This window comes from Myxococcales bacterium, from assembly GCA_012513515.1.
GTDB lineage: Bacteria > UBA10199 > UBA10199 > 2-02-FULL-44-16 > JAAZCA01 > JAAZCA01.
In genome coordinates this window covers 1-46,488 of the sequence record JAAZCA010000016.1, presented here as the reverse complement: position 1 = coordinate 46,488, position 46,488 = coordinate 1, and the positions used below count along the sequence as shown (strand labels likewise).

The window sequence follows — 46,488 nt, the reverse complement described above, 5'->3', positions numbered from 1 at the left end:
TTGTCGTCGATGGAGATCTCCTCATCCATCCTGTTTTGGGGAAGTTTGGCTTTAAGATCGGCGACTATTGCTATCGTCAATGGGGCGGAAAGTATCCATTCCTGCCTGCCAGCTACCTTGAAGAGCTCTTCTTTTGTCTTAGCATCGTTTACTATTATGAAACGCCACGGCTGCGAGTTATTGCCGGAAGGCGCCATCTGTCCCGCAGTCAGAATTCTCATGAGAACTTCTTCCGGCACCGGCTCGCTTTTATATTTTCTGACGCTCCTCCTGTTTGTGGCGAGATCTAAAAAGCTTTTCATATCTTCTCCATATCTGAAAGAGGCCCTGTAAACCACAGTTCAATAATTTTTGTCGGATGGGTTTACTGGATTACCGTCAAACCTGACTTTCCGGCTGGTTTATGATCCCGCCGCTGATCAGCAGTTTAAATGCCTCGTCTATGTCAATGTCGATCGTTTTCACATCTGATTTTGGGAGTATTATCATGAACCCCGAGGTAGGGTTGGGGGTAGTGGGTACGAATACGTTTACCATCTCTTGCGGGGATAGTTTTTTAGTTTCCTTATAGGCGTCGCTGGTTACAAATCCTATCACCCAGCATCCGCGCCTTGGATATTCTACCGCCACGACGCTCTTGAAACGCTCCTCATGGTTGGCGAGAATGGTTGCCATTAATTTTTTTATTCCGCTGTAGATACTTCTTCCGAGTGGAATCTTGGCTATTATCCTGTCGCCTATTACCACCATGTATCTTCCTATGTACAGGCGTGTGAAGATTCCTACGATCAGTATTAGGACTATCGTAGCGACAAGTCCGAATCCAGGGATGTCCACGCCGAAGATGCTTTGCGGTCTCAAGTTGCTTGGCAGAAAAGACATCATCATCGAATCGAAAGAGTTGATGATGAGCTTCAGTATGAGATAGGTGGCGATTAGCGGGACCAGCACCGCGGTTCCCGCCAGCATGTACTTTTTGAATATTTCCTTAAGTCCGCTCAGAATTTTCATGATCCATTCTCACTTCAGGACGTTGCCGCCTACAAGCACCAGCTTTACGTGCTGCGGATCGATATTTTTTATCATCGTGTCGTAGATGGAATCGTCGCAGGGAATATCGGGCAGCGCTACGGCTATGAGGTCGGCCTTTTTCCCCGGCTCGAGCGTCCCGATTATGTGGTCGAGTCCCATTGCGCGCGCGCTTCCTATGGTGGCCATCTGCAGCGCTTCCTTGCAGGTTGGAAGCGGATCGGAGGCGCATTCCACGGCCGTCCTCATCTCATGCCACATGTTGAATCCAAGTTTGGATTGCCAGCAGTCGGTTCCCATCCCTACGGGTATTCCGTGCTCTGCCAACTTTCCATACGGGAAATTTCCGTGTTTCATGATTCTGTTTGAACTTGGGCAGTAGACGACCTTTACCAGATTTCTGGCCATGTGCGAGAGGTCGCTGTCGGAAAGGTGGAGCGCTCCGATGACGGTCGTGGGGGCATCGAAGAACCCTATTTCGGATAGAAAAGATATCGGGGTCTTCCTGAACGCCGGAGGCAGCTCTTTCCACCCAAGGCTTGGGAAAACTTCATTCGCTATAGGACCTTCTGAATCAAAGAAAAACTCCATCTCGGAGAATGACTCGGCGGCGTGTATGACGAGAGGTATCGAACTTTCCTTCGCATGCTGGCTTATGATTTTTAGAAGGTTTCTTGATAGCAGGTATGGTGCGTAGGGACCCAGGCCAACTCTGATCCTGTCGTGCGTCGCATCCGTGTATTTTTCCAGAAGCGCAAGGGCCACTTCGAAGCGCTGCTGGGCGTGTTCCCCTCTGCCTGCAAGAATTTCGGGATAGACTATCGCGCGCAGCCCCATCTCGCGCAGCAGCTTGAAGGTGCCTTCGAAGTGGGTCATATCGCCTACGCATGTGACCCCCGTTTCGATTAGCCTTGAGATCCCCTTTTGAATCCCGTCTATGACGGCTTTTGAATCGGCATCCTGCTTGTAGTCGATGCTGGTAATAAGGCTCTCGATGAAATCAACTCTTGTATTTAGCGGGTCGTCCTGCGGCACGGAGATGTTGTAAAAATTTACCAGATCTAGGTGACAGTGTGCGTTTACGAGCCCGGGCATCAGCACGCATCCGTCATAATTTTTTATGGTGGCGGACGGATACTGCCATTTGACTTCGTCGAGGGTTCCGAATGCGTAGATTTTTCCGAGCTCTATTGCGACGGCTCCGTTTTTCAAAACTGGGGCCCCGCTCGTCATAGGCAAAGCAACAGAAGCGCTAATTATTTCCATATGTTATAGCTCCAGATTCATGTATTTTTCTATTTATGCGGCTCAATTTAGCAGAAGAATGATGCAGGGGCAACGAGCAATTGTTCATTTGTAGGGGGGGGTTATACAACCGCTCGGGCGGGATTTCGGCCCTAGATCGAGACATTATCTATCAACCTGGTCTTTCCAAAAAATGCAGCGACTAAGAGTCGGGCGGGACGGTCGCAGGAAGGGATATTATCTAGGTTTTTTGCATCGACGAGATTTATGTAGTCGATTTTGCCAAGCTCGGAGCTTTCTATTTCCTGCGCCACTATTCCGACGATCTTCGAAGAGTTTTTTTCTCCTGCCATCGCAGCTTTTTTTGCTTTGTTCAGTCCGGCATTTATCGAGAGCGCAGCAGTTCTTTCCTCCTTTGTGAGATAGGCATTTCTGGAGCTCATCGCCAAGCCATCGCTTTCTCTTACGATAGGGGAAGCTATTATTTCGAGACTCATATTCAAGTCCGCGACCATGCGTTTTATGACTATAAGCTGCTGGTAGTCTTTTTCACCGAAGATGGCAAAGTTTGGAGAGACTATGTTGAATAGTTTTGCCACTACGGTGGTCACCCCTCTGAAGTGGGATGGTCTGGAAATTCCGCATAGTTTTTCGGTAAGGTTTTCTACCGATACGTACGTTCGATATTCGCACGGATACATCGTGTCATCGCTGGGGAAAAAGACTGCGCTTACTCCACAAGTTTCGGCTTTTGTGAGGTCTCCATCCAAGTCCCTTGGGTAGGAGGAGAGATCCTCGGTTGGCGCAAACTGTGCTGGGTTTACGTATATCGACAGGACGAGATCGTCCGCCAGCTCTTTGCCTTTTTTCAGAAGGGAAAGATGCCCCTGGTGAAGCGCCCCCATCGTCGGGACGAATGATATCTTCTTTCCATCTGCGCGGCGCGAGGCGGACCACGCCTTCATCTCTTCTACGGTTTTGATTATTTTCATGGGTTTTATTTTTTATTTGCGGCGAAGCTATGTTCTTCGGATGGAAATTTCCCTGTCTTGACCTCGGAGGCGTACTTAGTAACGGCGTCCGATATGAAACTTTTTCCATCAGCATAGACCTTCAGATATTTAGGATGGAATGACGGGTCAAAGCCCAGCAGATCGTATATGACAAGCACTTGCCCCGAACAGTGAGGGCCGGAGGAGATTCCTATCGTTGGAATCGATACGCGCGAGGTGATATCGGCTGCTGTTTCGGTTGCGACGCCTTCGAGCAGGAGCATGAAAGCGCCGGCATTTTCGAATGCTGAGGCTTCTGCAAGGAGGGCTTCCGCTTCCTCGTTATTTTTTCCGTGAATTCGGTAGTTCCCCATCATCCTGATCGTTTGCGGCTTGAGCCCTATATGTGCGATGACCGGTATTCCCGCAGCCGTCATCAGACGGACGGTATCGACCATTTCCATTCCACCTTCTAGTTTCACCGCGTCGGCGTTTCCTTCTCTCAATATCCGACCGGCTGCGAGCATGGCCTGTGTCCTGGATGCCTGGTAGCTCATGAATGGAAGGTCGGCTATTACCAGCGCCGATTTGGTTCCGCGGCTGACGCATTTGGTGTGATAGATTATTTCATCCAGCGTGACGGGTATCGTCGTTTCATGTCCCTGGACGACCATCCCCAGCGAATCGCCGACGAGGATCATGTCTATCTGTGATTCATCCAGTATCTTGGCGAAGGTGGCATCGTATGCGGTGAGCATAGTCAGTTTTTCGCCGCCCCTGTAACGTTTTACGAGCTGTGGAATAGTTTTCTTCAATTTGTTTGCTACCTTGCGATGAGATGGACGGTTCCGCCCTTGTGTCCGAGGATTTCTTTTTTGAGCGTCTCGAAATCCTCCCTGTTTTCGATATAGTTCTGATTCGTGGTGTCGACCACGAGAAGCGGGGTGTTGTTGTAGTTTACGAAGTATCTATTATAGGCCTCGGTGAGTTTATCCAGATAACTTTCGTCGATCGATCTTTCAAAGTCTATCCCGCGTTTTCTTATTCTCTGCAAGAGCACGTTGGAGTCCGCTCTCAGGTAAACCACAAGTTCGGGTTTGGGCAACCTTTCTTTGAGCAGACCGAATATAGTATTATAAAGAGCAAGCTCATCTTCGGAAAGATTTATCTCGGCAAATATCGAGTCCTTCGCGAAGGTGTAATCCGTAAGGATCGTCTGTTGAAAGAGATCGCGCTGCTTGAGCTCTATCTGCTGCTGGTATCGCGAGAGGAGAAAGAACAGCTGTGTTTTGAAGGCGTTTTTCTTCCTGTCCTTATAGAAGTCGGAGAGGAATGGGTTTTTGTCGGAAAGTTCCAAACAGAGATGCCCACCGAGGGATTCTGCAAGCATCTTAGCCAGCGTCGTTTTGCCAGATCCTATGGGGCCGTCAACAGCGATATATTTCACATCCTTCTCAGGCATACGCGCCCTATAACAGAGGGCCGAGCCTTTGTCTAGAACCTAGAAAAATTTTGGAGGGGTCCGTGTGCGACTCGTATAGCCTGGCTGGAGGATTATTGAGTGAGCAGATTTGAGAGGGCGATAAACTCTTTAACGGAGAGGGTTTCCGCCCGGCGCTTTGGGTCGATTCCCAAATTTGTGAGGGCGGAGTCTATCTTTACTGCCGAAAACAACTGATCTTTTGATTCCAACAGAGAGTTTCTTATGGTCTTTCGGCGCTTTCCAAATGCCGCTTTGACTGTTTTTATAAAGACTTCTTCGCTGCCTATTTTATCTTCGGGATCTGAGAATTCTATCATCAAGATCGACGAGGTGACTTTTGGGGGCGGAAGAAAATTATTTGGAGATACATCGAAGAGCTTGGAGCATCTCGCGAAGGCCTGAAGTATCACTGAAAGTATTCCGTATTCCTTTCCTCCGGGTTTTGCAGCGAGTCTTTGCGCCACCTCTTTTTGGACCATTATCACGGCCTTCGAGATATTTTTGCGCGAGTCGATCATCCAAAATACTATCTGAGATGAAATGTTGTAGGGAAGGTTGCCTATTATCTTAACGCGCTTTTTATTTTCTATCAGGTCGGGCAGTTTCACCTTGAGTATGTCGGAATATACGATCTTCACATTTTTTCTATCAGACATCCTGGATTTTAATATCTCTATCATGTCGGCATCGGCATCTATCGCTATTACGCTTTTGGCCGCATCAGATATAAAAGGGGTCATGACTCCTGGACCAGGACCTATCTCTACGACCGTGTCGCCCCTCGTTATTGCCAAGGAGGCTACTATTTTTTTGATCGTTGGCGTTGCGTGAAGAAAATGCTGGCCGAGCTTTTTTTTAGGCCTTATCTCAAAGTTCCTGAGGATGGAGTGGACAGACTCGCTTTTTTTCAATTGATTCCTATCTCCTGGTTTGAAATCGCGGCCAGGTCGAAGCCGTTTCTTTCACCTCGGATGAGTTTTTCATGGCCTACATTTGCGATCATGGCTGCATTATCCGTGCATAGATTCATGTCAGGAATAAACGACCTGATTCCGCGTTCATCGGACTTTTCAGCTAGCAGGGCGCGGAGCCTTCTGTTGGCTGCGACTCCTCCGGCCAGCACGACCGATTTACATGATGAAATCTCGGCGGCTTCGAGAAGGCTTTGGGTCAGTATCCTTGCGACGGATTCCTGAAAGCTGGCAGCGATGTCGGCCGCCATCTCCTGCGACAGCCCTTCGCTTTGGGAGTGTTTTCTGTGCAGATTCAAAACCGCGGTTTTTATCCCAGAAAAACTGAAATCGAATTGGCGCGGCACGATTCCGCGCATGGTTTTTTCCGAGAAGTGTGGCTTGTTGAAAATGAACGCCTTTGGATTTCCTTTTTCAGCGGCGCGATCTATCGCAGGTCCGCCGGGATATCCCAGTCTCAGCAATTTAGCGACTTTGTCAAAGGCCTCCCCGGCTGCGTCGTCCCTGGTCGCTCCGAGCAGTTCGTAATCTGAAAAAGATCTTACGAGATATATGCTGGTATGACCGCCCGAAACGACGAGCCCAGCGTATGGGTGCTCGATCTCTCCAAACTGAAGCGATGCCGCATGAAGATGTCCCTCGAGGTGATTCACGCCTACAAGAGGCAGGTTTTTGGAGTAGGCTATTCCCTTGGCGGCGGAGATTCCAACTAGCAGAGAGCCGACGAGTCCGGGGGCGTTTGTAACGGCGATACCCTCAATGTCATCAAGCGTCATCGAGGCGCCGGTCAATGCCCCTTCGATCACAGGGACGATATTTTCCAGATGGCGCCTTGATGCGAGCTCAGGAACTACGCCGCCGAATCTTTCATGAACGTCATGCTGCGTGGCGACGACATTGGAGAGTATCTTTCCCGAGTCGAAGACTGCGGCGGCGGTTTCGTCGCACGACGATTCTATTCCCAGCACTATCATATTAGAACTTTCCGGGAGGTACCGTCTTGCCGGGCTTCGCCGCCGGAATTTTTTCCGGTTCAGGGGTCGTCCCCATCATCCTGGAGCGCTGCTGCTCTATCGTCTCGCCCGGATATGAGCCAGTTCCTCCTCCTACAGGAGCGATACCCGATGCTTTCGCCTCGCGCTCTTTGATCTTCGTCAATTTTTCAGTTGCCATGGCCGCTACTTCGCTGGTTGGCTCTCTCTGTATTACCTTGTTGAAAAATGCTTTTGCCTCTTCGGTCATCCCCAGCTCATAGAATGAATTTCCCTGCTTGAAAATTGCGAGTCCTGTGTTTTTGTCGCGTGGATATTTTTCGATGAATCTCTGGAACTCCTGAATGGATCGCTGATAATCCCTCATGGAATAGAAGCACTCTCCCACCCACATCAGCGCACTGGGTGCAAATTCGCTCTTTGGGTATTTTTTCAAAAACTGCTCGAATGACGCGGCGGCTTCGAGATATTTTGATTCATTAGCCAGATCGAGTCCCGTCTGGTACAGGTCCCCTTCGGCTGCGGCCTCCGGTGCTATCTTGGCCAGAGCTTTGGAAAGCTGGCTTGAAAATATGGACATCCTGTCTTCTATCGAAGTAATCCTGTGGTCTAGAGAGTCCATCCTTCTGGATAATTCCTCTCCCTGCGAGGTTATGAGGTGTCGGTTGGCATCGACGTGCCCCTTCATCATATTCCAATCTTCGCGTATCGCTTCGACCTGAGCTATGGACGATGCGACATTCTGATTGTTTGATGTGTAGGTTCGCTGAATGTTCTGCAGCTGCTCATCCAGGGATTTTATCTTGTCATCCAGCGGCCCGGCAAATGATACGGATGATATCAGCGCGGCGACCGGGATCGCTAAAAAACTCACGACTTTCCTCATTGAATCCTCCTTTTAAAAATTCTGCAGCGAGACCTACAACAAAACAGCGCGCCCTGCAATGGGCGCGCTGTCTATTTTGCATCTTAATATTTTTGATAAAATCAGCGGGCTACGAAATCAGCGCGCCTGTTCTGCCACCAGCAGCTCTCGTCGTGCTGCGTACAAAGAGGACGTTCCTTGCCGTAGCTCATGGTCTGAATCCTGCTGGCAGGTATTCCGAGATTTACGAGATAATCCTTGGCTGACTTCGCGCGGCGATCGCCGAGGGCGATGTTGTACTCAATGGATCCGCGTTCATCGCAATTACCTTCGATAGTAACATTGGCCTTACTATTTGACTGCAACCACGCTGCGTTTCCGCGGAGGACCGGTTCATATTCCGGCTTTATATTCGACCTGTCGAAATCGAAATGAACCCTCTGCAGAGCGCTCGCCTTTGCAGCAGGCTTCTTCTGGTGCTGTGCGCACCCAAACAGAAAAGCTGTGCAAAGTACCGCCACCACCAACAACGACAATTTCCTCATGACACCCCTCCTTAAAATTTTGTATTTTCAGCCGGTTATTTTGATGTCAAAAAAACCTTATGAAAACGAGCATATATGTGGGTAGCTTTTACGTGACCACCCCCTAAAAGTCAAGGAACATAATGTCTAGCGGTTTTATTTTTAAGCGATGTGCCTCCTTGCATCGGCCGGGGGGCTCAACTATAGATGATGGCATGGCTAGACAGAGGCGCATAATAATCGCGGACCGTTCAGAGCTCGCCGCAAATATGTACCGCTTGCTTCTAGAGCCACTTGAGGCGGAGCTTGTGATAAGGAAGCGCTTTGAAGAGGCCAGGCCTCATTTCTTCAGGCGTGAAAAGTGTGACATGGCCATCATCAATTCCAATATTTTCGGCAAGAAATTTGACGATATAGTCCAGGGCATGGTCGAGGCTATCCCGGTCGGGGCCGTGCCGAAGATATTCATATGCAAGGAGAACGAAATCTCCGGCAATCATGGGAGGATGCTGGCCTCGGTAAAGAAAAGCTGGCTTTTGCGTAGGCCATTTCATCCTGATGAACTCTTCGAACTTGTCGGGAGGCTCCTGCCATGACAAGGGGTACGCTCACAAAGATCGCCGAAAAGAGGATCCACCAGCGCAGACCTCACCGGACTCAGGTGGTCTTCGAGGATGAATTCGGAGAGGGGCTGTTTTACGTCTATTCGATGGACATCAGCATGGGGGGGCTCTTTTTGGAGTCGGATATACCTCTGAAGATAGGGACCATGCTCTTTCTCTCGTTTGCGCTGCCTGGGCATAGGCGTCCAGTGCGGGTTACAGGAAAGGTCGTGAGAAGGAGCGAAGGGAGAGGCGGCAGGGGAGGAGGTTTGGGGATAAGCTTCCTCGGGCTTTCCGAACTTGCCATGAAGAGGCTCTGGGCATTCCTGAAGGTTTAGATCGCTGGCCTAAATTCGGGAATTGTCCGTCATTCGTACGCGCTGCACTGGGCTTCTTTCCACGGGAACCGGTCCTGTGAAACTCTCCTCCAGAAAGGTCGGCCGCCGGCGCGCCATGCGTCTATTGCGATTCCGCTTTCGAAGGGGGCTCCAATCGCCGTGATCACAAGGGCGTTGTTCTCGCGAAATGTCCTTGCGTATGCTTCTCCCCACCTGTACTCGAGATGTTCCCAGTGACTTTTGGAGAGTTCGGATATCAAGTCTATGACGTAGTGGTAGCAGAAGCCGCGCTTGGCCGTTCCGCTGTTGATCTGCAGATTTCGAAATAGCGCCGTGAATTTGATTCGGTATTCCTGCGATATATCGTAGAGCTTTTGTACTATGACCTTGGCCATTAAATCGGCCTCCAAGGTGGCCTTTTCAGAAGGGGATGGGCCCAACAATTCCAGTAAGGACTTTTTTAAATCGGATACGTACTGCCAGAATTTTATTTCTTCTTTTATCTTTGAATGTTCGGGCAGGGCGGTCTTTTCAGAAGATGAAAGCCTGATTTTTTTATTTCTGGAATACCGTTCGATTTTCTCAAGGCTCGACCTCGTGCCGAGGGCGCTCATCCTTGTTTCATAATCGGAAAGGATTTCCTCCGCGGGTCTCCCTAAATCCTCCTGCGTCATTTGATGAACAGGGAGCAGATACGCCGACGCTGCGGATGCCGGCAATAGCAGAACCAACACGACTGTCAGAGAAAATAACGAGCGAAAGATGCAGCATGTTTTCATCTAGATTTCCTCATCTGGGCGAATGATTTTTCGAGATATTCGATGCGGCGTTTTATGTTTTCGATCTCAGATTTCACGTGTGGAATTTCCTGTATATTGCTTACTGCGGGGCGGACCTTGTCATCCACGAAATCTTTTACGTGCCCTATCTCGCGCGCTCCGATCGACATCAGGTCCTTGAGGGCCTCGCCGCTTCCCTGGATGATCTGTCTGAACGTCCCGAGCGGCTGGACGTTTGTCTTTTTCTTTTGTTCTTCGAAGATGATCTGTGCGAGCGTCATTGCGGTAAGATCCTCCTTGGTTGCGTTGTCTATGACCTGTACTTCGTCCCCGAGCTTTATCATCTCGCCGATATCCTCAAGCGTGACGTAGCAGGAATCTGAAGTGTCATACAATTTTCTGTTCTGATATCTCTTTATGACTTTCGGTTTTCTTTCAGTCATATGTCCTCCCATATTAACTTGTGAGACCTTATTTTCTGCGACCGCCTTTTTTGCGGTTGTGAACTGGATTTTTGTGAGAACGCGGTGTTTTGTCGGATGAGTTTTTCATCTCTTCGCCAACTGAGCTCAGGAAGCTTTTAGCTATATGTTCCGCCGCTTGCTTGACCGGGGAGATCTCCAGGATGCTTTTTCCCAGATCATCCGCCACGGCCATGGCTTTCGAAAAGAAACTGGCCAGATGCTGTTTCGACGCCGAGTCGGGGGAGTTTTCCACGTAGTCCTTGCAGAAGCGCAGCGCTCCCCGGGCCGCGAGAAGTATCTCCCTTCCGGCTGCCATCACATGGTTTTTCGTATCTCCCTGGTCGTAAGAAGCCTTGCGGGTGGACGTTCTTTTCGGCTTTTTCATTGCCGTTTCCTTCTGAAGATCCGCTTTCCTTCGCGTGCCATGACTATGACGACCGTGGTCAGGAGAAAGAGCGTTATCTCCGGGAGACCGAATCCTTCAAGAAATTCGCGTATGGTTGGCATGGGCGAGAACTAACAATATTGCGTCATGATTGTCCAGAGTAAATTTTGCACTATGCTTAAAATAGGCAATTATTACAATGAATTATGTGTTTATTTAAAAATGATGCAGGGTCTCGCGCGTCATTAATTCGAACGTTTTGAGAGCGAAGCGACAGGGAGGGTTTCATCATCCTTCCAGAAAAGCCAGAGCAGTATCGCGTTCACGTGGGCCATGAAGAGCAACAGCAGAAATTCTGCGGCGAGAAATGGCGTAGGATCAGCGACAAGCGCAGCAGCGTTAAATATAGTCATTATGTACGCAACCGGGACGAGCGTCTTTTTGAACTGTAGCTCTATTCCGGTAAACCTCTTGGCGTCCCTGTGCCAATGGATCATCGCACATGCCCGAATGAAGAGGTAGAGAAATGCTATGCAGAGAAAAAGGACCTTCGATGATGCCGATGCTTCAAGGAAAAATATCTTTTTGCCAAGCCAAAGCAGCAGGAGGAATCCCGCAGTTTCTGAAATTTTTACCATGACGCTGAATCTGTTGAAAAAGAACTTTAGCATCGGCCTTTCCTTAGATCGCGTTACACTCGTAGCTTGAAGGATTTTTGCAGGATTCAAGAATTTTTATGATATCCTCGATGCGCTGAAGCTCCATCGAGGTTCTTCTGAATGCGCGCTCCGTGATTTTGATGTGATCTTCAAGATATCTCTGGTCGAAATCGGGATGCCCCTCCGGATTTTCCTTTATCGCCTGGAGTTTTTTTACGTAGCTCTGGACGGCTGCGAGCCTTCCTGAGCGCACCTTCAGCTCTTCCCTTGCTGCAGGTATCAACATGGAGAAAGAGGATGTCGGTATCTTCGGGGCAATCTGGTTTCTTACGAAGTGATCCATATCGACTATTTTGAAAACGGGCGGGTTGTTCGAAAATATTTTGTCCATCTCAGCAAGCTTGGCCGCTTCAGCGTTCTTGGCCGCCTTTTTACTTAACGGATTCCTTCCGTCGTAGTTTCCCTCATCTGCGGTGAGACCGAACCACTCGATCAGCAGAGGATAGAGATCTGTCTGGCGCATTGTACCGAACTTTCCTTTAGGCACGTCGGGGCCGGATATCATTGTGGGAACGCGCATGTCCTCCGAGGAGAGCCCGCCATGATTTCCGGCTTTCGCCTTTCTGAGTCCGTATCCATCAGAGGTTGTCAGATATATGTCGCCTCCGCGGCCGTCTTCGAAAATCAGTGAGGAGCTTATGATCGCATCGGGATACATCTCGTCGGCAGTTGCGTGCATCCATTCCAAAGATGAATGAGGGCTTCCGTCGAGAAGGTGTGAAAGTTCAGGGTTGGAAGAATAGTTGAAGGGATCTCCGAGCGAGCGGTCGAATTCGTAGCTGCAGTAGTCTGAGCGTCCTATCCTGAAGCAGTCTATGTCGGCGGATTTTCCATCCTTGGAAAAGATCCTGGAATTCCTCTCTCCCCTTCTGACGATTACGAATTCGGTAGCCTCGAGTTCGAGCAGCGATTTGATCAGGTCCAGATCGCCTCCGTGTATGCTGGGAAGGCTTCGAAGCGTTTCCGGATCTGTCAGAGGTTCGAATCCTCCGTCGTGCCTCACGTAGATATGCGTCGATACGACGCCTCTATCCGCTGCGAAGATGATGAATTTTTTATCTTTCGGGCTTCTCGGCTTGAAGTGGGCTCCCTTTTCTTCAAGCTCCTTCTGAAGTTTGAAGAGACGCCCGCTTTCGTGCATTCCGTGGTCGGCTGTAACTACGATGTAGGTCTTCTCCTTTAAGCCCCGTTTTCCCAGCAGCTCGTCGAACTGTGCCAGGAAGAGGTCAAATCGGGCCAGCACCCCTTCGACCTCGGGGCTTTTGGGGCCGAAATGGTGCCCGACGATATCGGAAGAATAGAGCCCAACCAAGGTGTATCTGGGGATTTTCCCAGCATCGTCATTCGAAAATATTTTCATCACGCGCTTGAGCGCAAGATCATCGACCTTTTCCCGGTTTCCGCTGACATATGCCGACCAGAGCGCCTTGATTGGAATCTTCGGATAGACGTACGAGGCTCCGCGATAAAAACTACTATAGATTGCGGCGCTGGGATGGCCTTCCAGCAATTCGAAAATAGAGGTTTTTTCACCAAGGTTCCCGCTCGCGGGGTTTATGAGGGCCAGCGTGTTGATCAGGTCTGAGTTCATCATCCTGTTTCCGGAGATCGTCATATAATCGACAACCTCCATTGTATTCCTGTCCATTCTCTGCAGGTGCGGTATTCCGGATCTTCCGGGTAGAAGTCCGGTCGCGTAGGATTGATAGACTGTGGTGGATGTCGACGGAAAGAGTGAGAGTCCTTTTTCAAATACCGCGCCGTTCTCGAAAAACATATTCGATATATTCGGGAGAAGACCTTTCTCGCGCGCGTTTTCGAATGCCTCGGCGTTGGTGCCGTCGAGGATGAAGTGGATGACGTAGGCATCGTTAATTCTACCCGGTGACTTTTCCACCGATTCATCTGCCTGTGGGGATAGAGCTCTCCTTCCGGCTGAGCTTCGTCCCTGATGGTGTCTCGAGGCCTCAAGAGGGTTTGAAAGAGCGGCAAAAATCAGAAAAAATATGATGAATGCGAATATTTTCTTGTCCATAGGGAAAGGAGCTCTATCACTGCATCGATGCGACCGTCAACCCTGCATTGGATTTTACAGGAGCCACGGGGCATGCTTTTTTATAGCTGCCTTAGGAGTTCCTGTTTCAAATGCGGTTTCCAGAAATTCGATCGCTTCCTTTCCTGCGGTGGCAAGAAATGCCTCGCACGCAGCGCTTTCCGGCGAGTCAAAGCCGAGCTTTAACCACGGCATTCTTCCGGCCGCCGATCGGAGAAGCTTGAAGCGTCTTTTTATTTCGGCGATTCCTTCGAATTTTGAAGAGGCCATCTTCGTTCCAGGCTTTGGTATGAAGGGGGATATTGTAACTTCAACCGATCCCGCTGAAGGGGCCTTCGGGCGGAACTTTGCCATCGTATCGCGGATCCTTTTGGCAAATTCCGGTATGGCTAGAATATCCCCGTCATCTTCGCCGGGCAGCCCTATCATGAAGTACAGGCGTATCCCCATTATTCCCGCGCTTGCCAGATTTTCGGCCGCGGAGAATATCATGGCATCGGAAAGTCCCTTCCCAAGCGTGTTGCGCAGGCTTTCCCTCGCGGCTTCGACGCCGATAGCGGAGCTCTTGTGCGAGGATCTGGCGAGTATCGCTGCGATCTCCGGGGTGATCGCGTCGGCGCGTATCGATGATGGGGAAAATTTTCCTCCGATCTCATGAATTTTTGCAGCGATATCGGAAAAATTCCTGTGGCTGAGCACATCGGAGCCGATGAGTCCGAAACGCTTTTTTCGGGTCTTTGCGCGTTCGATCATCGATATTATCTTTTCGACGCTCCTCTCCCTGAACGGGCTGTATATGCTGGGTGTTGCGCAAAACTTGCATCCGCGGGGGCATCCTCGCTGGAGTTCCATCAGGTGCATCTCTCCGAACTGAGCCTTCGGCGCTTCTATGACGCTTTCGCAATCGAAGGAGTCGAGATTTTCGAGATGCCTTCTGCGCGGCGAAAAATCTTTTTTGAGAATTATTTCAGGGAGCTCATCGGCAAATGCCTCGAATTCTCCGGGAATTGTCGAGTCGAAGATGGGGGAGAAGGGGGACTGATTTATAGTCGCTGCGGCACCTCCCGCGACAAGGACCGGAGCGTTTGAAGCTCGCGCCTCTCTTCGATGTTCGAGTCTGCCCAACGAGAGAATAGGGATTATGTTCATCAGGTCGTTTTCGAATGATACCGAAAATGCGATGCAGTCGAACTCCGAGAGAGGTCGCTGGCTTTCGAGCGAAAGGAGCCCGGTTTTGCTTCGCAGATGCTCCTTCATATCCGAAGGGTCTGGAAGGAAAAATCTCTCGCAGAGCATGTCGCTGCGCTCGTTGATTATCCTGTATAGGCTGTGTACCGCGAGATTTCCCATTCCTACCGAGTACCTGTTCGGATAGACGAGGGCTACCGATACCTTTCCGCCCGGATCTTTGACGATCGCGCCCTCTTCTCCCGCGAGAATCCCCTGCAATTTTTTGCGAAGTTTCCACATCTTGGAGGGGGAGATTGCCCTGTTTTCTTGGCGCTTGCAATCGCATATATGCCGAGATATCAGGTTTGTGAGGAGGGGAAGATGCTCCCATGGGGAAAAGGCGCAGAGGTCCTTCGAAGGGCCGAGGAAATTCTTTCCAGCTGCTGCGAGATGCTTTCTCTTCCCCCGAAGGCGATTTCCAAAAGCGGCCGCGAGTGGATAAGAAAGATCAGCTGGGAGGATGATGCGGAAATGCGTCGAGCGATATTTTATGCCGCGCTCGTCTCCCCCTCCGAGTCCATAGAGGCGGTTCATTTCCCTCCGAGACGCTGGAAGGACGGTGAAATTTTCGCTGAATTCGATTTCAAGCGGATGGCTATAGATAGGATCATGGAGGAAAAAATATCCCACTTCTTTGAGAGGCTGGGAAAAGTAAGCGCTACCGGGCTTTACAGGACGGTGATCCGACAGGTCGAAAGACCGCTCATAGAGGAATGTCTCAAATGGTCTGGTGGCAACCAGATGAAGGCCGCGCAGGTTTTGGGTATCAATAGAAATACGCTTCGAAAGAAGATGAAGGAGTTTGGCCTGGAATGAAGACTTCGCCATCCAGAAAAAAAGCGCAGATCTCTGGCCTGTACGCGATAGCCGACGAGGCGTGGAATCCGTTTCAGGGTTTCCGACCTCTGATCTTGAAATTTCTGCAGGGCGGTGCCAAGATCGTTCAGCTCAGGATGAAGAACTCATCTCCCGGCGAGGTAAGGCGTGATGCGCTGCTCATAGCCGCGCTGAAAAAAGACTTCGATTTCACCTTCATCCTGAACGACCATGCCGATATAGCGGCGGAGGTCGGTGCCGATGGAGTTCACGTAGGTGAAAATGACGAGCCGGTTGCGGATATCAAAAAGAGGCATGGGGAGCGACTGATCGTCGGTTATTCTTCGCACTCGATAGATGAGGCGCACTCGGCGCAGTCGGCGGGAGCGGATTACATAGCCTTCGGCGCTATTTTCCATACGATGACTAAGGGACCCGGTCATCCTGTGCAGGGGATAGAGAAGCTAAGGGCACTTGCCGCATCGGTAAGCCTGCCGGTGGTGGCTATAGGCGGAATATGCCGTGAAAATATCCGCAACGTGATATCCGCAGGAGCCGATTCTGTCGCCATGATTACGGCCCTGTCTCAGGCCAGCGATATATCCGGCGAAGTCGCATATTATTCCAAGATGTTCGACGACGTCAGTTCCTTAACCGGGAAAGGGCTGTCGCCGGGATGCTCAAGGGGGCAATGTGGAAAATAAGGTCGTCCTTGCCATAGGCGGAAGCGATCCCTCTGGAGGGGCAGGAATCCAGGCCGATATACACACCTTCAGGGATAACGGAGTCAGCGGCATCTTCGCGATCACGGCCGTTACCGCGCAGAACGACGAAGAACTTCTTTCAATTCATCCCACCCCCGCAGATCTCTTGACGCAGCAGCTGGCAACCGCATGCAAAGGGCGAAAGGTGGCCGCTGTCAAAATCGGAATGATTGCAACGAAATCCAATGCGCAGGCGCTGGCATGGTTTCTTCGAAGTCTGGCTCCGAATCATGTGGTAATAGATCCCGTTTTGCATTCCTCTTCAGGTGTGGCGCTGATAGAGCCGGATGGGTACACCTTCCTGAGACAAAGGCTTTTGCCGCTTGCCTCAGTTATCACTCCCAACCTCTCGGAGGCGAGCGCCATCGCCGGCATGAACATTTCAGGGCTTGAAGGGATGAGGACTGCCGCAGCTATAATACACAGGGAGAACATGAAACTCGGCGGCGGATTGCGCAAGGAGATGGCCGTCATAGTTAAGGGGGGGCACTTGGAGGGTGATGCGGTTGACGTCCTTTTCGACGGAAACGAATATCATTCGTTTACGGCCAACCGCATCGAAGGAGTTAGCCCGCGCGGAACCGGCTGCAGGTTCGCATCTGCGATAGCTGCCAACCTCGCAAAAGGCGTAAATCTTATCGATGCAGTGAGAACCGCCAAGGACTATCTCACCAGATATATCTCCGGCGGCTTAAAACCGCGGGGATGATTGCAATCAAAACATTTTTAAACAAGGGAGCCTTCCATGAAATCCAAGATCCGCGAGTATTTCAAGGCGCACAGAGATGAAATCAGGAAGAAGTCGCTCAAGCTGCTCTCCGAGATGGTGGCGGTAAGGTCGGTCAACTGCGGCAAGGCGCAGCTATCCGACCACCCATACCTCAAGATCAGCGGCGAGGAATCCAAGGTGGTAGATATCCTAAAAAGATATTTCGACGCAGCCGGAATAGATTACAAAGTTTACGAGATGATCGAAGGGCGTGGCAACATAATCGCTACTTACGGCGAGGGGGAAAAATCCCTCTGTATAGGCTGCCATCTCGATGTCGTTCCGGCGGGCGAGAGGGCTGAATGGGCGAGCGATCCGTGGGTCATGACCGAAAAAGATGGCAAGGTCTACGGCCGTGGCGTCATGGATAATAAGGGGCAGTCGGTTGCCTGTGTGATGGCGATGGAACTCCTGAAAAACGCCGGCGTTTCGCTTAAAGGAGAACTGGTTCTAGCTGCGCTCGCTGGCGAGGAATTTCGCGAGAAGGATGAACCCGATCCCGGTATAGCCTTCGTCACGTCCAAGGGATATCTGAAGCCGACCTTCGCGATCATCCCCGATATCGGCGGGCACATGATGAAGATAGACATTGCTGAGAAGGGGCGCACTGTCATCAAGGTAAAATCGCACGGCAAGCAGGCCCATGGATCTACGCCGGAGCTGGGAATTAACGCGATAGAGAAACTCGCCCACTTCATCGCCAAGGTCGAGAAGTTCGAACTTAAACACGAGCACCATCCCATCCTGAAAAAACCTTCGGTCAATCTAGGAATCATACGGGGTGGCAGCGCCGCGAATAACGTCGCCAACTACGCGGAGGCGATCTACGACATCCGCTACGTCCCCGGACAGAGTGCAGAGGGAATCGTAGCGGATATGAGGAGCTGCACGGAAGGCATAAAGGACGGGAGGTTTGAGTTCGAGATCCTCGACAATAATCCGCCGCATCAGGTCGATCCGGACAACATCCTTGTGAAAACGATACAGTCGAACGCGCGCGAGATCATCGGCCGCGAGCCTGAACCGTTCGGAATGGGGGGAGGGACCTTTGCTAAGCCCTTTAATCTGGCCGGGATACTCGCGGTTGGTTTTGGCCCTGGCGATGCCGACGATTTTCACGTCGCCAACGAGGCTTTGGATATAGAGGAGATGCTTCAGTTTATAGAGCTCATCGCCTGCATTTCCTGCGATCTGCTCGGAGTGAACTGATTTCTTGCCACGAAATTTTAAAAAAAGGAGAGAGCTATGGCATTCAATCTGGAGAAATTTTTTGTCGATATCTTCAACCCTGAAAAGGGGGAGGTGGTCACAGTAATTCACGACCTTCCTCACGGCGGAATTTCCGATATGTCGAGGTGGAAGGAACGACGCGCGATGGCTGCCGAGTGGAGGGAGGGCCTTTCGAAATTGGCTGGCAAATTCGGAGTCACCGTGAATCCGCTCGTCACATATCTCGCTACCGGCGGAAACAACGCGGATCTCCCCTCCATCTGCAGAATAGGCGACCGCGAGGCTAACTTTGAGGAGCTCATTTCTTCTTCAACGATCATAATAGTCATGCCGCAGTTTTCAGCCACGGCCCCCCTTTACAACTATGCGCGCAAGCTCGACAGGCTTCGCGTCGGCAGCATGCCGGGATGTCAGAAGTTCATGGAGGAGACCGGCCTTTCTGCTGACTATGCGAAGATAGCGGAACGTTGCAAACGTATCGCCCCGTATTTCGAAAAGGCAGTCGCAGGCGAAGTGGAATTTTCCACCGGTCACAAATGCTATTTCGATCTTTCCAATAATCTTCCTGTTCACAGGGATGACGGGATACTTCATCCCTCCAAGGCGGGGAAAGACGGCGCGCTATCCAACCTGCCTGCCGGAGAAGTCTTCGTAACTCCCAACGAAAATGACGGAAGCAAGACTGCGGGAGAGCTTCCCCATCGAATAGGTAACCAGACGGTCGTCTATGTCGTGAAGGGAAATCGCATCGTCGATGTAAAGGGCAGCGGGCCGGAGGTCGAAAAGCTGCGCGAGGAATTCGCGAAGGACCGCGCTTGGCAAAATATTGCGGAGTTCGCAATCGGCTGCAACGACAAGGCAAAAGTTACCGGCATCGTGCTGGAAGACGAGAAGGCAGGCTTTCACTGGGCCTACGGTCGCAGCGATCACTTCGGCGGCAAGACCGGCGTGAAGGATTTCATATCTCCTTCGCATGTCGTCCACCAGGATGTAGTGTATGCCAAGGACAGCCCGATATCATGCAAACTTCTGGAGGTCATCTACTCCGATGGCAAACGCGATGCGCTGATAAAGGATGGTGATATATTGGTGTAGATCTTGAGTATTCGAGATTAGAGCTATACGAACAGTTTTTATAGATAAAAATGAATCCGGGGATGCCTTTCGATAGTGCTCCCCGGATTTTCCTGAATCCGCCCTTTCGTACGAAGCACTGAAAAAGAAAAAACGCCCGGGGCCATTGGCTTCGGGCGTTTTTGCAATTATCTATATTCCTTTAATGCGCTTCGCTGCTCGTTTGTGCAAAGTACCAATCTAATCCGGACATCATCCAATTCAGAAAATAGCACCCTGTCGAGGCTTTGCAGGTATCATAGAGCGATACCTTGCCGTTTCCTATGTCATAGAAATTCGTCGGTCTGCGGATCTCTTCAAGTGGTACGAAATGGCCGGGTTTTGGGGAGGCCTTTGCCTTTTCTGATGAAAATACCACGATTCCAGCTCCGACGGCCACTAAGGCCACGATCTTTAACGATCCTGGAACCTTGCTCGCAGCTCTTCTAAGACCCTTGTGGATTCCTCTTCTAGCGAGTTTAGAAGTTCTTTTTGCTCCCTTTTCCACGGTGTGAACGATCGGCCTTCCGCTCGCGTTGACAGGTGGTGAGGGGCTTTCTTGGACGACTTTTTTGGCGGGGCCCTTGATCAGGGATTTGCCGGTTATGAGTTTTACTATCCTTTCGCCCGCTATGCCGGCGACCACGAATCCCGAACCGATTTTGACTCCCTCAACTAGCATCGATGGCGCCAGCGAGTCCATTATTTTAGCACATCTGCTGTTTCCAGGGACGGGGAGATATCTGGTGATGCCGTAGAAGTGTTCTATGAAATCGGGCATTATGCTTTCTTCCAGGTCGTTGCAATCCATGGTCGCTGCTACGTGTTTGGCGTGAGATGACTTTACGCAGTACATCCCTTCCTTTGTGGAATCCATATCGAGGAATAGAATATTTCGCTCTATCCCGGCAGTGTCCCTTATCGCCTTAGCCTCATCGGCGCTCAGATATACATCCGATAAGAGCATCCCTTCCGATCCCTGATTGCAAGGGCCTATAACCTCCCCTTTGTAGGGGCCTTCAGCGACCACTCCAAATATTCGTTCTTCCTCTGTGTAATTTACGGTATATGGTCCGACCGCGGCCTTCGTTGCGGGAGTCGTCTCAAGTTCATCCATGGTTATGCCGTTTTCGGCTGCGACCTGCTCGATGGGTTTGAAGGTCTGAACTAGCGTTTCACCTGCTCCTACCATAAAGCCTCCTTGAGCCGTTACATGTCGAAAATAACAGATTCAACAGCGGCCCCCCCGGGCTTCATAACTATTATCGGCAAAAAAATGGGAATGTTGCTTGATCTTACAAAAAGCATTTTTGCTCTTAACTATATGATTTTATTTACTTTAATCTATGGGCCGGCTCGGATGAAAAAGATAAGGGAGAGGGATGCCCCTCCCTTATGAGTTCTAATCTTCATCGTTTTAATCAGAATGCGAATCTCGGATCTATCCTTCTCCCGCGTTCGCCTCGTTTACGATCCCGCTTGAGCTGCTCTATCCTCTCCCCTCTTCGCTCCACAAATTGTTTGGTGAACTTTCCGACGGAAGCGGCATCGGCCCTATTGAAGCCATTGACCTTCTGAAGTTCGGCGCTCGACAAGATCATGCGCAACTGGAGCTTTGCCTGTTCTTTTCCTCTGGCGTCCATTTTTTGATATTCGGTGTCAGCCTCAAGGATGTTTAATTCTTCTTCCGAGAGCTGGCGAGTGGCCACTCTGCCACCTTGAACCCTGGCTCCAACTGCTTCGACGATTTTACCGGATGCGATTAGATCCAGTCTCTCCAACGATGGACATTCATCCGTCGCTGTTCTCACGAACTGCTCGACTATTATCGCCGGGATCCCGTTTACCTCTCTCATTACGCGTCTTCCTGTAGGATCGTTTACGGCGGATGCTCGCAAGAACCGTATTTTTTCCTCTTTGCCCAAAGATTCCCAGTAGGCGACCGACATGTCGGTGACCATGCGGGCAAAATTCCCTTCAAGTCTGGAATAGCTTTCCACTTCTCCTCCAAAGATCGGATCGGTTCTGATCATTTCTTCAAACCTTGCATCAACGTCGAACATTGGGTTTTCGGCGGCCGCAACTTTAAAGGTCTTCAGCCCTTCTGCCGTTCCATCCCATAGCGGCTTTTCCACCTCCTCAATGCTCATACTTGCGACTTTAGTCAATTCCTCTAGCGAGATTGACGTTTTTGTAATTTCAGATATCGCTCTCGAAACATGATCCATAGTAACGATTGCTGAGCCGGAATCCCTCGCCATTCGGCAGGCATTTTCTATCACCTGGGTGAATGCCGGGAATCTTGCAAGGGTTGGATGATTAGCTCTATAGAAGTGCTCTCCCGCCTTTGCAGAGGCATCCATGATTTCATTCGGGATTTCGACTCGATAAAAGTCGGAATATTTCTTTTTTACAGAAGAGTTTTCGCCCGTAGCGATTTGGATGACCTCGGCGAGGGTATATCTATGAATCTTTACCCAGTTAAACCTTCCGTCTAAATCCGGAAAAGTCTCTATCATCGTTTTCATGCCGTCAGGGCGTTCTTCGCTCTTAGGTGTGAATCTTCCCCCTCTGCTCGTAGTCCCTATGATGACGAGATTTTTTTGAACTTTAGGATCTTCCAAAAGGTCGAGCATCAGCTTTCCTACCTGTTCGGATGCCCCATCTGATGTGCTGCCGCTGGCGAATATAAGATCGATTTCTGAAATGTATACTACAACCGGTCCTCTCTCGGCTAGCTTTCTTATCTTTGCGACTTTGTCGGCCACAGTGCCTCTGTACTTTGTGCCTGACTGAAATTCAGCCGCGTTTATTTTATAAACAGGGGCATCTAGCATGTCTTTGGGAACGGAGGGATCCCTTTTTTCTTTCAATATGAGCATCTGAAGCGCTACAGAGTCTTTCCCCTCCCTAGGGAGCTCGTCGAACATTATGCCTCGGAATCCCGGGGTGTCCGTTTTTCTCCATGCTTCGTGCGCTTCTTCAACTCTGCCTGTCATTTCCAGGGTAGGGTTGATCTTAAGCATCCCTTTGACGACTTTGCTGAAGTCGGATACGGCGAGCTCCTTGCCTGCAATTTTCTTGTAGGCCTGCACGAATCTGTCCCATCCTATTATGCCTATGAAAAGCAGCTGAAGAAGGATCGCCAGTTTTTGCCACATGGCCATCTGGTCCATCTGTTCGCGGGCCACCTCGAGCTGAGATTCAGTCATTTTTTTGCTTGCTTCCATCTGTTGGTCAAACTGTTGAGTCTGGAAGCTTTTGACAGTTTCCAGATATTCTATGATCTTTGCCTTTTTTTCCCGATCAATCGCATCCCCTGACTCCTTAATTAGTTTTATGAAATCTTCTATCCTCTCCGGTCTACCGGGCCCCACAGCCTTGAAGAGGTACCTCCCCGTCGCATTTAGCCCCTCCGATTCGAAATCTTCATTGAGGCCGGGGCATTCTCCCGAAGCGCATCTGAAATCATCCTCGTTCATTCCGGCGATCTGCGCGACGGTGCGCATCTCTTCTACCGTGAGCTTTATACCGCCTTCGTCGTATCCTTGGTCGAATGGCTTCAACTGGTTGTAGAGCGCAAGCGCTCCCTCTTTGCCGATATCGTCGGAATATCCGAAGAATGCGTAGTCCTTCCTGTAGCCCTTCATAGTTTCGGCTAGATCTCTCAGATAGGATGTCTGAGTGTCGTTTAGCTTGTTCTGCTCCAAAAGACCCGCGAGTGCTCCTAACTGTTCCTTGTGCAGCTGAACGATTTCTTCCGGAACGATATTGCCTTTGGCGTCGAATATGAACTCTTCATCCGAACGGCAAACCCCGGCTATGCCGGAAATATTGTATCTGGACCCTACATTTCCATCCTCGTCGACGCGTACTTTGGCAGTTTCCTTTGGTGTAAGTGACCTTAAATTCACAAATCCGAGGAGCCTTCCCGGAATATCGAAGAGCCTTGTATTGCTTCCTACACTGACATAGGTGGAAGGGATCTCCGATTCTTGCCGGCTTGCGGATGCGCAAACCGGATATTCCTCGTTACTTTCACAGGTGGTGCCGTTATGTCCGCAACCGCGGCGCGATAAACCGGTTCTAGCTATATCTGTCTTTCCGCCTGAAAACATAGGAAAACTCCTTTCAACCGAACCTATTGAAAAATAAAGGAATGTAAGCCAGCCCCCGGGCTTCATAGCTATTATCGGCGAAAAAATGGGAATGTTGCGTATTAGTTCTGTCAATTAGCTCTGTCATTGTTACCGCCATTGTTTATCCTCTGCATAGTTATCGGATCTAAAAGGTCGAGGTTGCTTCGGCATGAAAAGTATTTGATCTGCTTTTCACTCTTTCTAATGATTGGCTGTGAAAATTTTTTCAAAATTAAGCAACTTGAGCAAAAGCTGTCCGATAACGACATCGTACAGAGGAGGGTTGCGGGTCTTTGCGTTTTTTCGCCCGCGCACAGGGAAATGATAGCAAAAGCACCTGTAAGCGCTTTTCCGGTCGTCGGTCTGCCTGTTTTGCAGCCCGTGCCCCTTTCTATGCCCGCTTTTACACCAACTGCGGCATCGGGAACTTTTGCGCTTTCGGCTTCTTCGCAATTTAGGGCCTTTTGGCAGCAGTCCCAAAGTGTGATTTCCAGTGTAAATCCTTTTTTGGCTGAAGCGGTCACGCACGACAAGAGGCAGGAGATAGTCGCCGGTTCGAGGGCGCTCTCCATCCTTTCAGTCGCTGACTCGCTTAAAAATGGCGGAGCGCTTGCGACGGGTGTCGGTGCGCAGCTCCCCCTCGATGAGATTTTCCCGGAGGTTCTGACTTCAACTTTTCAGAATGTTGCAGCAGCTGCGAAAAAAAATATTCTTAGGCCATCTCTGGATCTGCAAATAACAGCTTCATCCCCTTCGGAATCTAAGGACGATGTAAAAGCAGCTTCGGGTTTCGTTGAGCCATTCTCCGTTGAAGCCTATCGGAGCGCGGAACTTTCAGAAGGAATGGAGGTCGAGGGGGCTGGCGAAAAATCGGCGGAGAGAGAGTCTCCTTCAGCATCTTCATCAGGGTCATCGCAGTCCCTCGATCTTTCTGATGATTTCGCTTCGGCTAGGGATGTAGCATCAGGTTCCCATTGGCAGTTTTTCTCCGACGATTTTCGATCGACCCCTTTGGGCGGAGCCCTCAAGGAACATTCATTAAAAGCACATCAGGCGTCCAAAGCTTCTCTATCCTCCGCGGGCGAACTAGCAGCTTATCCAGCAGCCCCGGATGCGGATTTTATCAGTGACCCGGCATCGCTCCCTGAAAAAGGGAGGGGTGTCGGAAGCGTGTTTGCAAAATCATCCGCCGATCCGAATCGAATGGCCACGAAACTCGGGGCTTCAAAGAGGGCGGAAGTTGAAAGCAAAACAAGAGGAAGTGCACCCCGGACAGCATTCCCTGTCGGTAAGCTTTTTTCACCCATCTCTTCGCTTTCCGGCAGGCCGTATGCTTCCTCTGAAGATATCGCCTCTGATGAAGATGCCGATCTCGAATTTGCGCCGGTGCGCGATATTTCAGGGGATAAAGATGAAGTCATAGTTTCAGGGACGATATCCGGCATTCCCGTTGAGCGACATTTTTTCCGCGACGGAGAAAAACTCGTCTTTGCAGGATGGAAGGAGTCTGGAACTAATAGGGCCTTTATCACCGCCCCTTCCGAAACCGTTTCGCAAGGGTGGCGACGCGGAGTTCATACTTACAATCAGCGCGGCCTCTTCGGAGTTGGCATGCCGGGCGGCGAAAGCGCATACAAGCAGATACCCATCGAGATGCCGGGCTCCAGCCTTCGCGACCGCCTGGTTTCGATGATCATATCGCAGCTGCGAATGGGACCGTCATCGATGGAGAACGGTCTCATAATGGAAAGTTTTAATGCGCATCTCAAGCTTTATTACGAAGGCGTGCTTCCTCTCCGTGCGGATCAATGGAGAACCTTGATTTTCAAATCCATGAAACTCGCCGCGCAGTTTACGCCCCTGTTCGACAGGGGAGGTTCTAGAGGGATAGTCGATCTGCAATACGATATGGCTTCGATGCTCGGCATCGATGTCAACGGTTTTTACGCGTGGGAAGATTATCTGGGCATTGAGACGATATCGTCCAACATGTTTGACGACGATGAGGCTGCGGATGATTCCGCCATCTCCGCGCTGATGCCGCATCTGGAAGATGGATTGTCCATTCGCGCGCGGGAGGGTTTTTCGTCCGAAGGGGGCACTCCTTCCGCAAAGGGCTTCGCCGCGGCGAGGGCGCTGGAATGGGATATAGCCAGGCTCTCGAGCGTAGGAGATGCCGAATACAGGGCTGCTGAAATAAAGCTGTACATGTCGAATCTTTTTGAATCCGGGATGGGGCGAGAGGCCTCGATGGGGCTTGCGCTTATATTCGCCAATTCCGATCTGAACGAGTCCGCCTCCGATGGAGAAGGGGTCGTGCAGAGGTGGAGATCAGCGGAGTTGCGCACGTTGATAAAAGCGCTTCTATTCGGAGACACATGGAGCCTCGTGAGCCGTCGTGAGTTCAGGGAAAACCTCTCTCCTTCGGAAAATTCCGCGATCAATGCGATGATTTCCGATGTGAATTTCGAGATAACGGTTGCGCCGCTGCGCGAGATAGACGTCGCTTCCCACGAAGATGAGTTTTGGGGGGCGGTCGAAAAGATAGGAAACGAGCGCGTGATGGATTACGTATTCGAAAGAATAGTCACAGGCGGAAGATAATCACACCCCAAGAAGTTTTTTATCCATAATTTTTTTTACGGCTGCAGGATGCGAGTCGGCCAGGATGTCTGCGCCGGCGGTCGTGCGTATAGTCCCATCCACGAAAGATGAGGAGCTGCTTATCGTCCAGAAGGAGCTGGTCTTTCCGCTGATCGTTCCAAAACCTCCGCCATAGAAGGTCCTGTGGTTACGCTCCCCGGCCTCGATGCACGCGATTGCCGCAGAGCGAGGGGTGCCAGTCGCCGATGGAGCCGGAAATCTGGAGATTATGTCGCCTATGCTGTGGGTCCCATCCCCGCAGAATGCTATATTTTCCGATGAACAGAATTCGCAGGCCGCTCCCTCGTGTGTGAAGGAAAAATTTATGCTGGACTTGCTTCCAGAGCATATGAAATCACGAAGCATCATACTCGGTGCGGGGCGTTCGGCATGTCTCACCATATGAAATCTTTCCAGCGCTTCGGATCGAAGCCAGTCGAAGGCGTTTTTGGCGATGCGATCAAAGGATGAGTCTTTTGGTAAGAGCCTGAAGTCCCCGTTTGTGCTCCGGCTCCCTGAGGGAATCTGCCACGTCGCTGAGGCGATGCGGGCCCTGTCGGAAAGCGCTGTTATGGATATATCATTTTCAGATGAGCTTACTGCGCGTACCGTATTTTCGATGTGGTCGAATAGCAGGAAGTTGTCGTAGAAACCCAGCATACATTGAGGCAGTCTCGAAAATCCTTCTGCCGGTGCAAAGCCGAGCAATGCCTTGGCCGCCTCGAAACCTATGTATCCTATTATTCCGCCGGAAAATGGGAGCTGCGGATCTTCGGCTATTTCTCTGGAGCCTTCCGTGAATCGCCTGAGCGCTTCTATGGGGGAGTCGATGGTGACGTGGCCGTCGATGGTGATAAAGCCTCCAGCCATGCTGAAGCAGCTCTTCGGCATCGAAGCCACGACGGTAAATCTCTTTTTTCCGGAGCCTGCAAAGGGAAGATCGATTGAGACGAATCCACGGTCTTCGCAGAGGGCGGCGACCGCTCCCTTGAGCGTTATTCCATCGAGTGGAACCGAATTTATCGGCGGCCTTGCCATGCTGAGGCTATACACTCTGATCATAGAACAGTCAAATTAGATATTCATAATAATTTCAATAAGTTATAAAAATATCGACCGGTTTTGCGAAAGTTCTTGCAGAAAATTTTGCCGATGATATTTGCCCTCATCGCTTCGAGGGTTTTGTCGTGCTTTTTCTTCACCATAATGGGCGGGCAGGGATGGTCCTTGCTCGCCCATATATTTTGGCCTAATCGGGGTGGGATGAAGAATAAAATAGGTATCTACGTTCACATCCCTTTTTGCATGGCGAAGTGCCGCTACTGCGACTTTTTTTCGATTCCTGTGGCGCGCGGTTCGGTCGATGAATCAGGATATGCCTCGGCACTTATCTCTCAGCTCGAGAGCGAGCTCGATATTTTTCCGATAGAGGGGCGCGAGGTCGGCAGCATATATTTCGGGGGAGGGACTCCGTCGATGCTATCGCCGGATTTTTTTCGTTCCATGCTCGACGGACTCGCCGAGAAATTTCATATCGTTCCTGAGGCGGAGATATCATGCGAGGTCAATCCGGCTACGGCAGAAGCGGCCTGGTTTAGCGAGCTCAGATCGGCCGGGATCAACAGGGTCTCCATCGGCGTGCAGTCGTTCAACGAGAGAAACCTGAAAATCCTGGGCAGGATTCACACCCCTTCGGATGCGATGCGCGCCATAGCACAGGCGCAGGATGCCGGATTTTCAAACCTGAGCACCGATATCATATATTCGATTCCGGGAACATCGATGGCTGATCTGGAGGAGGACCTCCGCCTTCTCATGATGTTTTTCCCTGCGCATGTCTCCGCATACTGCCTTAACGTGGAGGAGGGAACCCAACTCCAGAAAAAAGTTCTTTCCGGCGAGTTGAAGCTGCCATCGGAAGAGGAGCAGCTTAAACAGATGAGGATGATTTCGCGGATGCTTCGGCGTGTAGGTTGGAATCGTTACGAGATATCCAATTACGCGAAGCCGGAAATGGAATCTCGTCACAACGTCAATTACTGGGAATATGGTGAATATCTGGGCCTCGGACCATCTGCGGCTTCATTTCTTATGGGCGTGAAAAACTCATTCGGAGTGAGACGTTGCGTTTCGCGTGAAATTGGAAAATATATGAAAGGGGAATTTCTCTCCTCAGAAGAATCTATACATAAAAAACAGGGAGCGCTCGAGTTCATGTTCATGGGGCTTCGCATGACACGCGGAATCGAGCTTTCGCGCTTTTGCGAGATTTTCGGCGGAAGCGTTGATGACTTTTATTCGGAAACCCTCTCATCTCTGGCCGATCGTGGGCTCATTCTGCGCGATGAAAAGAGGATAGCGCTGACCGATCGTGGAATCGAAATATCGGACCAAATTTTTTCCGAGTTCGCCATGTAAAATTAGATATCTTGCTTTTTTATGCCATCGCGGCGTAAAATGTGCCATTCCGCTTGAAGGGGGGCTTGAAAACTTAGTGAAACTACAATTCCTAGGCGCGACCGAAACAGTAACAGGCTCAAAATTTCATCTGTCCAACCAGACCCACTCCTGGCTGGTCGACTGCGGTCTTTATCAGGGGCTGAAAGATCTGCGAAGGAGAAACTGGCATCCCTTTCCCGTCGATCTCAAGGCGCTAAATGCGGTGATGCTGACCCACGCCCATATAGATCACAGCGGCTATATACCCATAATCGTTCGTGACGGATTCAAGGGAAATGTCTTCGCTTCGGAGCCGACCGTCGAACTTTGCAAGATCCTGCTGCCGGATGCCGGCTACATACAGGAGGAAGATGCGAAGTTTGCCGCCAAGAAGGGCTTTTCAAAACACGAACACCCGATGGCCCTCTATACGTACCAGGACGCGGTGAATTCTCTATCCTCGCTTAAAGGGGTGGAGGACAGGGAGTGGCACGAACTTTCCGACGAAGTGAGGATGATGCTGCGTCCCGCCGGGCACATACTGGGTTCGCGTATGATCAACATTTCGGTGAAGGAAAAACACCGCAAATTCAATATCATGTTCGCAGGGGACCTGGGAACCTACGACTCCCTGATCTCAGTGGATCCGGGACACGTCAAGTCGGTGAATTATCTCGTGCTGGAGTCCACATACGGTGACAAACTGCACATTGAGGAGAACGTCTTCGACAGGTTTGAAAAGATAATAAACACTACCGTAGCGCGCGGTGGAAAGGTCGTCATTCCAGCGTTTGCCGTCGGCAGGACTCAAGAGGTTCTTTTCATCCTCAGGCATCTGGACGAAGAGGGCCGACTTCCAGATGTGCCTATATATCTCAACAGTCCGCTCGCCATCGATGCCACCGACATCTATCTGAAATACGCTGCGGAGCAGAGCGTCTTCAACGACAGGGTAAAAGCCGAGGGGGAGAAGGCATTTCGTCCATCGAAGCTCGTCATGGTGCATGATCCCGAGGAGTCCAAACAGCTCAATGTGCTTCAGGAACCGGCGATAATCCTCTCATCATCGGGGATGATGACAGGCGGGAGAATTCTGCATCATCTGAAGGCCTACCTTCCCGATCCGAAGAGTACCCTTGTGATGACGGGATTTCAGGCGGCCGGAACGCGCGGGCGTTCAATCCTCGATGGCGCAAAAGCGATCAAGATCCACGGCATGCCGGTCGTGGTTAACTCTCAGATCGAATTTATGGACTCTCTCTCGGCGCACGCCGACTACGACGACATCCTCAGGTGGCTTCGCGGATTCGAATCGCCGCCGAAAAAGACCTTCCTCGTCCATGGGGAGCCCGATGCCTGCCTGGGTTTGAAGCGGCGCATCGAGAATGAGCTTCATTGGAATGTGGAGATTCCTAAGTATCTCGACGTCGTGAAGCTCTAGCGGTCATAAAAATGTTATATAAAACAAGTATCTTGCTTGCATTCCCCTTGTTGACAAGGGGGCATGCTATTGATAGCTAGTTGGCACTCATTCGTCTTAAGTGCCAACTTGTTGAAATTATTAATATTATGGAACCAAAGCTACTTGAAAGACATGCGGGGATACTGGAGATACTGATCTCAGACTATATCGCGAGCGCCGAGCCGGTAGGTTCCAGAACTATCGCAAAGAAATACGCCGGGCATCTTTCTCCTGCAACGATAAGAAATGTCCTCTCCGACCTGACCGAGATGGGGTTTCTTACGCAGCCCCACACATCGGCTGGGCGTGTTCCAACCGGCGCCGGAATGCGCTACTTCGTCGATACGCTTTTGAAAAAGCGCGAGCTTTCCGATGCGGAGATGGAGGCGATTCGCGAGTGCTGCGCCGGAGACGAACGCGAGGTCATGTCCATCATCCAAAATACTTCCAAACTCCTTGCGCAGGTTTCTCATTACGTCGGGCTGGTTATGACGCCGAGCACAGAGGAGATGATCTTCAAACAGATCCAATTCATGCCGTTGTCCAAAAACAAGGTGCTTGGGATATTCGTTTCGAGGGATGGAATCGTCCAGAACAGGCTAATAGAAACGGGAGAGGATTTCAATTTTTCCGAGATCGATAAGATATCCAATTACTGCAACAACTCTTTTCATGGAATGACGCTGGAGGATGCGCTGGATAAGATAGAGCGCGAGCTGGCAACGGACTATGCCAAGTATGACAAGATGCTCCGCCATGCGATGCTCTTTTCGCGAGAGGTTCTATCGTGCATTCCTGGATCAGAGCTGGTGGTCGGGGGCGAGATACAGCTTCTGGACACTCCCGAATTTTCAAATTCAGAGGAATTTCGCAGGGTGGTTCGCGAGCTCGAGGAAAAGAACAAGGTCGTGAAGCTGCTGGAGCGCTGCAGGGAAGGTCAGGGGGTCAGGATTTTTATAGGCAGCGATTCTCCTGAGGGGCGGGGGCTGGACTTGGTGGGGATAGTCGGCGCCCCTTATAAACGCGAGGGTCGTACAGTGGGAACCCTCGGGGTAATCGGTCCGATGCGGATGGATTATTCGCGCGTCGTTCCGATAGTCGATTTTACGGCCAAAGTTCTTGGCGACATACTCGACGCATGATCGCGGCAGGTTCTTTTGAAAATGTGATTCAGGAGGTTCGTTAAGATGACCAAAAAACAGTCCAATAATTTCGAAAAAGATTCAGTCAAGGCGGCGGGGAAAAAAAATCCTCGCGGGATGGCTGACGGGCAGCCTTCCGATCAGGCTACATCGGAAGATGATGTCACCCGCGAGATCGAGTCCGCGGAGCATGAGGCTCAGCTTCACCATGACAAACTGCTGCGGGTCATGGCTGAGTTTGAAAATTTCAAAAAGAGGATGCAGAGGGAAAAAGAGGGGATCGTAAAATACGGCAATGAGAAACTGCTTGAAAGCCTTCTGCCTTCTCTGGACGATCTTGACAGGGTGCTCGACCACGTTTCTCCCGATGCCAGCGAAGAGGCGAAGAATATCGCCGATGGTGTCGAACTAGTGAGAAAATCTCTTCTGACCGCGCTTGAAAAACACGAGTTGAAGGAGATTCCTGCGCTCGGTGAAAAATTCGATCCGACCGTGCACGAGGCGATTTCGGTGGTGGATGACGATGACCTGGAGCCCGGCACCATCGTATCGGTCCATAGAAAGGGATACTGGTTGGCCGACAGGCTCCTGCGTCCCGTTATGGTTTCAGTGGTTAAGGGGGAATGATGAAAAGAATTCTTGTTCTCGTCTGGATTGCGGCGATTTTTTCAGGGTGTGCCGGCGCCGGAATTTCCAGAGGGGTCCCCGCATATCCGAATCCGGAAACTTCCGAGATGAAGCTGGCTTTTACCGCAGCCTACGATCTCTATTCCGCCGGAAAATTCGGCGAGGCTGATGATCTGTTCGCTTCTTACATATCGACTTATCCCTATACCGAGCTGACCGACAAGGCGCGCTTCTACAGAGGCGAGATGGCCTTTTCGAGGGAGGATTACAAAACAGCGATCTCTTTTTACAGAGCAGCGTATTTGCAGATTCAGTCTCCTGCAGTAGTTCCGATGGCAAGATTCAAGGCGGCCTTGTCGCTCCACAGGCTTGGAGACGAGTCCGGCGCATTGAAAGAGATGCAGCCGATAGACAGGTCGTCGCAGAGCGCGATACTCAGGCTGAGGATAGATTCTTTGGGAGTCATAGCGTCGCGCGGAAGCGGACTCGCTCCCGGGAAGTGCATAGGATGGATGCTTTCTATACTGGATGACTACTCCGCAGGGGCCGGACATAAGAGCTCAAGCGTTCCCGCAGGCGATATCATATCGGAAGATGAGGCGCTTTCATCGGTGCGAGCCTGGCTTGGAGATGAATCGGTAACCGTTGCCGATGTGGAATCCCTTCCACTGGCGGATTTCAAAGGCAAGCGCTCCGGCGGGTACGCGGACTACAAGTATGCGGAAACGCTCGTGCGTCGCGGAGATTCGCAGCGCGCAGCGGAAATTCTCAGGTCGTATATATCGTCATATCCCAAACACGAGTACTACGCTTCGGCGAGGCTCCTCCTTGCGGATTTCGGGGGCGAGGTTGCCGAAGGGGCTTCGGTAAAGGTCGGGCTCATACTTCCGCTTTCGGGAAAGTTCGCCGTCTATGGCGAATCGGTTCTCAAGGGCGTAGAATGCGCGGCAGGAATTTTTCAGCCGTGCAGCGGCCCGGGCGGAACGAAACTGATAGTTAGAGATGAGATGTCGCCGGGGAAATCCGTCTCATCGATGATCGACGAATTGGCCGATGAGAATGTGGTTGCGATAATCGGTCCGCTTATGTCGAACACGGCCATCGAGGCGGCGTCGAGGGCGCAGCAGCGCAAGGTTCCGCTTATAACCCTGTCGCAGCGCGATGGAGTGGCGGCTATTGGCGACTACGTCTTCCGCAATTATGTATCACCATCTGCCGAGGTTTCAACTCTGGTTGACTATCTCACCACAAAAAAGAGCGGGATGAAGAAATTTTTCGTCCTGTATCCTGACAACAAGAAGGGGATTGAATACAAGGACCTCTTTGCCTCGGCCGTGGCCGCTGTCGGTGGAAAGGTTGTGGGATCAAGCTCTTACGCTCCTAATCAGATGGAGTTTGCAGGTGAGCTCAGGGGCAGGGGGATGCTGGAGAACACCGCAGGGATGGTCGGTTCAGGACCATATTACGATGCGCTGTTTATTCCCGACTCATTTGGAGTTGTTGGCTACATCGTACCAACGCTATCTCTGATGGGGGTGAAGCAGACACAGCTCCTCGGTATTTCGAGGTGGAACGACAAGGGGCTTCTCGAAAGGGGCGGTGAATTCGTAGAGGGCGCCCTTTTTGTCGATTCATTTTTCAAGGATTCGAAGGACCCCTTCGTCATGTCGTTCGTTAAAAATTTCACGGAGGCCTACGGGGTAGAGCCCACGCTGCTCGAGGCCAATGGCTATGACGCTATGAGGATGATATCAACTGCTGTCCAGAGAATAGGATCTTCTGGCAGGGACGGAGTAAGAGATTCTCTTCTCGGTATGGTAGATTTTCATGGGGTCGCTGGGAAGATAACTTTTGATGCAGGAGGTGAGGCTTCCAGAAGGTTGTTCGTGCTTACGGTTTCGGAAGGAAGAATTCAAGAGGCGCAATGAGTCCGAATCTTTCAGATATAGGGGAATTCGGGCTGATAGCGCGAATCTGTGATAAATTCGGCAGACTTCCTGACGAAGTTTGTGGAATAGGCGACGATTGCGCAGTGATTCCCATGAACGATCGTTTCGACATGCTGATCACCGTCGATTCAATTTATGAAGGCATCGATTTCGATTTGCGCTTTAGCTCCCCGTTTCATATCGGAAAAAAGGCGCTCGCGATCAACCTGAGCGATATCGCTGCGATGGGCGGAATTCCAAAATATTTTTTGGTTTCCATCGCGCTACCTTTAGACTCCGATCTGGATTTTGTAGAAGGAATCTATTCCGGCATTTCAGATGTTGCCAGGGAATCCGGTGCAGCGCTTGTAGGAGGAGATACCTCTTCATCTGAAAAAGAGATTTCAATCTCAATCACGGCAATCGGAGAGGTGGAGAAGGGCAGGGCCATCCTTCGCAAAGGTGCGCGCCCCGGGGACCCCATATTTATTTCAGGGGCCGTTGGCCTCTCCGCTCTCGGCCTTGCCGCTTTGAAAATGGGCACATCATCCGGCATGGAGCCCTTTATCGAAAGGCACCTCTCTCCTCTTCATCGAACTGATCTTGGCAGGACTCTTTTAAAGTTGGGTTGTGTGACTTCGATGATAGACGTAAGCGATGGTCTCTTGGCGGATCTTGGGCATATCGCGCGATCTAGCGGCGTAGGATTCGAAATAGATGTGAATAGAATACCGGCAGGGGATGATTTCAGAATGGCATCAGCTGCGATAGGCGTGGACCCGAGGGAACTCCTTCTCGCTGGCGGCGAAGATTTTGAGCTCGTTTTTACTGCGGACTCTGGTAGAATTCATCAGTCTCTCGCGTCGCTCGAGGCGCTCGGCGTTGCCGAAATAGGGCGCGTTTTGGATGATCCCGGCGTTCGATCTGTTCTCAACGCCGAGGATCTTGTCGCGCGCGGGATCGGTCGCGGGTACGACCATTTCCTTAAAGAGAGAAATTGCAGGAAAGAACCGGGATGATTTCAGATATAACGATAATTTTTGTACTGCTCTGCTGTTCCGCATTTTTTTCCGGTTCGGAGACGGCGATATTTTCCCTTTCCAGGGTCGAGTTTCACAGGCTCATGGAATCGGGAACGAGATCATCAAAAAATCTCATTGCGGCATTGAAAAAACCCAGGGAGACGATCGTAACGATTTTGCTGGGCAATGAATTTGTAAACGTGTCGATATCCATAGTGGCAGCTTCTCTGATAAATAAGATGTTCAGATCCTCGGTGGAAATCGAGACCTTCGTTTCAGTTCTGGTGATAACGCCTGTGGTGCTCATATTCGGTGAGATACTTCCCAAAAATATTTCCCTGAGGCATGCCATGTCAGTTTCGCAGGTGGTGATTTGGCCTCTGAGGATATTTCACTACGCCGTGAGCCCGCTGAGGGTCATTCTCTCATCGTTCGCCGATTTTATAGTCAATCTTTTTGGCGGCCAGTCCGCCACGACGAGTCATTCATTCATGGAAGCCGATTACAGGCGTCTGGTTGACATGGGTCAGCGCGAGGGCGCCATAGATTCCGAAGAAAGCGAAATGATACACAACGTTTTCGAATTTACCGACAAAGTTGTGGCCGACATATTGACGCCAGCTGACAGAGTTTTTTCACTTCCTGTGGATGTAAAATACGAAAGTATGTTGGAGAAAATAAGAACAGCTCAGTTTTCCAGAATTCCTTTTTATGAAGGCGACAAAAGCAACATAGTCGGCATCTTTCACGTAAGGGACTTGATGTCGATCCACAGCGAAAAAAAATCAGGAAAACGGACGGAAATAAAAAACAGGCTCCATCCGGCTCTGTTTGCTTCCTCAAAAATGCCGCTGGAGGATTTGCTCAGGGAATTTCAAAGGGCGCAACTTCATATGGCAATAGTCAAGGATGACTCGGGGAACATTGTGGGCCTGGTGACGATGGATGATCTGCTCGAGGAACTGTTCGGAGAAATAGAGGACTAGATGAGTTTGGCAATAGTCATTCCAATTCTTATTTTGTGCCTGCTGGTGGAAGGCTTTTTCTCCGGAAGCGAGATGGCTTTTGTCAACGCGGATAAGTACAAACTCGCCATTTCGACCGACGCCGGTTCGAAGCTGGCGAGGCTTGCCCTTCGTGTCTTGAAACATCCTTCCAGATTTTTTTCGACGACGTTGTTGGGTACAAATTTATCTACCGTTGCCGGTTCGGTCGTTTCAACTTTTTATATCATAGACAACTACGGTCGTGATTACGTTCCTTTTGCCCTGCTCTTCTGGCCTGCGGCTCTCATTTTTGGCGAGATAATTCCCAAGGCAATATATCAGAGGCATGCCGACAGGATGGTGCTCTACATGGCGCCTCCGCTTCTGTTTTTTTCATTTCTGGCTTATCCTGTAGTGTGGCCTCTATCTAAATTCACGGATTCTCTGCTTGGGCAGGCAAGAAAAACTTCCGACAGCCTGACGAGGGATGATCTGGAGATAATTATAGAATCTGGGACCGAGGGGGCGAGCGATGTGCGTCCATCAGAGAAAACACTGATATCGCGTATCTTCGACCTCGAAGACAAAAAGGTGGAAAACATAATGACCCCGCTTGTCGATGTGGTAGCGCTCCCTGTTTCGGTTGCTAGGAGAGAGGCGGAGAGGGCCCTTGCTGAGCACGCTTTTTCAAGGGTCCCCGTTTACGAAGACAGATTTTTCAATATCGTAGGCGTCCTTTTTGGATCGGATTTTATATTCCATGAAGAGGAAAAGCCGGTGCGCGAGCTTATGAGAAAGGCATACTTCGTTCCGGAGGAGATGCCTTTGGACGAGCTTCTCGTCAGCATGAAACGCAAAGGGGAAGAGATAGCTGTTGCGGTAGATGAGTACGGCGCGGCTACCGGCGTTGTTACAGTTGAGGATATTCTGGAAGAGGTCGTCGGCGAAATAAGGGATGAACATGACGACAAGCTCTCTCTCTTCACTAGGATGGGAAAACACAGATACGTAGTCAGCGGAAGGATGGAGATAGAAGATGCCAACCATCTGCTCAAACTTGAAATTCCTTACGGAGATTATGAAACCGTGGCTGGATTTGTGATAAGCAATTGCGAACATATACCGAAGGTCGGCGAGAGTTTTACTTCGGGTAAATTTGTATTCAAGGTTCTGAGGTCCACCGACAGAGCTGTTCTAGAGGTAGAAGTTATAAGGAGGGGATAGAATGTCCTCATGTTATTTTGACTGTTTTTCAGGCGTCGCGGGCGACATGCTCCTCGGAGCGATGATTGATGCCGGATTGCCCATGAAACACCTTCTCTCTGAATTGAAGAGATTGAAGGTAGGGGATTACAGGATAGTCAAAGTCAGCGGCCACATGCCTATAAAGGGAACGAATATACGCGTCGAGGTCAAAAAGGAACTGGGACACGGCGAATATCCGTGGATAGATAAGACGATCGAGAAGAGTTCGCTCTCTCGTGCGGTAAGGGAACTTTCCCGTGCGATATTCAATACCATCGCAAGGGCTGAGGCAAAGGTTCACGGGGTGAGTGTCGACAAGGTCCATTTTCATGAGGTCGGCGCGACTGATTCTATCGTTGATATCGTAGGTGCGGCGATAGGTTTCGAGTATTTCGGTTTCGATTCCATATCCGCGTCACCGCTTCCGATATCCCGTGGAAAGGTGAAATGTGCGCACGGATTTTTGCCTGTGCCGGCTCCTGCCACGATGGAGATTCTGAAAGGCATTCCCACCGAACCTGCGATGGTCAAAGCCGAACTCGTCACTCCTACCGGCGCTGCTATTCTTAAAACGACCTGTGAATTTTTCGGAGAGTCTCCGATACAAGAGATAGAGCGCGTAGGCTACGGATACGGTGACAATGTCTTCGAGGAGATGCCAAATGCCATCCGCATGATAGTAGGAGAAGGTTTTCCTATGATCGTCATTCAGGCCAATATAGACGATATGAATCCACAGATATTCGACTATGTGATAGACTCCCTATTTTCCATCGGCGCTGCCGATGTCGACATGGCCCCCGTTCAGATGAAGAAGAACCGTCCGGCGGTAAAGATCTCCGCACTGGTTCCATGGGGATTCAAGGATGATGCGATCGATATCTTCTTGCGCGAGACCACTACCTTTGGCGTTAAGTACTGGCCGGTAGACAGGAAGGTTCTGTGCAGGAAGATCGTGGAAAAGAAAGTCAGGCACGGGAAACTTCGGTTCAAGCTTGGGCTTGATGACGATGGTCGCATCATCAAGGCAGTTCCTGAGTACGACCACGTGAAAGCACTCGCCACCAAAACCCGAAAGCCGATGATCGAGCTTTATCTGGATGCCCAAGCCGAAGCGAGAAGGCTTTTCCCTATCGGAAGGTAATCTTTTTCGTTGCGGATTTCAGAAGCGCATTTTGTCTTGCATAGTGAACGCTATAGGCATTAGAAAAATCTGCATGGAAGATATGGAAGATGATGTAATCAAGTCTCATCGTTTTTTCGCCCACTCACTCGAGGGGGCTCCTCCTGACAAGTGGCAACTCTTGGAAGACCATCTAAACAACGTAGCTGAACTTGCGAAGAAATTCGCAGAAAGTTTTTCCAATGGTGATTGGGCCTATCTCGCTGGCCTGTTGCACGACCTTGGTAAATACCTTCCTGCTTGGCAGCAATATCTTTTAAGGGTATCCGGTTATGGCGATTCGAGGCGTGCTGGTGCTCCTAGGCCAAACCACAGTACAGCTGGCGCGGCGCTTGTTTTTGACAGGTTAAACAATCATCCCATTGCCAGGATTTTAGGCTCAATAATAGCTGGACATCATGCGGGTCTGCCGGATTGGCAGCCGGATTCCTCGGGTGGTGATCTTCAAAATCGAATATTTAATACGATGGAGAGTATAGCATCTGGAACAATTGAAATAAAGAGGGACGAGATTTTCGCGATTAGCGCTTTAGAAGGTTCACAACCTATTATCAGTACAAAATGTCGTCCAAGCTCACCGCCAGCTTTTGTCGATAATAATAAGAATAATAACAATTTTGAACATGCCCACCTGTGGGTAAGAATGCTCTTTTCCTGTCTAGTTGACGCAGATTTTCTTGATACAGAAAGATTCTGCAATCCCGATATCTCTAAGTTGAGAAGTAGCTATCCATCCCTTGAAGCGATGCAAGAGCATTTTCGTAAATTTATGGATGTTAAATCTTCCTCAAGCGAGAATACTCCTGTAAATATCTATCGAAAAAAGATTTATGATGCTTGTGTCAAAAAGGCACAAATGTCTCCTGGGTTTTTTACGCTTACAGTCCCCACTGGTGGCGGGAAGACGCTATCTTCGATGGCCTTTGCCCTTCGTCATGCTGCTCTCCATAATAAAAGTCGTATCATTATGGCTATTCCTTATACGAGCATTATAGAGCAGACTGCGAATGTTTTCAGGGATGTTTTTGGCGAAGATGCCCTTCTCGAGCATCACAGTAATATCGATCCAGATGAAGAAGATAAAAAGAGTCGACTTGCAACCGAGAATTGGGATGCCCCTATAATTGTCACAACGAATGTTCAGCTTTTTGAATCACTCTTGGCTAGTCGTCCATCATCTTGCAGAAAATTGCACAATATAGTGAACAGCATAATCATACTCGATGAGGCTCAGATGCTTCCGCCGGAGTATTTAAAACCGATTCTTTCTGTACTTAATGGGCTTGTTGATCACTTCGGAGTGACTGTCGTTTTTTGTACGGCTACCCAGCCAGCCTTGTGTGGAGAAATCGGAAGTGAAAGGGCCAAGTTTGTAGGCATTTCAGGTGCCGTCGATATCGTCTCAAAGGATATCGGCGATGTAACGTTGCCAATACGGACGAACATTCAACTTGCCGGGTTAGATATCAAAAAGGAATGGATTGATATTGCGAAGGAATTGCAGGAGCATGAACAAGTTATGTGCGTGGTTAACACCAGAAAAGATTGCCGAAAGCTTCATAAACTCATGCCTGAGGGTACAATCCATCTTTCGGCAAATATGTGCGGTGAAGAAAGAAGTGATGTCATAGCCATAGTAAAGAGCCTTCTTTTAGAGGGAAAAGCGGTAAGAGTGGTTAGTACTCAGCTTGTCGAGGCCGGAGTAGACATAGACTTCCCGGTGGTTTTTAGGGCGCTTGCAGGTATTGATTCAATAGCTCAGGCTGCCGGCAGGTGTAATAGAGAAGGCAAGCTTAATGTGAAGGGTAAGATCGGCAAAGTTGTCGTATTTTCGCCCCCATCACAATCGCCTCAAGGCTTGCTGCGCAAGGGCGAGAGCGTTTCCCGCGGCATTTTGCGTCAGTCGGGTCGGCTTGACCTAACTGATGAGGTGTTTTCAACCTACTTCAAAGAATTCTACAAAAGTCTGAATAATTTCGATAAGCCAAATTTCAAAGAGAGGTTGCTGGATAATGCCGACGATTTTAAATTTCAGTTCAGGACATTTGCTGATTCAGTGAAGCTTATCGATGATACGGTACAAAGGGCTATTATAGTTAAATATAAGTCAGGGAAGAATGACAGCTTTGAGCTCATAGAAACCCTCAGAAGAAAAGGCCCTGAGAGATGGCTTCTTCGAATGCTACAAAGATTTATTGTAAATGTGCCTTATGGTCTTTTTTATGAATTACAAAGAAAAGATCATATTGAGGAAATTCACGGCTACTGGGTTCAAAAGAGCTCTGGTCTTTATAAGCCAGGCTATGGTCTGCTCTCCGATGACTCGGATTGGGACAATGGTCAGTTTATAATCTGAAAAGGAGGTCCGCTGATGCGAGATTATTTCAACAAGGAGTTTTGTTTGGAGGTATGGGGAGATTATGCCTGTTTTACACGTCCTGAAATGAAGGTTGAACGCGTAAGCTACGATGTGATGACTCCTTCGGCAGCGCGAGCCATATTCGAGTCGATATTCTGGAAGCCTGCAATAAGATGGCAGATTAAAAAGATTGAAGTTCTTTCTCCCATCAGCTGGGCTTCCGTTCGCAGAAACGAGGTGAGTGCCGTGATGAGTCCACGATCAGATGGAATATTGATCGAAGATAATAGGCTGCAGCGAGCCGGGCTCATCTTGCGGGATGTTCGATACAGGCTGTATGCCGAGCTTGTTTTTATTCCCATTGGAAAGAGATGTCAGGTTTGTAACCCAGTTCCCGAATATCTGGCAGGCAAAGAAGAGCCCATAGAGTTTCAAAGAGATTCTAAAGACGAAAACCCAGGCAAATACAACGCCATGTTTGAGCGCAGGGCAAAAAAAGGTCAATGTTTTAACATGCCATATCTTGGTTGTAGGGAGTTCTCCTGCGGTTTCAAGTTGATTGATGATCCATCCGCGGAAAAATTACAACCCATAAACGAGAACAGAGAATTGGGTTTCATGCTCTATGACATGGATTTTTCAGATCCAAAAGACCCAAAGCCGATGTTTTTTAGGGCTCGCCTTGATGATGGCGCTGTCGTCGTTCCTTCCCTTGATAGCGAGGAGGTGAAGAGATGATACTCCAGGCCCTGTATGAGTATTATCAGAGAAATAAAGACAGTTTGCCTGCTATCGGTTTTCAAGAACAAGAGATCAAATTCATTGTAATAATAGATAAGAAAGGTGTTTTTCTCGATCTTCAAGACACGAGAGAGGGGAGGAGGGGCAAAAAATATCAGCTGCCGAAATCGGTAATCCGTTCCGGTTCTAATTCATGGCAATCTGTAAATCTTCTTTGGGACCATTACGGTTATCTCTTCGCTCAACCAAAGGACGAGACTCCAAAGTCGGTTGATTTGGCAAAAAAACAGATGGGTACGTTTTTGAAGTCGCTAGAAACACTGCCGAAGCAAGTTCGTGAAGATGACGGTGTTAATGCGGTCGTTTTATTTTACTCAAATGACGAGTGGAAAAATGTGATGGTTCATCCGTTATGGACCGAATGCATCAAAATTCCCGGATGCAATATAACATTCCGACTTGAAGGAGACGATTATCTGATTCCACAGAGGGACGCGGTGAAGATGTATCAGCTGTCAAAGCCTGCCGAAACTGAAAGTCAGGCCGAAGATGATGGTAGATCATCATCTGTAGAATCTATATGCCTCATTACAGGAAAGAGGGGTGTTGTTGCCCGACTTCATACCCCAACGCCCATAATTAATGCGCGAAGTAACGCCAAGATTGTAGCATTTCAAAAGAGTTCAGGTTTTGACTCTTATTTAAAGGAACAGGCCTTCAATTCGCCGGTGTGTTGTGAGGCTGAAGCATCATACTCAACAGCTCTCAAATATCTTATTAGTTCAAATAAAAATCAGATTAGAGTTGGTGAAGATACAATACTTTTTTGGTCTCAAAAAGGTACGACAGACAACATTTTTGACTTCGAAGCTGATTTTTCTTGGTATTTTAAGAACAGCAAAGATGATCCAGATCGCGGCATCAAAGCTGTTAAGGGGCTATACGAGGCTATGTATAGCGGACGCATACCTGCCGATGAAGGGCATCGTTTTTATGTACTTGGGTTGGCGCCAAATCGCGCCAGAATCTCAGTGAGATTTTGGAAAACCGGAAGCATTCATAGCTTTGCAGAAAAAATTGTTAGCCACTTCGACGATTTTTCTATCGATGGGGGATCAAACGAGCCCGATTACCTGTCGCTTTACCAAATTTTAAGCGCGACTGCCCTAGAATATAAGATGGACAATGTCCCCCCAAATCTAGCCAGCAGGGTAGTTGAAAGTATATTGGACGGCTCGCCTTATCCTGCCACTCTTATGCAGCAGTGTATCCGCAGAATACGTGCTGAACGCAGCGTCAATAGGGCTAGGGCAGCGATACTGAAGGCATATCTCAACCGCTTCAATAGAATTCATAATCGAAACGAAAGGGAGGTTCAAATGTCTCTGGATAGAAATAACGTAAATGTAGGGTATCGACTCGGTCGTCTGTTTGCCGTGCTTGAAAAAATTCAGGAGGAGGCGAACCCGGGTATTAACGCCACTATCAGGGATCGCTTTTATGGCGCTGCCTCAACATCCCCTACAAGCGTATTTCCACGATTGTTGAAGCTCAAAAACCACCATCTGCCAAAACTCAACCCGGGGCGGCAGGTTAATATGGAAAAGGAGATTGGTGAAATCGTTGATGGGATATCCGGTGATCTCCCTGCAAATATGGCCTTGGATGAACAGACCCACTTTGCCGTCGGTTATTATCATCAGCGGCAGGATTTTTTCAGGAAAAAAGATTGAGCTGTGTTGCAGGTAAACCAGACCCACTGGGAGAAAAGACAGTGGAAACAAAGATAGCAGTATTTCACGGGAGTAAAATTCGAAGGGTAATGCACAACAATGAGTGGTGGTTTTCGGTGGTGGATAGTCAGGATGCGAGAGCGTATTGGCTAAAATTAAAACAACGCCTCAACGGTGAGGGGAACCAAGTCGTGATAAATTGTCACGGTTTGAAGTTACCGGCCACTGACGGTAAAATGCGTGAGACCGACTGTGCCAACACCGTGGGTCTCTTGCGCATAATCCAGTCGATTCCCTCTCCGAAGGCTGAACCCTTTAAAAGGTGGCTCGTCAAGGTAGGTTACGATCGTGTTAGGAAAATCGGTTGTTTCAACAAAATTTTTAATATCCAAGAAACGCAAAAAATTAACCAGATAATAACAAAGGAGCGATTATGATGAACAGAACACCGTTGGACAGGCGCTATGATTTCGTGATGTTCTTTGATGTACAGGACGGCAACCCAAATGGTGACCCGGATGCTGGCAACCTTCCCCGCGTCGATGCCGAGACCGGAATGGGTCTCATTACGGATGTATGCCTGAAAAGGAAGGTCAGAAACTACGTGCATATGATCAAGAATGCCGAAAAGCCGTACGATATTTATGTAAAGGAGAAAGCTGTTCTTATTCGTATGCACGAGGATGCATATAAGTCAATTGGAGCCGAAGAACTTTTAAAATCGGATGATAAAAAACGTAAAGGTGGCGATAAAGTCGATGAAGCAAGAAAGTGGATGTGTGACAACTACTACGACATCAGAACTTTCGGTGCGGTTATGAGCCTTGGAGTTAACTGCGGCCAGGTTAGAGGACCAATTCAGCTTACATTTTCTCGTTCTGTCGATCCGGTTGTTGCCATGGAGCACAGTATTACGCGAATGGCGGTTGCAACAGAGGCCGAGGCGGAGAAACAGGGGGGCGATAACCGGACAATGGGTAGAAAATTTACCATTCCATATGGTCTGTATCGCGTTCATGGTTTTGTGTCCGCGCACCTCGCGGCGCAGACCGGTTTTTCCAAAGAGGATCTGGAACTTTTCTGGGAGGCGCTCCAGAAAATGTTCGACCACGATCGCTCGGCAGCACGCGGTCTCATGACGATGCGTTCGCTTATTATTTTCGAACATGGCACGCCGCTTGGTAATGCCAACGCAACAGATCTATTTGAAAAAGTTGAGCATCGCAAGATTGCACAAGGACCGGCAAGAAAATTTTCGGACTATGAATTGTTGTATAATGGTGAACCTGTCAAACAGGCGGTTATGACCATTAAGGTATAGTTGCCAATGTACAAGGAAGAGGAATTTGTCCATATCTCTGCGCTTCAGCACTTTGTCTTTTGCAAAAGACAGTGTGCATTGTCCTACATTGAACAGGTGTGGGATGATAATGCCTTAACTGTTGCAGGTGGCGTGATGCATGAAAATGCGCATGAAGAGCGCTTTGAGAAGAGAGGCGAGTTGCACATAGAAAGGGGGATCCCTCTTCGTTCTGAGAAATATGGTCTGAACGGGAAAGCGGATGTGGTGGAGTTTCAAAAGAATTGCGATGGTGTGTGGGTTCCGTTTCCCATTGAGTATAAGCACGGCAGACCTAAGGAGAATAACTGCGACCTTGTTCAGCTATGTGCCCAGGCGCTATGTCTTGAAGAGATTCTAAATCTTGAAGTTCCTCATGGTGCTATATTTTATGGCAAGACAAGACATCGACTTGATGTAGATTTTGGAGATGAACTTAGGAGTTACACCATAAGAACAATTGATGAGCTCCATAGTTTTATCGCTTCCGGCGAAACACCCAAGGCGGTGTATTCGAAGAAATGTGAAAGCTGTTCTCTGTTAAACGCATGTCTGCCAAAGACATTCGATCAGGAACAAGATGTTGAGGAGTATATACGAAGAAATATCTGAACACTCTTTTTGTCACAACGCAGGGGGCCTATCTCAACAAAGATGGATCCACTGTTGCGGTGTCCGTTGAAGGGGCTGTAAGGTTGCAACTTCCTATACACACCATCTCAGGAATAGTTTGTTTTGGCAACGTAGCCATGAGTCCCTTTCTGATGGGATTTTGCGCCGATAATGATGTTACGATAACTTTTCTCACGGAATACGGTAAATTTCTCGCAAGAGTACATGGAAAAACGCATGGGAATGTTCTGTTGAGAAGGGAACAGTATCGCAAGGCCGACGACTTGGTATTTTGTGCCAGGCTTTCTAGAAATTTTATAATCGGGAAGGTGGCAAATGCTAAGACAGTTCTGCAGCGGGCCTTGCGCGATCACTCGGACAAGATTTGCTCAAGGGATGTGAAATTTGCGGTAAGTAGGCTGGCTGGCATACTTTCAATGCTAAGCAGGGAGTGCGATTTGGAAACCCTGCGAGGCATTGAAGGAGATGCGGCAAGGATATATTTTGATGTCTTCGACCACCTGATTCTTCATCAGAAGGAAAGTTTTGTGTTTGAACAGCGAAATAGGCGACCTCCAAGGGATAACGTCAATTGTCTTCTTTCTTTTTTGTACACCCTGCTTGCGCACGATGTGAGGTCAGCCCTTGAAGGCGTCGGTCTGGATTCATATGTTGGATTTATGCATCGTGATAGGCCTGGTCGGCCCAGTCTTGCCTTGGATGTAATGGAAGAATTCAGACCATGTTTTGCGGACAGACTGCTGCTTTCGCTTATCAATAGGGGACAGGTATCGCCGAAGGGTTTTCAAAAGTCGGAATCGGGTGCCGTGTTGATGACCGATGAAACAAGAAAGGATTTGCTCACTGCCTATCAAGCGAGAAAACAGGAAGAAATTATGCATCCATTTTTGAAAGAAAATGTGAAGATCGGGATTCTTTTCCATGTTCAGGCGATGATGCTGGCGAGGTTGCTAAGAGGAGATATAGATGATTATCCCCCATTTTTCTGGAGATGAGAGATGTTAGTTCTCGTAAGCTATGATGTTGCGAAAACAGCAGATGGCCTTGGTCCTAGAAGACTGAGAAAAGTTGCCAAAATTTGTGAAAACTGGGGGCAACGCGTTCAGTATTCTGTTTTTGAATGTGTTGTTGATCCTGGACAATGGGTGAAACTTAAGAGTCAACTATTAGATGTCATAGATGAAGATAGCGATAGCTTGAGATTTTATTTTCTTGGTGCCAATTGGCGAAAAAAGATCGAGCATGTCGGCGCCAAAAAAGCTTATGATCCAGATGGCCCGCTTATAGTTTGAATCGCGAATCCCAAGCTGATGCGGTTGTAAGTTGATGTTCGCTAATTGCGTTATAGCGTTAAAACTAAAGGATATTTGGTGATTTTTTATAGGAACATGTTTAGATATATTGGGCATTTTTTGAATGTTCGCGTTATAAGGCGATAAACGCAAGGCATTCTAATTAATTAACTCGTAACTGTCGCGCCCCGTGCGGGCGCGTGGATTGAAAC

Annotated in this window: 44 protein-coding genes; 25 read left to right on the top strand and 19 right to left on the bottom strand. The window is 49.6% G+C overall.

The genetic code is table 11. The annotated features are described in order from the left end of the window. The 10 genes from GX659_03355 to pal form a co-directional block, all read right to left on the bottom strand. Positions 1–302, bottom strand: a 302-nt coding sequence (locus tag GX659_03355) for a nitroreductase (protein ID NLD27825.1), incomplete at its 3' end; no start/stop codon positions are given. 76 nt (positions 303–378) lie between these two features. After that, positions 379–1,011 carry a DUF502 domain-containing protein gene (locus GX659_03350; GenBank protein ID NLD27824.1) on the bottom strand — a complete coding sequence of 211 codons (633 nt, stop codon included), beginning with the start codon at positions 1,009–1,011 and terminating at the stop codon, positions 379–381. Between the two features lie 9 nt (positions 1,012–1,020). Next, positions 1,021–2,262: an amidohydrolase family protein gene (locus GX659_03345; protein NLD27823.1), complete on the bottom strand. Its 1,242-nt coding sequence runs from the start codon at positions 2,260–2,262 to the stop codon at positions 1,021–1,023. Positions 2,263–2,426: 164 nt separating this feature from the next. Then, positions 2,427–3,266, bottom strand: a complete 840-nt coding sequence (locus tag GX659_03340) for a pantoate--beta-alanine ligase (protein ID NLD27822.1) — start codon at positions 3,264–3,266, stop codon at positions 2,427–2,429. A gap of 5 nt (positions 3,267–3,271) precedes the next feature. Continuing rightward, positions 3,272–4,081, bottom strand: a complete 810-nt coding sequence (panB, locus tag GX659_03335; GenBank protein NLD27821.1) for a 3-methyl-2-oxobutanoate hydroxymethyltransferase — start codon at positions 4,079–4,081, stop codon at positions 3,272–3,274. A gap of 8 nt (positions 4,082–4,089) precedes the next feature. Further along, positions 4,090–4,728: a deoxynucleoside kinase gene (locus GX659_03330; GenBank protein NLD27820.1), complete on the bottom strand. Its 639-nt coding sequence runs from the start codon at positions 4,726–4,728 to the stop codon at positions 4,090–4,092. 92 nt (positions 4,729–4,820) lie between these two features. Beyond that, positions 4,821–5,660, bottom strand: coding sequence for a ribosomal RNA small subunit methyltransferase A (gene rsmA, locus GX659_03325; protein NLD27819.1), 840 nt, complete (start codon positions 5,658–5,660; stop codon positions 4,821–4,823). Next, positions 5,657–6,694, bottom strand: a complete 1,038-nt coding sequence (gene tsaD, locus GX659_03320; protein ID NLD27818.1) for a tRNA (adenosine(37)-N6)-threonylcarbamoyltransferase complex transferase subunit TsaD — start codon at positions 6,692–6,694, stop codon at positions 5,657–5,659. Before tsaD ends, rsmA begins: the two co-directional genes overlap by 4 nt. A gap of 1 nt (position 6,695) precedes the next feature. Further along, a complete protein-coding gene (gene ybgF, locus GX659_03315) occupies positions 6,696–7,598 on the bottom strand; it encodes a tol-pal system protein YbgF (protein ID NLD27817.1) in 903 nt (300 codons plus the stop codon). 101 nt (positions 7,599–7,699) lie between these two features. Beyond that, entirely contained in the window at positions 7,700–8,122 is a 423-nt protein-coding gene (pal, locus tag GX659_03310; GenBank protein NLD27816.1) for a peptidoglycan-associated lipoprotein Pal, read from the bottom strand. 194 nt (positions 8,123–8,316) lie between these two features. Between pal and GX659_03305 the strand changes: the two genes are divergently transcribed. Both GX659_03305 and GX659_03300 read left to right on the top strand, forming a co-directional pair. Next, positions 8,317–8,697: a hypothetical protein gene (locus GX659_03305; protein ID NLD27815.1), complete on the top strand. Its 381-nt coding sequence runs from the start codon at positions 8,317–8,319 to the stop codon at positions 8,695–8,697. After that, entirely contained in the window at positions 8,694–9,041 is a 348-nt protein-coding gene (locus GX659_03300) for a hypothetical protein (protein ID NLD27814.1), read from the top strand. The genes GX659_03305 and GX659_03300 overlap by 4 nt, the downstream gene beginning before the upstream one ends. Before the next feature lie 29 nt (positions 9,042–9,070). Here the strand turns inward: GX659_03300 and GX659_03295 are convergent, their stop codons facing one another. From GX659_03295 to GX659_03270, 6 genes are all read right to left on the bottom strand, one after another. Further along, complete coding sequence (locus tag GX659_03295; GenBank protein NLD27813.1) at positions 9,071–9,820, bottom strand: hypothetical protein; 750 nt, start codon at positions 9,818–9,820, stop codon at positions 9,071–9,073. Then, positions 9,817–10,275 (bottom strand): transcriptional regulator, encoded by a 459-nt coding sequence (locus tag GX659_03290; protein NLD27812.1) that lies wholly within the window; start codon positions 10,273–10,275, stop codon positions 9,817–9,819. The genes GX659_03295 and GX659_03290 overlap by 4 nt, the downstream gene beginning before the upstream one ends. Positions 10,276–10,291: 16 nt before the next feature. Continuing rightward, positions 10,292–10,669 (bottom strand): hypothetical protein, encoded by a 378-nt coding sequence (locus GX659_03285; protein ID NLD27811.1) that lies wholly within the window; start codon positions 10,667–10,669, stop codon positions 10,292–10,294. Between the two features lie 245 nt (positions 10,670–10,914). Continuing rightward, the gene (locus tag GX659_03280) at positions 10,915–11,340 is read right to left on the bottom strand and encodes a hypothetical protein (GenBank protein ID NLD27810.1); all 426 of its coding nucleotides are present in this window, start codon (positions 11,338–11,340) and stop codon (positions 10,915–10,917) included. A gap of 10 nt (positions 11,341–11,350) precedes the next feature. Beyond that, positions 11,351–13,423: an alkaline phosphatase family protein gene (locus GX659_03275; GenBank protein ID NLD27809.1), complete on the bottom strand. Its 2,073-nt coding sequence runs from the start codon at positions 13,421–13,423 to the stop codon at positions 11,351–11,353. Positions 13,424–13,477: 54 nt separating this feature from the next. Beyond that, the gene (locus GX659_03270; protein ID NLD27808.1) at positions 13,478–14,911 is read right to left on the bottom strand and encodes a radical SAM protein; all 1,434 of its coding nucleotides are present in this window, start codon (positions 14,909–14,911) and stop codon (positions 13,478–13,480) included. A 48-nt stretch (positions 14,912–14,959) separates the two neighbouring features. Here GX659_03270 and GX659_03265 point away from each other — a divergent pair, with 48 nt between their 5' ends. The 5 genes from GX659_03265 to GX659_03245 are packed head-to-tail and all read left to right on the top strand — an operon-like array spanning position 14,960 to position 19,345. After that, positions 14,960–15,487 carry a hypothetical protein gene (locus GX659_03265; protein NLD27807.1) on the top strand — a complete coding sequence of 176 codons (528 nt, stop codon included), beginning with the start codon at positions 14,960–14,962 and terminating at the stop codon, positions 15,485–15,487. Next, a complete protein-coding gene (gene thiE / locus GX659_03260) occupies positions 15,484–16,191 on the top strand; it encodes a thiamine phosphate synthase (protein NLD27806.1) in 708 nt (235 codons plus the stop codon). The genes GX659_03265 and thiE overlap by 4 nt, the downstream gene beginning before the upstream one ends. Next, complete coding sequence (thiD, locus tag GX659_03255) at positions 16,181–16,960, top strand: bifunctional hydroxymethylpyrimidine kinase/phosphomethylpyrimidine kinase (GenBank protein NLD27805.1); 780 nt, start codon at positions 16,181–16,183, stop codon at positions 16,958–16,960. Before thiE ends, thiD begins: the two co-directional genes overlap by 11 nt. A gap of 36 nt (positions 16,961–16,996) precedes the next feature. Continuing rightward, positions 16,997–18,229: a M20 family metallopeptidase gene (locus GX659_03250; GenBank protein NLD27804.1), complete on the top strand. Its 1,233-nt coding sequence runs from the start codon at positions 16,997–16,999 to the stop codon at positions 18,227–18,229. Positions 18,230–18,265: 36 nt separating this feature from the next. Beyond that, the gene (locus tag GX659_03245; GenBank protein ID NLD27803.1) at positions 18,266–19,345 is read left to right on the top strand and encodes a hypothetical protein; all 1,080 of its coding nucleotides are present in this window, start codon (positions 18,266–18,268) and stop codon (positions 19,343–19,345) included. A 181-nt stretch (positions 19,346–19,526) separates the two neighbouring features. On the opposite strand, the gene GX659_03240 is transcribed toward GX659_03245, so the two are convergent. Together GX659_03240 and GX659_03235 are read right to left on the bottom strand one after the other, a co-directional pair. After that, positions 19,527–20,555, bottom strand: coding sequence for a hypothetical protein (locus tag GX659_03240; GenBank protein NLD27802.1), 1,029 nt, complete (start codon positions 20,553–20,555; stop codon positions 19,527–19,529). A gap of 229 nt (positions 20,556–20,784) precedes the next feature. Continuing rightward, on the bottom strand, positions 20,785–23,595 hold the full coding sequence (locus GX659_03235; protein ID NLD27801.1) for an AAA family ATPase: 2,811 nt from the start codon (positions 23,593–23,595) through the stop codon (positions 20,785–20,787). Positions 23,596–23,823: 228 nt separating this feature from the next. On the opposite strand from GX659_03235, the gene GX659_03230 reads away from it, so the two are divergent. After that, complete coding sequence (locus tag GX659_03230; GenBank protein ID NLD27800.1) at positions 23,824–26,106, top strand: hypothetical protein; 2,283 nt, start codon at positions 23,824–23,826, stop codon at positions 26,104–26,106. Here GX659_03230 and GX659_03225 read toward each other — a convergent pair whose 3' ends face one another. Further along, positions 26,107–27,207 (bottom strand): hypothetical protein, encoded by a 1,101-nt coding sequence (locus tag GX659_03225; protein NLD27799.1) that lies wholly within the window; start codon positions 27,205–27,207, stop codon positions 26,107–26,109. A 201-nt stretch (positions 27,208–27,408) separates the two neighbouring features. Here GX659_03225 and hemW point away from each other — a divergent pair, with 201 nt between their 5' ends. From hemW to cas2, 17 genes are all read left to right on the top strand, one after another. Beyond that, a complete protein-coding gene (gene hemW / locus GX659_03220) occupies positions 27,409–28,563 on the top strand; it encodes a radical SAM family heme chaperone HemW (GenBank protein NLD27798.1) in 1,155 nt (384 codons plus the stop codon). 76 nt (positions 28,564–28,639) lie between these two features. Continuing rightward, positions 28,640–30,025 carry an MBL fold metallo-hydrolase gene (locus GX659_03215; GenBank protein ID NLD27797.1) on the top strand — a complete coding sequence of 462 codons (1,386 nt, stop codon included), beginning with the start codon at positions 28,640–28,642 and terminating at the stop codon, positions 30,023–30,025. 128 nt (positions 30,026–30,153) lie between these two features. After that, the gene (hrcA, locus tag GX659_03210) at positions 30,154–31,188 is read left to right on the top strand and encodes a heat-inducible transcription repressor HrcA (protein ID NLD27796.1); all 1,035 of its coding nucleotides are present in this window, start codon (positions 30,154–30,156) and stop codon (positions 31,186–31,188) included. A gap of 45 nt (positions 31,189–31,233) precedes the next feature. Then, positions 31,234–31,815, top strand: a complete 582-nt coding sequence (grpE, locus tag GX659_03205; GenBank protein NLD27795.1) for a nucleotide exchange factor GrpE — start codon at positions 31,234–31,236, stop codon at positions 31,813–31,815. After that, a complete protein-coding gene (locus GX659_03200; GenBank protein NLD27794.1) occupies positions 31,815–33,743 on the top strand; it encodes an ABC transporter substrate-binding protein in 1,929 nt (642 codons plus the stop codon). The genes grpE and GX659_03200 overlap by 1 nt, the downstream gene beginning before the upstream one ends. Continuing rightward, positions 33,740–34,762, top strand: a complete 1,023-nt coding sequence (gene thiL, locus GX659_03195) for a thiamine-phosphate kinase (protein NLD27793.1) — start codon at positions 33,740–33,742, stop codon at positions 34,760–34,762. The genes GX659_03200 and thiL overlap by 4 nt, the downstream gene beginning before the upstream one ends. Further along, on the top strand, positions 34,759–35,751 hold the full coding sequence (locus GX659_03190; GenBank protein ID NLD27792.1) for an HlyC/CorC family transporter: 993 nt from the start codon (positions 34,759–34,761) through the stop codon (positions 35,749–35,751). The genes thiL and GX659_03190 overlap by 4 nt, the downstream gene beginning before the upstream one ends. After that, positions 35,752–36,975 carry an HlyC/CorC family transporter gene (locus tag GX659_03185; GenBank protein NLD27791.1) on the top strand — a complete coding sequence of 408 codons (1,224 nt, stop codon included), beginning with the start codon at positions 35,752–35,754 and terminating at the stop codon, positions 36,973–36,975. A 1-nt stretch (position 36,976) separates the two neighbouring features. After that, complete coding sequence (gene larC, locus GX659_03180) at positions 36,977–38,140, top strand: nickel pincer cofactor biosynthesis protein LarC (GenBank protein ID NLD27790.1); 1,164 nt, start codon at positions 36,977–36,979, stop codon at positions 38,138–38,140. Positions 38,141–38,222: 82 nt separating this feature from the next. Continuing rightward, positions 38,223–40,535: a CRISPR-associated helicase Cas3' gene (gene cas3 / locus GX659_03175; GenBank protein NLD27789.1), complete on the top strand. Its 2,313-nt coding sequence runs from the start codon at positions 38,223–38,225 to the stop codon at positions 40,533–40,535. Between the two features lie 15 nt (positions 40,536–40,550). Next, positions 40,551–41,276, top strand: coding sequence for a type I-C CRISPR-associated protein Cas5 (gene cas5c, locus GX659_03170; GenBank protein ID NLD27788.1), 726 nt, complete (start codon positions 40,551–40,553; stop codon positions 41,274–41,276). Then, the gene (gene cas8c, locus GX659_03165; protein ID NLD27787.1) at positions 41,273–43,012 is read left to right on the top strand and encodes a type I-C CRISPR-associated protein Cas8c/Csd1; all 1,740 of its coding nucleotides are present in this window, start codon (positions 41,273–41,275) and stop codon (positions 43,010–43,012) included. Before cas5c ends, cas8c begins: the two co-directional genes overlap by 4 nt. Before the next feature lie 89 nt (positions 43,013–43,101). Beyond that, on the top strand, positions 43,102–43,449 hold the full coding sequence (locus GX659_03160; GenBank protein NLD27786.1) for a Bro-N domain-containing protein: 348 nt from the start codon (positions 43,102–43,104) through the stop codon (positions 43,447–43,449). Beyond that, on the top strand, positions 43,449–44,333 hold the full coding sequence (gene cas7c / locus GX659_03155; GenBank protein ID NLD27785.1) for a type I-C CRISPR-associated protein Cas7/Csd2: 885 nt from the start codon (positions 43,449–43,451) through the stop codon (positions 44,331–44,333). The genes GX659_03160 and cas7c overlap by 1 nt, the downstream gene beginning before the upstream one ends. 6 nt (positions 44,334–44,339) lie before the next feature. Further along, entirely contained in the window at positions 44,340–44,963 is a 624-nt protein-coding gene (gene cas4 / locus GX659_03150; GenBank protein NLD27784.1) for a CRISPR-associated protein Cas4, read from the top strand. Beyond that, complete coding sequence (cas1c, locus tag GX659_03145) at positions 44,960–45,979, top strand: type I-C CRISPR-associated endonuclease Cas1 (protein NLD27783.1); 1,020 nt, start codon at positions 44,960–44,962, stop codon at positions 45,977–45,979. The genes cas4 and cas1c overlap by 4 nt, the downstream gene beginning before the upstream one ends. Before the next feature lie 3 nt (positions 45,980–45,982). Then, on the top strand, positions 45,983–46,276 hold the full coding sequence (gene cas2, locus GX659_03140; GenBank protein ID NLD27782.1) for a CRISPR-associated endonuclease Cas2: 294 nt from the start codon (positions 45,983–45,985) through the stop codon (positions 46,274–46,276). Positions 46,277–46,488: the final 212 nt, after the last annotated feature.

What these genes read in the sequence shown, in the direction of transcription:
- GX659_03345 (NLD27823.1), bottom strand. Translation starts at nt 2,262, where the DNA reads ATGACGAGCGGGGCCCCAGTTTTGAAAAACGGAGCCGTCGCAATAGAG.
- GX659_03225 (NLD27799.1), bottom strand. Translation starts at nt 27,207, where the DNA reads ATGATCAGAGTGTATAGCCTCAGCATGGCAAGGCCGCCGATAAATTCG.
- cas3 (NLD27789.1), top strand. Translation starts at nt 38,223, where the DNA reads ATGGAAGATGATGTAATCAAGTCTCATCGTTTTTTCGCCCACTCACTC.
- hemW (NLD27798.1), top strand. Translation starts at nt 27,409, where the DNA reads ATGAAGAATAAAATAGGTATCTACGTTCACATCCCTTTTTGCATGGCG.
- cas5c (NLD27788.1), top strand. Translation starts at nt 40,551, where the DNA reads ATGCGAGATTATTTCAACAAGGAGTTTTGTTTGGAGGTATGGGGAGAT.
- GX659_03240 (NLD27802.1), bottom strand. Translation starts at nt 20,555, where the DNA reads ATGGTAGGAGCAGGTGAAACGCTAGTTCAGACCTTCAAACCCATCGAG.
- GX659_03280 (NLD27810.1), bottom strand. Translation starts at nt 11,340, where the DNA reads ATGCTAAAGTTCTTTTTCAACAGATTCAGCGTCATGGTAAAAATTTCA.
- cas2 (NLD27782.1), top strand. Translation starts at nt 45,983, where the DNA reads ATGTTAGTTCTCGTAAGCTATGATGTTGCGAAAACAGCAGATGGCCTT.
- cas7c (NLD27785.1), top strand. Translation starts at nt 43,449, where the DNA reads ATGAACAGAACACCGTTGGACAGGCGCTATGATTTCGTGATGTTCTTT.
- ybgF (NLD27817.1), bottom strand. Translation starts at nt 7,598, where the DNA reads ATGAGGAAAGTCGTGAGTTTTTTAGCGATCCCGGTCGCCGCGCTGATA.
- tsaD (NLD27818.1), bottom strand. Translation starts at nt 6,694, where the DNA reads ATGATAGTGCTGGGAATAGAATCGTCGTGCGACGAAACCGCCGCCGCA.
- GX659_03160 (NLD27786.1), top strand. Translation starts at nt 43,102, where the DNA reads ATGCACAACAATGAGTGGTGGTTTTCGGTGGTGGATAGTCAGGATGCG.
- GX659_03305 (NLD27815.1), top strand. Translation starts at nt 8,317, where the DNA reads ATGGCTAGACAGAGGCGCATAATAATCGCGGACCGTTCAGAGCTCGCC.
- grpE (NLD27795.1), top strand. Translation starts at nt 31,234, where the DNA reads ATGACCAAAAAACAGTCCAATAATTTCGAAAAAGATTCAGTCAAGGCG.
- GX659_03265 (NLD27807.1), top strand. Translation starts at nt 14,960, where the DNA reads ATGCCGAGATATCAGGTTTGTGAGGAGGGGAAGATGCTCCCATGGGGA.
- GX659_03275 (NLD27809.1), bottom strand. Translation starts at nt 13,423, where the DNA reads ATGGACAAGAAAATATTCGCATTCATCATATTTTTTCTGATTTTTGCC.
- GX659_03300 (NLD27814.1), top strand. Translation starts at nt 8,694, where the DNA reads ATGACAAGGGGTACGCTCACAAAGATCGCCGAAAAGAGGATCCACCAG.
- cas8c (NLD27787.1), top strand. Translation starts at nt 41,273, where the DNA reads ATGATACTCCAGGCCCTGTATGAGTATTATCAGAGAAATAAAGACAGT.
- GX659_03285 (NLD27811.1), bottom strand. Translation starts at nt 10,669, where the DNA reads ATGAAAAAGCCGAAAAGAACGTCCACCCGCAAGGCTTCTTACGACCAG.
- thiL (NLD27793.1), top strand. Translation starts at nt 33,740, where the DNA reads ATGAGTCCGAATCTTTCAGATATAGGGGAATTCGGGCTGATAGCGCGA.
- larC (NLD27790.1), top strand. Translation starts at nt 36,977, where the DNA reads ATGTCCTCATGTTATTTTGACTGTTTTTCAGGCGTCGCGGGCGACATG.
- GX659_03295 (NLD27813.1), bottom strand. Translation starts at nt 9,820, where the DNA reads ATGAAAACATGCTGCATCTTTCGCTCGTTATTTTCTCTGACAGTCGTG.
- GX659_03185 (NLD27791.1), top strand. Translation starts at nt 35,752, where the DNA reads ATGAGTTTGGCAATAGTCATTCCAATTCTTATTTTGTGCCTGCTGGTG.
- GX659_03350 (NLD27824.1), bottom strand. Translation starts at nt 1,011, where the DNA reads ATGAAAATTCTGAGCGGACTTAAGGAAATATTCAAAAAGTACATGCTG.
- GX659_03230 (NLD27800.1), top strand. Translation starts at nt 23,824, where the DNA reads ATGATAGCAAAAGCACCTGTAAGCGCTTTTCCGGTCGTCGGTCTGCCT.
- GX659_03270 (NLD27808.1), bottom strand. Translation starts at nt 14,911, where the DNA reads ATGTGGAAACTTCGCAAAAAATTGCAGGGGATTCTCGCGGGAGAAGAG.
- GX659_03200 (NLD27794.1), top strand. Translation starts at nt 31,815, where the DNA reads ATGAAAAGAATTCTTGTTCTCGTCTGGATTGCGGCGATTTTTTCAGGG.
- GX659_03190 (NLD27792.1), top strand. Translation starts at nt 34,759, where the DNA reads ATGATTTCAGATATAACGATAATTTTTGTACTGCTCTGCTGTTCCGCA.
- thiE (NLD27806.1), top strand. Translation starts at nt 15,484, where the DNA reads ATGAAGACTTCGCCATCCAGAAAAAAAGCGCAGATCTCTGGCCTGTAC.
- GX659_03330 (NLD27820.1), bottom strand. Translation starts at nt 4,728, where the DNA reads ATGCCTGAGAAGGATGTGAAATATATCGCTGTTGACGGCCCCATAGGA.
- GX659_03340 (NLD27822.1), bottom strand. Translation starts at nt 3,266, where the DNA reads ATGAAAATAATCAAAACCGTAGAAGAGATGAAGGCGTGGTCCGCCTCG.
- GX659_03245 (NLD27803.1), top strand. Translation starts at nt 18,266, where the DNA reads ATGGCATTCAATCTGGAGAAATTTTTTGTCGATATCTTCAACCCTGAA.
- GX659_03290 (NLD27812.1), bottom strand. Translation starts at nt 10,275, where the DNA reads ATGGGAGGACATATGACTGAAAGAAAACCGAAAGTCATAAAGAGATAT.
- GX659_03250 (NLD27804.1), top strand. Translation starts at nt 16,997, where the DNA reads ATGAAATCCAAGATCCGCGAGTATTTCAAGGCGCACAGAGATGAAATC.
- hrcA (NLD27796.1), top strand. Translation starts at nt 30,154, where the DNA reads ATGGAACCAAAGCTACTTGAAAGACATGCGGGGATACTGGAGATACTG.
- pal (NLD27816.1), bottom strand. Translation starts at nt 8,122, where the DNA reads ATGAGGAAATTGTCGTTGTTGGTGGTGGCGGTACTTTGCACAGCTTTT.
- cas4 (NLD27784.1), top strand. Translation starts at nt 44,340, where the DNA reads ATGTACAAGGAAGAGGAATTTGTCCATATCTCTGCGCTTCAGCACTTT.